Origin of the sequence: Mariprofundus sp. EBB-1, assembly GCF_003665155.1 — a bacterium.
Classification (GTDB): domain Bacteria; phylum Pseudomonadota; class Zetaproteobacteria; order Mariprofundales; family Mariprofundaceae; genus Mariprofundus.
Window position 1 is genome coordinate 1 of the sequence record NZ_RCFQ01000021.1, and the last position, 50,356, is coordinate 50,356.

At 45.0% G+C, this 50,356-nt stretch carries 44 protein-coding genes and 1 pseudogene; 15 read left to right on the forward strand and 30 right to left on the reverse strand.

What is annotated here, in order from left to right; genetic code table 11:
* A pseudogene (locus D8Y20_RS09190) lies at positions 1–382 on the reverse strand (transposase); the annotation flags it as partial.
* A 227-nt stretch (positions 383–609) separates the two neighbouring features.
* Here D8Y20_RS09190 and D8Y20_RS09195 point away from each other — a divergent pair.
* Positions 610–981 (forward strand): hypothetical protein, encoded by a 372-nt coding sequence (locus D8Y20_RS09195; RefSeq protein ID WP_161957612.1) that lies wholly within the window; start codon positions 610–612, stop codon positions 979–981.
* A gap of 370 nt (positions 982–1,351) precedes the next feature.
* Here the strand turns inward: D8Y20_RS09195 and crcB are convergent, their stop codons facing one another.
* The 7 genes from crcB to pyrE all read right to left on the reverse strand — a co-directional run bounded on the left by crcB (position 1,352) and on the right by pyrE (position 9,520).
* The gene (gene crcB, locus D8Y20_RS09200) at positions 1,352–1,729 is read right to left on the reverse strand and encodes a fluoride efflux transporter CrcB (protein ID WP_121542993.1); all 378 of its coding nucleotides are present in this window, start codon (positions 1,727–1,729) and stop codon (positions 1,352–1,354) included.
* A complete protein-coding gene (locus tag D8Y20_RS09205) occupies positions 1,726–3,060 on the reverse strand; it encodes a replication-associated recombination protein A (RefSeq protein ID WP_121542995.1) in 1,335 nt (444 codons plus the stop codon). The genes crcB and D8Y20_RS09205 overlap by 4 nt, the downstream gene beginning before the upstream one ends.
* Before the next feature lie 18 nt (positions 3,061–3,078).
* On the reverse strand, positions 3,079–4,209 hold the full coding sequence (locus D8Y20_RS09210; protein WP_236075372.1) for an OmpP1/FadL family transporter: 1,131 nt from the start codon (positions 4,207–4,209) through the stop codon (positions 3,079–3,081).
* Between the two features lie 55 nt (positions 4,210–4,264).
* Positions 4,265–4,942 carry an outer-membrane lipoprotein carrier protein LolA gene (locus D8Y20_RS09215; RefSeq protein WP_236075373.1) on the reverse strand — a complete coding sequence of 226 codons (678 nt, stop codon included), beginning with the start codon at positions 4,940–4,942 and terminating at the stop codon, positions 4,265–4,267.
* An 11-nt stretch (positions 4,943–4,953) separates the two neighbouring features.
* Positions 4,954–7,158 carry a DNA translocase FtsK gene (locus tag D8Y20_RS09220; RefSeq protein ID WP_121542997.1) on the reverse strand — a complete coding sequence of 735 codons (2,205 nt, stop codon included), beginning with the start codon at positions 7,156–7,158 and terminating at the stop codon, positions 4,954–4,956.
* An 11-nt stretch (positions 7,159–7,169) separates the two neighbouring features.
* Positions 7,170–8,828, reverse strand: a complete 1,659-nt coding sequence (locus tag D8Y20_RS09225) for a ribonuclease J (protein WP_121542999.1) — start codon at positions 8,826–8,828, stop codon at positions 7,170–7,172.
* A gap of 110 nt (positions 8,829–8,938) precedes the next feature.
* Positions 8,939–9,520, reverse strand: coding sequence for an orotate phosphoribosyltransferase (pyrE, locus tag D8Y20_RS09230; protein WP_121543001.1), 582 nt, complete (start codon positions 9,518–9,520; stop codon positions 8,939–8,941).
* A gap of 668 nt (positions 9,521–10,188) precedes the next feature.
* Here pyrE and D8Y20_RS09235 point away from each other — a divergent pair.
* Together D8Y20_RS09235 and D8Y20_RS09240 are read left to right on the forward strand one after the other, a co-directional pair.
* Positions 10,189–10,899, forward strand: a complete 711-nt coding sequence (locus tag D8Y20_RS09235) for a hypothetical protein (RefSeq protein ID WP_121543003.1) — start codon at positions 10,189–10,191, stop codon at positions 10,897–10,899.
* A gap of 103 nt (positions 10,900–11,002) precedes the next feature.
* Positions 11,003–11,716: a YdiY family protein gene (locus tag D8Y20_RS09240; RefSeq protein ID WP_121543005.1), complete on the forward strand. Its 714-nt coding sequence runs from the start codon at positions 11,003–11,005 to the stop codon at positions 11,714–11,716.
* 24 nt (positions 11,717–11,740) lie between these two features.
* Here the strand turns inward: D8Y20_RS09240 and ppnN are convergent, their stop codons facing one another.
* The 3 genes from ppnN to D8Y20_RS09255 all read right to left on the reverse strand — a co-directional run bounded on the left by ppnN (position 11,741) and on the right by D8Y20_RS09255 (position 14,699).
* Positions 11,741–13,108 carry a nucleotide 5'-monophosphate nucleosidase PpnN gene (gene ppnN, locus D8Y20_RS09245; protein WP_121543007.1) on the reverse strand — a complete coding sequence of 456 codons (1,368 nt, stop codon included), beginning with the start codon at positions 13,106–13,108 and terminating at the stop codon, positions 11,741–11,743.
* A gap of 147 nt (positions 13,109–13,255) precedes the next feature.
* A complete protein-coding gene (locus D8Y20_RS09250; RefSeq protein ID WP_121543009.1) occupies positions 13,256–13,990 on the reverse strand; it encodes a hypothetical protein in 735 nt (244 codons plus the stop codon).
* A gap of 175 nt (positions 13,991–14,165) precedes the next feature.
* Positions 14,166–14,699 (reverse strand): hypothetical protein, encoded by a 534-nt coding sequence (locus D8Y20_RS09255; RefSeq protein WP_121543011.1) that lies wholly within the window; start codon positions 14,697–14,699, stop codon positions 14,166–14,168.
* A gap of 281 nt (positions 14,700–14,980) precedes the next feature.
* Between D8Y20_RS09255 and D8Y20_RS09260 the strand changes: the two genes are divergently transcribed.
* Positions 14,981–16,678: a cation:proton antiporter gene (locus D8Y20_RS09260; RefSeq protein WP_121543013.1), complete on the forward strand. Its 1,698-nt coding sequence runs from the start codon at positions 14,981–14,983 to the stop codon at positions 16,676–16,678.
* 19 nt (positions 16,679–16,697) lie between these two features.
* Here D8Y20_RS09260 and D8Y20_RS09265 read toward each other — a convergent pair whose 3' ends face one another.
* Together D8Y20_RS09265 and D8Y20_RS09270 are read right to left on the reverse strand one after the other, a co-directional pair.
* Positions 16,698–16,976 (reverse strand): helix-hairpin-helix domain-containing protein, encoded by a 279-nt coding sequence (locus D8Y20_RS09265; RefSeq protein WP_121543015.1) that lies wholly within the window; start codon positions 16,974–16,976, stop codon positions 16,698–16,700.
* Between the two features lie 504 nt (positions 16,977–17,480).
* Entirely contained in the window at positions 17,481–17,807 is a 327-nt protein-coding gene (locus tag D8Y20_RS09270) for a hypothetical protein (protein WP_147434054.1), read from the reverse strand.
* 21 nt (positions 17,808–17,828) lie between these two features.
* Here D8Y20_RS09270 and rsgA point away from each other — a divergent pair, with 21 nt between their 5' ends.
* Positions 17,829–18,947, forward strand: a complete 1,119-nt coding sequence (gene rsgA / locus D8Y20_RS09275; RefSeq protein ID WP_121543019.1) for a ribosome small subunit-dependent GTPase A — start codon at positions 17,829–17,831, stop codon at positions 18,945–18,947.
* A 578-nt stretch (positions 18,948–19,525) separates the two neighbouring features.
* On the opposite strand, the gene D8Y20_RS09280 is transcribed toward rsgA, so the two are convergent.
* The 3 genes from D8Y20_RS09280 to apaG all read right to left on the reverse strand — a co-directional run bounded on the left by D8Y20_RS09280 (position 19,526) and on the right by apaG (position 21,443).
* Positions 19,526–20,245, reverse strand: coding sequence for a hypothetical protein (locus D8Y20_RS09280; RefSeq protein WP_121543021.1), 720 nt, complete (start codon positions 20,243–20,245; stop codon positions 19,526–19,528).
* Between the two features lie 141 nt (positions 20,246–20,386).
* The gene (locus D8Y20_RS09285) at positions 20,387–21,046 is read right to left on the reverse strand and encodes a glutathione S-transferase (RefSeq protein WP_201265602.1); all 660 of its coding nucleotides are present in this window, start codon (positions 21,044–21,046) and stop codon (positions 20,387–20,389) included.
* A 19-nt stretch (positions 21,047–21,065) separates the two neighbouring features.
* On the reverse strand, positions 21,066–21,443 hold the full coding sequence (apaG, locus tag D8Y20_RS09290) for a Co2+/Mg2+ efflux protein ApaG (RefSeq protein WP_121543023.1): 378 nt from the start codon (positions 21,441–21,443) through the stop codon (positions 21,066–21,068).
* Between the two features lie 163 nt (positions 21,444–21,606).
* Between apaG and D8Y20_RS09295 the strand changes: the two genes are divergently transcribed.
* The gene (locus tag D8Y20_RS09295) at positions 21,607–22,233 is read left to right on the forward strand and encodes a pyrimidine 5'-nucleotidase (RefSeq protein ID WP_121543069.1); all 627 of its coding nucleotides are present in this window, start codon (positions 21,607–21,609) and stop codon (positions 22,231–22,233) included.
* Positions 22,234–22,698: 465 nt separating this feature from the next.
* Here the strand turns inward: D8Y20_RS09295 and D8Y20_RS09300 are convergent, their stop codons facing one another.
* The 10 genes from D8Y20_RS09300 to recA form a co-directional block, all read right to left on the reverse strand.
* Entirely contained in the window at positions 22,699–23,220 is a 522-nt protein-coding gene (locus tag D8Y20_RS09300; RefSeq protein WP_121543025.1) for a peptidylprolyl isomerase, read from the reverse strand.
* A gap of 103 nt (positions 23,221–23,323) precedes the next feature.
* Positions 23,324–23,887, reverse strand: coding sequence for an NADPH-dependent FMN reductase (locus tag D8Y20_RS09305; RefSeq protein ID WP_121543027.1), 564 nt, complete (start codon positions 23,885–23,887; stop codon positions 23,324–23,326).
* Positions 23,888–24,055: 168 nt separating this feature from the next.
* Positions 24,056–26,287: an NADP-dependent isocitrate dehydrogenase gene (locus tag D8Y20_RS09310; RefSeq protein ID WP_121543029.1), complete on the reverse strand. Its 2,232-nt coding sequence runs from the start codon at positions 26,285–26,287 to the stop codon at positions 24,056–24,058.
* Positions 26,288–26,449: 162 nt separating this feature from the next.
* Positions 26,450–27,058 (reverse strand): DUF2959 domain-containing protein, encoded by a 609-nt coding sequence (locus tag D8Y20_RS09315; RefSeq protein WP_201265603.1) that lies wholly within the window; start codon positions 27,056–27,058, stop codon positions 26,450–26,452.
* 197 nt (positions 27,059–27,255) lie between these two features.
* Positions 27,256–29,130 carry an ATP-binding protein gene (locus tag D8Y20_RS09320; protein WP_121543031.1) on the reverse strand — a complete coding sequence of 625 codons (1,875 nt, stop codon included), beginning with the start codon at positions 29,128–29,130 and terminating at the stop codon, positions 27,256–27,258.
* Between the two features lie 154 nt (positions 29,131–29,284).
* Positions 29,285–30,748, reverse strand: a complete 1,464-nt coding sequence (rmuC, locus tag D8Y20_RS09325) for a DNA recombination protein RmuC (RefSeq protein WP_236075375.1) — start codon at positions 30,746–30,748, stop codon at positions 29,285–29,287.
* Positions 30,749–30,804: 56 nt separating this feature from the next.
* Positions 30,805–32,787: a glucose-6-phosphate dehydrogenase gene (gene zwf, locus D8Y20_RS09330; RefSeq protein ID WP_121543033.1), complete on the reverse strand. Its 1,983-nt coding sequence runs from the start codon at positions 32,785–32,787 to the stop codon at positions 30,805–30,807.
* Between the two features lie 205 nt (positions 32,788–32,992).
* The gene (gene alaS, locus D8Y20_RS09335; protein ID WP_121543035.1) at positions 32,993–35,605 is read right to left on the reverse strand and encodes an alanine--tRNA ligase; all 2,613 of its coding nucleotides are present in this window, start codon (positions 35,603–35,605) and stop codon (positions 32,993–32,995) included.
* The gene (locus tag D8Y20_RS09340) at positions 35,602–36,072 is read right to left on the reverse strand and encodes a regulatory protein RecX (RefSeq protein ID WP_236075376.1); all 471 of its coding nucleotides are present in this window, start codon (positions 36,070–36,072) and stop codon (positions 35,602–35,604) included. The genes alaS and D8Y20_RS09340 overlap by 4 nt, the downstream gene beginning before the upstream one ends.
* An 8-nt stretch (positions 36,073–36,080) precedes the next feature.
* On the reverse strand, positions 36,081–37,082 hold the full coding sequence (recA, locus tag D8Y20_RS09345; protein WP_121543037.1) for a recombinase RecA: 1,002 nt from the start codon (positions 37,080–37,082) through the stop codon (positions 36,081–36,083).
* A gap of 225 nt (positions 37,083–37,307) precedes the next feature.
* Here recA and D8Y20_RS09350 point away from each other — a divergent pair, with 225 nt between their 5' ends.
* From D8Y20_RS09350 to D8Y20_RS09375, 6 genes are all read left to right on the forward strand, one after another.
* Positions 37,308–38,693 (forward strand): CCA tRNA nucleotidyltransferase, encoded by a 1,386-nt coding sequence (locus tag D8Y20_RS09350; RefSeq protein WP_121543039.1) that lies wholly within the window; start codon positions 37,308–37,310, stop codon positions 38,691–38,693.
* Positions 38,694–38,778: 85 nt separating this feature from the next.
* Positions 38,779–39,540 (forward strand): hypothetical protein, encoded by a 762-nt coding sequence (locus tag D8Y20_RS09355; RefSeq protein ID WP_121543041.1) that lies wholly within the window; start codon positions 38,779–38,781, stop codon positions 39,538–39,540.
* Between the two features lie 117 nt (positions 39,541–39,657).
* A complete protein-coding gene (locus D8Y20_RS09360) occupies positions 39,658–39,954 on the forward strand; it encodes a cytochrome c (RefSeq protein WP_121543043.1) in 297 nt (98 codons plus the stop codon).
* Positions 39,955–40,024: 70 nt separating this feature from the next.
* A complete protein-coding gene (locus D8Y20_RS09365; protein ID WP_121543045.1) occupies positions 40,025–40,846 on the forward strand; it encodes a cytochrome c in 822 nt (273 codons plus the stop codon).
* Positions 40,846–42,285 carry an oxygen-independent coproporphyrinogen III oxidase gene (gene hemN / locus D8Y20_RS09370; RefSeq protein ID WP_121543047.1) on the forward strand — a complete coding sequence of 480 codons (1,440 nt, stop codon included), beginning with the start codon at positions 40,846–40,848 and terminating at the stop codon, positions 42,283–42,285. The genes D8Y20_RS09365 and hemN overlap by 1 nt, the downstream gene beginning before the upstream one ends.
* Before the next feature lie 93 nt (positions 42,286–42,378).
* Positions 42,379–42,780, forward strand: coding sequence for a group II truncated hemoglobin (locus D8Y20_RS09375; RefSeq protein WP_121543049.1), 402 nt, complete (start codon positions 42,379–42,381; stop codon positions 42,778–42,780).
* Between the two features lie 37 nt (positions 42,781–42,817).
* On the opposite strand, the gene msrA is transcribed toward D8Y20_RS09375, so the two are convergent.
* Positions 42,818–43,318: a peptide-methionine (S)-S-oxide reductase MsrA gene (gene msrA, locus D8Y20_RS09380; RefSeq protein ID WP_121543051.1), complete on the reverse strand. Its 501-nt coding sequence runs from the start codon at positions 43,316–43,318 to the stop codon at positions 42,818–42,820.
* A gap of 608 nt (positions 43,319–43,926) precedes the next feature.
* Here msrA and nhaA point away from each other — a divergent pair.
* Positions 43,927–45,108: a Na+/H+ antiporter NhaA gene (nhaA, locus tag D8Y20_RS09385; RefSeq protein WP_121543053.1), complete on the forward strand. Its 1,182-nt coding sequence runs from the start codon at positions 43,927–43,929 to the stop codon at positions 45,106–45,108.
* Positions 45,109–45,139: 31 nt separating this feature from the next.
* Here the strand turns inward: nhaA and D8Y20_RS09390 are convergent, their stop codons facing one another.
* Positions 45,140–46,021 (reverse strand): radical SAM protein, encoded by an 882-nt coding sequence (locus D8Y20_RS09390; RefSeq protein WP_121543077.1) that lies wholly within the window; start codon positions 46,019–46,021, stop codon positions 45,140–45,142.
* 117 nt (positions 46,022–46,138) lie between these two features.
* On the opposite strand from D8Y20_RS09390, the gene D8Y20_RS09395 reads away from it, so the two are divergent.
* Positions 46,139–46,654 carry a YgjP-like metallopeptidase domain-containing protein gene (locus D8Y20_RS09395; protein WP_121543055.1) on the forward strand — a complete coding sequence of 172 codons (516 nt, stop codon included), beginning with the start codon at positions 46,139–46,141 and terminating at the stop codon, positions 46,652–46,654.
* A gap of 300 nt (positions 46,655–46,954) precedes the next feature.
* Here D8Y20_RS09395 and D8Y20_RS09400 read toward each other — a convergent pair whose 3' ends face one another.
* Positions 46,955–47,713, reverse strand: a complete 759-nt coding sequence (locus D8Y20_RS09400) for a ribonuclease H family protein (RefSeq protein ID WP_121543057.1) — start codon at positions 47,711–47,713, stop codon at positions 46,955–46,957.
* A 122-nt stretch (positions 47,714–47,835) separates the two neighbouring features.
* Positions 47,836–48,720, reverse strand: a complete 885-nt coding sequence (locus D8Y20_RS09405; protein WP_121543059.1) for a LysR family transcriptional regulator — start codon at positions 48,718–48,720, stop codon at positions 47,836–47,838.
* Between the two features lie 243 nt (positions 48,721–48,963).
* On the opposite strand from D8Y20_RS09405, the gene D8Y20_RS09410 reads away from it, so the two are divergent.
* Positions 48,964–50,316, forward strand: a complete 1,353-nt coding sequence (locus D8Y20_RS09410; RefSeq protein ID WP_236075378.1) for a 4Fe-4S binding protein — start codon at positions 48,964–48,966, stop codon at positions 50,314–50,316.
* The last annotated feature ends 40 nt before the right edge of the window (positions 50,317–50,356 follow it).

The following is a 50,356-nucleotide window of genomic DNA, read 5'->3' on the forward strand; positions in this document are numbered from 1 at the left end:
CACCACGAACTCGCGGCATACGTTTTGTATCGCCTTACCATTATTTTTTTCGGAAGTCTGCTATCGTCTTAAAGTCCGGCATCAGTCGGCCAGTCAGCCACATCAGCTCAACATTGCGCTGACTTTCACGCTCAAGACGGCGGCTTGATTGGATTCGGTTCAGGTATCCGTAAACATAGAGTTTCAACAACATCGCAGGATGATATGCGGGGCGGCCTGTAGCCTGCGGATCTACGCCACTGAAACCCAACTCACGCATGTCCAACTCGTCGACGAAAACATCAATCACGCGAACTGGATTGTCTTCAGCTACATAATCATCCAGCAGCTCAGGAAACAGCGTGCTCTGGCTGCGACTTTCTCCAATAACAAATCGTTTCATGAAAATACCCCACAAGACGTTGTGGGATAATCATACCATTAATGAGCAGCGTTTTCACACACCCTGGGCCAAAAGCAGACACTCGGCAATGATCGATTTTCCGGCCAGTCATGAATATTCAGTGTGTTTACATGGATGAATCAAAATGATTATTATTGCAACTATGTTTAAGAGACATTACAAGCCGAACAGTAACTTTATATATATATGTTCTTGCCCCGAACGAAGTGAATGATGAGATACTTGCTCATCATATAATAGCGTATAACCAAGAAGCTTCCGATAGAGTTGGAGTTCGGGAGCTGGCTGATTGTAGATGGATCGTTGATCATTCTCACCTTTCTCCTGGTGGCGTAGAGCAAAGTCAGCAACTGGAACAAGGAGCTCATCGCGTTAGAGAGAGCAGGCTAGCTATTTTAACATCAACAGATGAAATATATGAAATGGCTTCTATTTTTGCTGGATTTGCTAGCTATCGTAGAAATATGAATCATTCCGCTGAAGTGGAAGTGTTCACATCGTTTGAAGAAGCAATTAGATGGTTGAATCTAGAAGAGTCCATCGACGAGATCGAAAAGTTTATTCATACAAAAACTTAGGTGTACCGAAAGACCCCTCCTCTTAACGCTTGATTTCATTTGAAATAGTTAGTCTCGCAAAATGCATATCCTATGCTTGGACTTTATAATTTAAATATCATTCTATGGTTCGAACGAATGTCTGCTTATGGCCGAGGCTGTGTGAAAACGTAGAATGTTTTCATCCTGTGGGGATCATTCATGATATTTAACGTCATTTGATTCAAGTGTGGTATAAGTAGCCATACTGGTTGACCAATTTGACTAGGGGACCCTATATTTCAACACTTTTTAAAATGAACTTTCGTTTTCACACTGCCTAGGCCGAAAGTTGCCCTTCATATTTATGGTGCTATTACTATAAAAGCTTGAGGGCCATGGATGGCCAGAGTCACAACACCCGTGCCAACTGCACACCTAACCATGTGAGCAACAGACAAACCACTACCTGCCCCATAATATTACCAAAGGCCAATGAAAAAGCGCCCTCTTGCAATAAACGTACAGATTCAAGTGAATAGGTGGAAAACGTTGTAAATGCACCCAGGAAACCGACCGTTACAGCAAGGCGCACCAGCTCACTGGCAGTTGAGCGCTCAATCAACCAAACAAACAAAAAGCCCAACAAAAAGCTACCTAAGGCATTCACCGCAAACGTACCCCATGGGAATGCCCCACCGGCCATCTTTTGGATGGTTGAAGCCATCAACCAGCGCAATACAGCACCCGTAGCACCACCAATTGCTACCGCAACCAACTGCTTCATCATGAAGCACTCCTGCTATTACCAGATCCTTTTTTTTCTAAACGGCGTTGCTCCAACCATGTCAAACGCTCCTGCAACGTTCGTTCAAAGCCACGCTCTCCTGGTTTATATAGAGATTCCACAACCACACCATTTGGAAAATGCTGCTGATCGACTACAGCATCCACATCGTTATGGGCATATTGATAATCTTTACCATGGCCTAATTGCTTCATCAGTTTCGTAGGCGCGTTTCTCAAATGCATTGGCACCTCACCCTGCTGTGTCTTCTTGGCCAACGACCGGGCGGCTTTTTCTGCCATGTATGCCGCATTACTTTTTGGCGCCAGAGCCAAATAAATCACCGTCTCAAACAAGCCCTGCTCTCCTTCCGGAGAACCAAGAATTTCAAACATCCGGTGTGCATCCAAGGCAACATTAAGTGCCTTGGGATCAGCAAGACCAACGTCTTCCGTAGCAATGCGAATTAATCTACGGGCAATATATAATGGCTGCTCCCCTGCTTCCAACATGCGAGCCAACCAATACAAAGCCGCATCCGCATCAGAGTCGCGTATGCATTTGTGCAAAGCAGATATCAGATCATAATGTGCATCACCATCACGGTCATATCTGGCCGCTCGCCGCAAGCTCTGGTTTTCTACTTCGGCCTTTGTCCACACTTTAGTGGCGCCCGCATCGAACAATGATTCCAGTGCATTCAATGCATAGCGAGCATCACCATCGGCATTTTCCGCAAGCCAATTGATCGCGTTCTTCTGCACATTAAAAGCGGCTGACTGTTCGCGCAATTGTTCACAGGCACGCATCAAAATGGCTTCAATGTCGCCTGTCTCCAGCGCATTAAGCACCACGATGCGGCAACGGGATAGCAGTGCATTATTGAGTGAAAAAGAGGGGTTTTCAGTCGAAGCCCCTACCAACACCAGCGTGCCATCTTCAATATAAGGCAACAACACATCTTGCTGGGCTTTATTAAAACGATGAATTTCATCAAGAAACAACAGCCTGGTCTGACCACTCTGTTTGGCCTGCTTCACCACAGCCTGCACCTCGGCCTTACCAGCCGACACAGCCGAAAGCTGGGTAAAAGGCAGATCGGCCGCATTCGCCATGATAGTAGCCAAGGTAGTTTTCCCTACACCCGGGGGCCCCCAGAAGATGCATGAACAACTGCGAGCTTCTGCAATCATCATGGCAAACCATGAATCCGACCGCGTCAATTCAGGCTGTCCTGCCACATCCAGCAACGTCTTGGGACGAATTTGAAAAGCCAGAGGAGCAGACACATCTGCTATCAACGGCTCCAGGAACGAGACTTGTCTGCTACTCACACCATAGTCATCATTATATTATAGTGTTTTAGAAATCGACAACAATAAACTCTGTCTGCGATCACGGTATATACCTGCATACGAACCTGTTGCAGTCAGATTTTTGAGAAACGTATATTGATACGCAAGATCCACATGCATATTATATATATCAGCACCGGTACCAATACTTACTTTATGGCCATCCTGATCAGCAATAACAGGACTGAATCCCGCCGATTTATTCGCACCCTGATCATAAGCATAGCCCAAACGAGCCTGAGCACCGGGTCTCCATGTCCAGGTCAAACCAGCCATAGCAGTAAAGGTATCCCGTAAATTTAGCGCGTTGGACTGGGTGATTACACCGGCAGTTTTGACATGCATATCTTTTAACGCCGACCATCGCGTCCACTTCACATCCGTCTCCAGACGCCACACATCTGCAAAATCATGTGCAACACCAAATGTAACCTGATCCGGTAGTTTAAATGACATGGTATCCGCAGTTTTGCCTGCAATATCTATGCGCGCGCCAGAGCGTAGCATGGCCCCTATTGACCACGCGTAAGCAGGTTTCCACATCAATGAAACATGACCTCCGAAACCACCAAAATCGTTATCCCGAAATGATTTCGCACCCTGTGTTAAATTGGCACGGGTAATATACCAGTCCGCACCAGCCCCAATCGCCAAATCACTATTGATGGCATACACCACATCAAATGTTGCATGATCCACAGTCACCTTGGTCAGACCTGAAGGATTTACTGCTGTAGAAGGGAAAGCGAGACCCCAGTCATTATTGATATAGTACAGTGGTGCAAAGCCGACACCACCAGACCAATGACTATCCAGCGGTGACCAGGTTGCAAAAATATAACCCACGTTAGGCTCTATTCCATTATTAGGAGCAACACCGGGCAGCAATACCGATGAATCCCGGTATTCCACATCCAGACCTGCCGTGATATTCATGCCGGAAACCCAGGCAATACCAGATGGGTTATATACCAATGCAGATGCATCATTTGCTGTAGCAGCAAAGGCATTAGATAGACCTACTGCTGCTGCAGATTGATTGGCCTGCTCAAAACCACCCGCATGCGCACTCAAACTCCCCATCAGGAGCAGCCCACTAGCCATTAAACCTTTATTCAAACGCTTCATTCCACATCCTTTGTTCACACATATCGCCATTATTCAGTCATTTATTCAATTATATCTATTTAGATTGCCGCATATCCAGCACATCAACACCCTCTGGTGGCGTGAAACTAAATAAATTTTCCGGTGGGGCAATATAAGAACACTCAGACAAGCGCATTTGATTGCTATTACCCAGCACATCCTGCCGTTCAATATAGACCAGGTTTCCATCATTGGAGAAACCCAACCACACTTTCGGCGAATCTTTCAAACGTACCTGAAACCGTTGAATATTCAAATTACTATCATATTCTTGTTTAAACATTTTAATCTCTGTTGCAGCAATACTGCCATCAAGTAAACCCATCACCGAAGCATCTACCGCCTCGATATTATCCAGCCGTTCAGCCTGCATTAGATCTGGTTCATAATGCCAAATCATATCGCCATCACCAAGATAGAGTTGCTCATAGGGTAGTTGATATTGCCAACGAAAGCGCTTTGGCTTTAACACCGCCACACTTCCTGAGTATTTTTTTCCACCACCATCAGTGAAAGCAATTAACTGATCAAAATGACACTGAAAACCCGGTAAGGAGGACAAACGCTTAATACTATGATTAAAAAATTTACTCTCAGGTATCGTCACCTGCTTTGCATCTGCATCCAGGTCCCATTGCTGCGTCACTTTAGCAGCAAACGAAGGGCTCACAAACATGCAACACAACGCAAATAGGAAAAAGAGATTTTTCATGCGCGTATTGTTCATTCAATCACTCCGCCACCATTCTCTGCAGAACGCACCAACACCTTACGAATACCTCCAGAGCCCGGCGCGCTGACCAGGCCTTCACGCTCCATCTCTTCTACCAAACGACTGGCTCTATTATACCCAATGCGCAAATAGCGCTGCACCATAGACACAGAACACTTGCCTTTCTCAATGACCAAAGCAGCGGCTTCATCATATTTATCATCCTGATCTTCACCAGCGCCACCGGTCATGCCACCCTCAGAATCACTTTCAGTAGGTACTTCAAAGATGGATTCCATATAATCCGGTTCACCCTGCGCTTTCAAATGCTCAACCAGATCAATGACTTCAGCATCGGAGACAAAGGCACAATGCACACGTTTCAAATCACGTCCGCCACTTAAAAACAGGCTGTCACCATGCCCTAACAATTGCTCTGCTCCCATCTGATCAAGAATCGTACGGGAATCAATTTTGGAAGAGACCTGAAATGACAAGCGGCTCGGAAGGTTGGCTTTAATCAGACCGGTAATCACATCCACACTCGGACGCTGTGTAGCCAGAATAAGATGTAAACCTGCTGCCCTCGCCTTTTGAGCAATGCGACAAATCGACTGCTCCACCTCTTTACCTGCCACCATCATCAAGTCAGCCAGCTCATCAATAATGATGACAATCTGCGGCAGGCGTTCCAACTCTTCTGTTTTCTCAGCGGCTTTATTATAGCCTTCAAGATTACGCACTTTGGCATCGCTCATCAGTTTATAACGACGCTCCATTTCATACACGGCCCATGCCAATGCTTTTGCGGCCTTATTCGGATTGGTTACCACAGGCGTAAGCAAGTGCGGAATATCATCATAAACAGAGAGTTCCAGCATTTTTGGATCCACAAGAATCAGACGTAAGTCCTTTGGACTCTTGTTCATTAACATCGAACAAATCATGGCATTAATACCCACCGATTTACCCGAACCAGTCGTACCTGCAACCAATAGATGAGGCATTTTAGCCAAATCTGCAACCACAGGATGACCTGAAATATCAACGCCTAATGCCAGTGGCAAGCTGATCTTTTTGTTGGCAAATTCACGGCTTGAAAAAATCTGATGTAGTAGCACCATCTCACGTGACTCATTGGGTATCTCAATACCGATGACATTTTTACCCGGAATATTTCCTGCCACACGCACACTGATCGCAGCCATTGAACGCGCCAAATCATCCTGCAATGCTACAATGCGATTCACTTTCGTACCCGGTGCAGGTTCCAGCTCAAACTGTGTGACCACAGGGCCGGGCTGCACAGCCAGTACTTTTCCTTCAACCCTGTAATCAAGCAGTTTTTTCTCCAGCATGCGTGCAACAGCCTGCAACGATTCAGGGTCATGCTCTTTCAGGGTATCGTTCACACCATCAAAAATATTCAACGATGGTAATTTAAAACCTGATTCAGCCGGCTCATTAAATGCCAATTCTACCTGTTGTTCCTGCTTAGCTCGCTTCGATACTGTCACCTTGGCAGCCGAAGCCACTTCCGCAACCGAATCAGCAATATGTACCGGCATTTTCTTGCGCGTAACTTTACGCGTTTCCCGCGCTTCAATGCGATCCTTTCGATCCGAGGCTTTCGATACATGTTGACTGATCACAGACTGCAAACGTGTAAATGCCAATATTGTATAACCATATAATTTCAGTATCAGCGTAAACAACGACCATCGTGATGCAGCAACCAGGCTACTAAGTATTAAACTCACCAATAGCAGATCACGTCCAATCGCACCAAGTGGCACAAATAGAGCTTCATCCAACATTAAACCAAGTGCTCCGCCAGCACTAGCAGGCAGCGCCAACACATCAATAGCTGAACCATTCGGTACATGCGCATGTAGCATCGCAGCAATAGCCAGCATCAACGGCAACCAGAAAAATGATGTCCAGCTACCTAAATACGGTGTTTTACCCCAAGCGATGCGAACAGCCACACTACCCGTCAGTGCAATCCATAACCAAGCCGTATAACCAAATATCTGATAGAGGAAATCAGACACATAGGCGCCAACAACACCAATCAGGTTCATGGCGACATTCGACGTCTCATGATTTAATGATGGGTCATCCGCAGAAAAGCTTACCATTGCCAACACCAGCACAACTGCTATACCACCAAGAAATAGCGCCAATGATTCACGCACAATCATTCGAGTATCCATATCATCAAATCCTAAATTGCCAACACCACAGGTAGAACCATAGGCCTGCGCCCGAGATGTTTTTTACACCAACGCCGTACAAAAAGACGGACTTCTTCCTTGGTCAAATCAATATCGGCCAATAACTCTTGATCCACTTGTGATAAAAACTGTTGCAAAGCGGCGGCGGCATTAATCAACACCTCTTCACTCACATCCTGATGCAACACGCCACGCGCCACCAACTCAGGTTCACCCAACAGCGTTCCCTCATGCTGAGAGATCAACACTGTGGCTGAAATCATACCGTCGTCAGCCAATACCCTGCGATCACGCAACACGATACCATCCACTTCATCACGGATTTCACCATCAACAAATACCGCACCGGCATGGAATTCAGCCCCATGCCTCACACCGTCCTTATCCACTTCAACAGAATGCCCGTTTTCAGCCATAATCGTATGATCCAGAGCAATACCAACGGAGAGAGCTAAATCCCTATGTTCCATCAAGTTCCTATATTCACCGTGAACGGGGTAGAAAAATTTCGGCCGGGTCAGCTGCATCATCATCTTCAATTCATGCACATGGGCATGACCCGAGACGTGTAGCGGTGCCTGACCAGCATGCATCACGCGGGCACCACGGCGATAAATATGATTATATAGACCTGCAATCACACGTTCGTTACCCGGAATATTACTCGATGAAAAAATCACCACATCACCTGGCCCAATGCTCACACCTTTAAAACGGTCATGTGCCAAACGCGCCAGTGCAGCGCGGGATTCACCCTGTGATCCTGTCGCAATAATTAACAACTCAGCATCCGGAATATTGCCGATCTGCTTGATATCCACCAACACACCCGAAGGCACTTTAAGGCGATCAAGCGTGCGCGTGATATCCAAATTCTTTTCCAAACTACGCCCGGCAACGGCAACTTTACGACCACATGTAACGGCAGCATCAAGCACTTGCTGGATACGCAACATATTCGAGGCGAATGTAGTGACAATGACCTTGCCCTTAACCTGACTCACGGCACTGCGCATGGCAGGCCCTACCACCGATTCAGATGGCCCACTACCAGCCCGCGTTGCATTGGTGGAGTCAGAAGCCAGTAATACCACCCCTTGATCACCAAGCTGAGAGAAACGATGAATATCTGAATGGCGGCCATCAATCGGCGACGGATCAAATTTAAAATCTCCAGTATGAATTATCACACCAAGTTTTGTGTGAATAGCAACAGAAACCGCATCCATAATGGAGTGGGTTACCGGTACACCTTCAACCTTGAAAGGCCCGACCTTCACACTCTCCCCATTATCTGGCAGCGCCCTTAAATCAGCTTTAAAGCCGCGCTCTAGCATTTTATTTTTGACCAGCGCAAGCGTTACCTCTGTACCATAAACAGGTAGATTCAGCTTAGGCAGTAGATGCGGCAAACCACCGATATGATCTTCATGACCATGCGTTAACAACAAGGCATGGATATGTAAGCCAAGCTCATCGAGGGCTGAAATATCCGGTACGACTACATCAATACCATGCTGACCAGGCTCAGGAAAACCCATGCCGCAATCCACAATCACCGCATCATCATCAATGGCATACACCATCATATTTTTACCAAATTCGCCTACGCCCCCAAACGGGAAACAACGTAACACTGGATCAGACATCAAAACTCCTTTTCAACACGTACACAACCATCATGAAAACACCACTAAAAGCTGTGGTTTCCATCACAACAGATAAACCTCTAAAAATTATAACGACCAGTGAGTGGACGTTATTTAACGGTACGACTTCCCGGCTTAACAGCCTCAAGCACACCTTCTGTACAGATCGGACACGCATCAGCCGGATATGTTTCCACATCCAGTTCCAACGCCGTGGCATAAGGCACATCAAAACGCCCAACCGCAGCCGGTGCACGATCGACCACAGCCACAATTTGCACCGGTTCACCACCATGTTCACGCACAACCGCTATGCATTCACACACCGAACCACCTGTCGTAATCACATCTTCCACCACCAGCAACTTGGTGCCTGTTGGAATAGTAAAACCACGACGCAACTGCATTTCACCCTCTTTACGTTCGGTGAAAATAAACGGCTTATTCATCAGGCGCGCTACTTCCTGTCCAATGACCAAACCACCAATGGCAGGCGCAACCACCATATCAATCGCATCGCTATCCACCTTACTGATTAGCTCAGCAGCCAGAGCTGTTGCATTACCGATATCCATCAATACAAGCGCAGACTGTAGATAACGCGCTGAATGCCTACCACTGGAAAGAATGAAATGCCCATTCAATAGTGCTCCTGCATCTTCATACATTGCCATCATTTCCTGTTCGTTCATGCTCATATCCTTTTTTATCTTATATTTATTCAGTCATTAACATCAGGCAGTGCCCATACTAACGCGCTATTAATTTTGCGGCAGTGTAGCAGTTTCACCCTGTCTGCAGAACCTTGCACCTGTACAGGTCATCAAAAGTACAATTTAGCGCACCAAAAATAAACGCTATTCCCATGCAAGATCACGCCTAAATGTTACCAATAAACAATAGGGAGATGTTCCCTCTCGACTCATCTCCATCCCTGCCACAAGCGACATCTCAATATGTTCCACACATTAGTGCTTATATAAGCTGCGTAAACAAACAACATGTATAAATGGAACCAGAGGCCACGCTCCTAAATGTATTGCGCTTCTGCTTTGAGCATGCCTATTGCAAGCTCCTGGTATGAACTGCCCTTTTATATTTTGATATTTTCGAGCATCCAAGATCCATCTTTGCCATGCGAAAAGGCTAAATATTTCAGGTGTCCGGAAGATTACCCCCAAACCCGCACGCTATTAAGTTTAATGTTGATAGAGTGAAACCCACATGGCAGTAATTGTCGGGTAATGTGAGGTTTCATCACCACCTTTGAAAATAGCTATTATTTTCACTCAGCTTAGGGCGAAAGCAGACATTCAGTCGTTTGCTATTAGCATTCACCGTAAACGTTTAGGAGATGCCAGTGAATCAATCCGAAAATCCTCTGTTATTGAATGCTGGTTTAAACATGCTGGCGGTATTTGATTTAGATAAGCTACCTGCTGAGATCACCCAACACATTGCATTGGATGCAACAATATTAAAGCGCTTCAAACAGCTACTGGTGTTTGGCCATGGTGGAAGAGATATGTGGCAAGCGCTGCAACAGTCGCCGGATGCAAGTCAAAGCGATCCCATTGATCATTTCTCGGTTCATGCCGTGCAAAACTATTTCAATCAAGAACATGCAGATTGCAGTCACTGTCTGTTATATCCGGATTCGGTTCAAAACATGCCACTTCAAGCCCTGGGGAAACTGGCCGGCTGGCACCATGACTCGCCTTTTCGTATCGGTATCAATGCTGAATATGGGCCGTGGTTTGCCTATCGCGCTGTTGCGCTGACCGATACGGCATTAACACCAACAACGGCCATGAACGGCGCATCACCTTGTCAAAGTTGTGCAGACAAGCCATGCATCTCCGCCTGCCCTGCTAATGCCCTACTATCGGGTGATTTATCACTGCAACAATGCATGGAATATCGACTACAACATGACTCACGCTGTAAATCGCAGTGTATTTCACGCCTTGCCTGCCCTGTAGGAAGCAAACACCGTTATAGCAATGAACAGATTGCCTATCATTACAATACATCCATGAAAACAATCGAGCAGTATCAACAGTTATCCTGAAACAGAATATGCTACATTGGAAACAACTTTTTTAACCACTCATTTCAGCAACAGCGTATTTTTTTCGCTGGAGATTCGTAATTGCCGCCCTAGTGTGCGCGCCATGAAAAAGTCATCGATAATCCTACTCCCCCTTTTGATCATTGCATCACCGCTAGCTTATGCCGAAGAAGAAGCCAGCAATTGGAAAAATAATATTGAGCTTGGTGCTGTTTTAACCTCAGGAAACACCAAAACATTAACCGTGAATTCCAAACTCAAAACAGTGCATGATGGTAAATACCTGCGCGACACCATCACTGGCAGCGCCAACAACTCCTCGGACAATAATCAGACCACTGCTGAAACCTACAAAGCCAGCTTTCAGGAAGACTGGAAGATTACTGAACGTGATTATCTATTTCTTCGTTTAGGCTTTGAAAGTGATCGATTTGCAGGTTTCAAACGCCGTTTCAGTGAAACCATGGGTTATGGTCGTGACCTCATTAAAAATGATCTGTTACAGTGGAAAATAGAACTTGGTGGCGGTTTAAGACAGAGCCATTTCACTAACCTCTCCAAAAAGAACGAATTAATTATGCGTTCAGCCACAGCATTAAAATGGAAAATCAGTGATTCTGCCACCTTCACACAGGATCTATCCACTGAAGGCGGCAAAAGTGGCTGGGCAACTGAATCAGTGACTGCACTTCAGCATGCACTTAACTCTCACCTATCGAGTAAAATATCATTTAAAGTCGAGCATAACAGCAAGGTAGTAGCTCCGATCAAAAGCACGGATCTTGAGACAGCCATTACGCTGGTGGTGAATTTTTAACTTCACCTCGAATCAAACAGGTTATTAAATGATTTTATAGCACGGACGGTAATTATCGTCTGTCATCTTCATTCGACCCTGTGCCACAAACGCATTGAGTAGTTTATCGACCGTATCCATGATGCCGGGTTCACCGCATATCTCAAAATAGCCATACTGTTCAATCGCCCGAATACCTTCGTCTTTCACATTACCTGCAACCAGGGCAGAAAACACGCGACGCAGATTTGCTGCTAACAGGTAGCTTGGCTGATCTTTATGCAATGCCAGTGCGCGCACATTCTCATGCGTCGGTGCAAACGGTTCCTGAAAAACATGATCAATCATCAAGCTCCAGTTGAAATAATAGGCATCGCCAATGGATTTCCTGTACTCACGCACCTGATCAACCCCCGTCCGCATGCGTTGCGCCACCAGCGTTGGATCACCAATGATAATCTGATAACGCTGTTGCGCTTCTTCTCCCAGCGTTACTGCGATAAAGGTATCAATTTGTTTGAAATAATCTCTGGCCGATTCTGGCCCGGTCAAGATGAGCGGGAATGGTATATCCCTGTTCTTCGGATGCAGCAGAATACCCAATAGATAAAGTATCTCTTCAGCCGTTCCAACCCCGCCTGCAAAAACAACAATCCCGTGACCAGCTCTCACAAAAGCTTCCAGCCGTTTTTCAATATCCGGAAAAATAGTTAAATTATTTACAATAGGATTGGGTGCCTCAGCCGCAATAATACCCGGCTCAGTAATACCCAAATAAAGACCATTGTGAATACGCTGTTTGGCATGCCCAATAGTCGCCCCCTTCATCGGTCCCTTCATCGCACCCGGCCCGCAGCCGGTACATACATCCAACCCGCGCAGCCCCATCTCATAACCGACAAGCTTGGTATAATCATATTCATTGCGACTGATCGCATGACCACCCCAACACACTACCAGACTAGGATCACGGACAAGCTCAAGCACCCTGGCATTACGCAAGATATAAAATACAGCATTGGTAATACCCTCTGAACTATTCAGATCTATACCGGGATTATTAAGCACTTCATCATGGGTAAATACAATATCCCTGAGCACCGAAAACAGATGCTCATGGATACCTTTTATCATCACCCCATCCACAAAAGCACTAGCCGGAGCATTGATCAGCTCTAGTTTGATGCCGCGTTCAACCTGACGCACATAGATTTCAAAATCTTTGTAACGCTCCAGTAGAATACGCCCATCATCCAAATCGGCATCACAATTAAGCACAGCCAGCGAGCAGCTTCTAAACACATGATAGAGCCCACCTGAACTGCTATTGAGCAGCTGCCCCACCTCCAATTTGGAAAGCAGCTCCAGCCGATCATCTGGAACAATAATCGTATCTATAACATCATACTGCATCGCAACTCCTTCATCTGTTATTTTAACTCAGCCATAAGAATGGTCGCCACAGACAAACCAAACAAGCGTTTACATACACATCGGTCGCAGCAGAAGTATTGTAGTTACAGTTAGTATGCAGTGCTCTCTTGATGCATGAGGCAAGCTTTAATGATCGAGAATAAGTGCATCAATTTTTTGTTCTACAGCACGTGCATTCAAACCTTCATCCATTAATTTCTGACGCAACTGCATCAAGTCTTCAATCGATGCATTTCTTTCTGCCGGTGTCATTTTCACCGTACTGGCGATAGCCATAGATCCCGCTGCAAAATGAATCGAACAACTGTTATGATAAGCTTGCAAATCCAACAAGCCCTGCTTTACAGAATATTGCCTAATGGCCTCTTCCATACGTGATTTCAACTGAATTCGCGCTAATTTTCGTGTCTCTTCAATGTTTTTGATAATGACTGTAGCCATGGCTCGTTCTGGCGTTGCCAATTCACGCTTAGATAACAAGGTCATACCCGGATTCGTATGATCGTATTGCCGCAAATCAATGGCCTCTTTCAACATATCTTCAAACTGCCTGTCACCTTTTTCACTATCTATGTCCCATTGTTGGCTATCATGAAGTATTTGCTGTTTCTGTTTATCACATAGTCGATCTGAGGATGTGATCATATCTTTCATGAATGTATTTCGCGCTGCTTCTCTATCATTGGCCAGATCCAGTGCTCTTAATTTTTGCAGCAACGGATTCACTTCAGTTTTTTTCGATGTTTCGAAAAGCGTCGGAGCATCGTCGTAGATCGTTTGCAATGTTCCACACCCCGATAGCGTCAAGACGAATAGAGTGATCGTTACAAGTTTAAGGTAGATCGAGGTAGTAAAATGCATGGGCTGCTCCAGTGAGGGAAGATTACCTGCATTGAGCAATGATCAGGCCAATAGTAATGATCACTGTACTTTCACACCGCACGCACGCATCACAAACGGGGCATGAGTAAGAGAGAAGTACAGAAAGAACGCTTAACAGTGCTTAATTCCGACTACTATATAAAATATGAGCAGCTCACTGACCGGGCGGCAGCACGCTATCAGGGGCAGGGTTGTTCTGTTGGCCTTCAATCACTGTTTGCCCACTATTTTCAAGCACAGCTTCTTCTGAAGAGGGCCAGACAAACCAAATCACAGCAGCAATTGCCAGAACAGAAGCGATGATAATTTTACCAAAGCCACCCTCTTCTTCCGCGACAACATGCTGCTCATCAAATGTATCTTCATACGATTCGGGCTCTTCCATGCCATGGCTTCTGCTAGGTTTATAGTCAGACATGTCATCTTCAATATTAAATGGGGTCATATCTGCCAATTGATCAATTTCAGCAGCCATCTCTCCTTCAATAGCCCCATCAGCCTCAAGGTGAGAGAGGCACCCTTCTGCTTCAGGGATCGCCTTGTGAGCTTCAGGATCCAGATGTGCCATACCCATATGATCAATATCTTTGTCTCTGGATGCATAGAGCAATGGATCATCCGTCTCATTATTGTTTTCAAACGCTTCTGCTACATTTTTATAATGAGAAAAATCCTTTTGATCATTCATGTTCACACCCCCTGTCAAAGAACAGCATATCTCTGCCCAAGCATACAACAAAATCGCTGTAACCCCACTCGCCTGCAGCCATACTATAAGTATTTTCTTGTCTCTGACCAGATCATCAATAAATCACATCTGCCATCTCAAGTTATATTCAACAAACACAATGTGTGCATATCCTGCGCGCACAATCTGTAACCCTCAATCACACTATAGCAACCCGAAACAACACGGATATCTTGCGATTTTTTACTTTTTATCATACGCTAAAACACTATGGAGGCCTGATGGAATACAGCTACCTGAATGACACATTGGTTATCCTGACGGCAACGGTTGCTGTTGTCTTTCTCGTGCTGCGTATCGGACTCCCCCCTCTGGTTGCTTATCTAACTGTTGGTGTACTGGTCGGGCCATATACACTGGGCTTAGTATCTGATGTCGAACATATCAGAACCTTCGCCGAATTCGGTGTCGTTTTTCTACTATTCACCATTGGCCTGGAATTTTCAGCCACAGTACTAACACGCATGAAAGCCTCCGTATTGGGGCTTGGCAGTGCTCAAGTCCTATTAACTGCAGCGCTAACAACAACTGCCGCTATGTTGCTGGGCCTACCGTTGGAGAGCGCTCTGGTTATCGGTGCTGTTGTTGCCATGTCTTCCACCGCACTGGTCACCAAGCAACTGGCCGATCAGGTAGAACTGCATACGCGTCATGGTCGCAACAGTGTGGGTATTCTCTTATTTCAGGATCTGATGGTCGTACCATTCCTGATTCTGGTTTCCATGTTAAGTGGAAACAGCGTTGAGGCTTCTACCCATATTATTCTCACTGCTCTTGGTCAAGGTGTGCTGGTGATCATGCTTATCTTCGCATTTGGGCATTGGGTGCTTAGCCCATTGTTTCAGGCCGTCGCACGTTTTCGCTCAGCTGAACTGTTTACACTCACCGTTTTATTACTTGTTCTCTGTTCTGCGTGGCTCACCAATCAGATTGGATTGACCTTTGCCTTGGGAGCTTTCCTTGCTGGCATGATGCTCAGTGAAACGGAATTCAAACACCAAGTTGCATCTGATATACGTCCTTTCAGGGATGTATTGCTCGGCCTCTTCTTTGTCACCATAGGTATGATGCTGGAAGTACCAGTACTGCCAGAAATCTGGTCAACAGTGTTACTCATGCTGCTTGCATTGATACTCATTAAATTTCTTTTGGTAGCCGTCTTTTGTCTATTGGCTGGCTGGAACAGTGCTGTATCCATGCGTACAGGCCTCATTCTGGCCCACGGTGGTGAATTTGGTTTTGCGATCCTTATCCTGGCCATGGAAGGTAACATTCTAAGCCCTATAGAAGGACAGATTTTACTGGCCACCATGCTATTCAGCATGGTTCTAGCGCCTATCATTATTCGTTATAATGCAAAAATAACCACGCTATTAATCCCCAAACAAGTACAACAAAGTCGTCAGGAGATCAAGTCAGAGATTATCAGCAATGCATGCCAACTCAATCAGCATGTGATTGTCTGTGGTTATGGACGTATAGGGCAGCACAGCATAAATTATTTATCCGAGCATCATATTCCATGCATGGCTATTGATCTTGATTCTATCCGTGTAAAGAACGGAATGGCGGGCAACAAATCAGTTTCCTATGGAGATGCCTGCAGCCTGGAGCTATTACATGCCTGCGGTTTACACCGTGCATCCGCTCTGGTGATCAGCATGATTGATTTTAACACGGCCATGAAAATCATCTCTCGCGTACGTTCTGTTGATACTGAATTACCTATTGTTGTCAGGACTCGAAAAGAACTTCATCTCTATCAATTCTATCAAGCTGGTGCCACTGAAGTGGTAGCAGATACATTTGGTAGTGATCAAATGATTGATAACGACTTGCTAATCCGCATAGGTCTTACTAAAACTTCCGAAGGGCTGTCCGGATCAGATCATTTAGCAGACATCTTTGATAAAGCCTGACCAGAACAGCTCGCTGTATCTATTCGCTGATATGATTTACTTCCACATCACGCTTAATTGCTTCCAACTTCTTATCGCCAATACCTTTCACATTTTTCAATCCTTCAAGAGTACTAAATAACCCATGTGTATCGCGGTAATCAACAATTGCTGCCGCAGTTTTAGGGCCAATCCCAGACACTGACTCCAACTGCGTTATCGTTGCCGTATTCACGTCAATGCGACCATCGGCATTAGCTGTACCAATAGCCATAAACAACGCAATACTTAATGACAGAAGAAAATATCTTACATTCATAACCAACTCCCTACATTTTATTGTATGACGAACGCTTCTTTATGCCCTCGCTATTTACTATTATAGCCAGTAAATTGGCTGATTGCGTGCTAAAATAGCAGGTGAATTGATTTGAATATGGGTAGCGCTAGGGTATTGAGATGTGCGGCATCAGATAACAGCATCATTCACACTCTCTATCAACCTGATTTTCATTGGCTAAACAACTTTCATTTTCATCCACGATAAAACATACTTATTTACCCTAAACTGTTGGCATATAGGACTTTTCACTAAATCTTATCCACCAGATGTGTTTTGCTGTCATAAAAAACGTCCCCGGCATATGGCACGTCAATAACATTACATGTCTATGCTTTTAAATAGCTGTTTTTAAAGCCCTTTTATAAAAGCCTAATTATTAGGCAATACTACTGTTGTATGTCACATACACTGGAAAAAGCCCCTTTTTGAAATACTATCCACAAAGTTATGCACAGCTTTTGTGTACAAACCAAAAAAGCCTTATTCCACAAGCAATTCACTCTTCTCAGAACAATATATTTGCATCTTGATCAAGTGCTTTGGCGCGCTATCAACAGCTGAATAATCACCACAGAATGCCCAACGTTTCGCAGAGAAAATCATTATATTTTTAACATATTTATTTGTATGTGCATCAACCATGCTATAGTGATCAGATACATCTCCGTATTGTAACATTTCAGCCTTTGCTGGTTCTGCGCAATTACGAACCAGTATAGTAGTAAGCCTTATATAAAAAATGAACGTGATAAGAACCATCTTCTTATAAGCCTGCTTTCCTAAAACTGCATAGTCATTAGGGTTCACAACAAGAGGTATGCATTGACAATGGAATTAAGTGAGCTTGGCTTAGATAGTTGGTTTGAAGATCATGTACGTGAGCAGTGTGGTCCACAGCAAAGCTTGGCTCGTGTGGTTGCGATTGATCGTGGCCGCATTCTGGTACACGATGGTCATAATGAGCTTTCTGCTGAACTGCTTGGCAAGTTTTTTTATGAAGCTGAATCGGCCGGTAAGTTCCCATGTGTAGGTGACTGGGTATGTCTAAATCATCATGCCCCTGATCATGATCACAGCAATCAATTCGCCAGCATCGATAGCATCTTGCCGAGAAAAACTCTGCTCAAACGTAAAACCGTTGGTTATGATGAAGAGTTTCAAATGCTGGCATGCAATATTGATATTGCCTTCATTGTCATGTCATGCCATTACGATTTTCATGTCGCCAAACTCGAACGCTTCCTGGTCATGATTCATGAAGCGCATATCGAACCTGTACTACTGTTTACCAAAACCGACCTCATCACACCTGAAGCCTTACAAGCCTTAAAGGATGATATTCATACTGCCGGTATCCGGATTAGAATCCTGGCTATCAGCAATCAAACCGGTGACGGCCTGGATGAGCTTCGTCAGCAGATCGTCGCAAAAAAGACCTACTGTTTGCTTGGTTCTTCCGGTGTAGGTAAAAGTACCCTGATGAATCAGCTTATGGGTGAAGACGCCTTTGAAACACAAGAAGTGAGTGCATCAGGACAAGGCCGCCACACCACCGTACGTCGTCATTTGATCATGCTCAAACAGGGTGGCATGGTGGTGGATATGCCAGGCATGCGTGAACTGGCTATTGCTGAAGTCAAAGATGGTATCGAAAGCAGTTTTGAAGACATTGTGGAACTGGCACAACACTGCCGCTTTTCAAATTGTAGCCATGAAAATGAACCGGATTGTGCTATTCAGGCAGCTCTGGCCAGTAACACACTTAATCGTGATCACTATAAAAATTATCTGAAAATTCAGAAAGAGTCCCGCCATCATAAAAAACAAAGTGCCTATGTAGCGAAACGTCGCAAAGCAAAAAACGCCAGTCGCATTGCACCAACAAAAACCAAACAGCGCAAAATACGGCTCAACGATGGTCAGGAAGACACGGATGAATCTATCTAAGGTTTGAGCCTAATAAATAGCTCTTTGAATATGTTAGAGAGCGTGCTTCTGCCTTACCTTGAGCATCACGTCTTCAGACATCGACATATCACTGTTATCTATACCCCAAATAAGTAGATGCATCAGAAAAAAGTACCGTTGTTTTGACGCACAGAGTCATTTTTACCGCTAATACATCATCCTGCGATTCATCAAACCCTTGCTATGTAACAAATACCATCTTGGCATCATATATGCTCTATATTTATTACAATGCTCGTTGCACTGGCATTGTGACTTGTATGTCTGGGCCGATGAATACTGATCGGGAATTTATAGACTCTGGTTGTGCGATTCCCTGCACTGGGAAACCAAATACCACGGTTGCGATACCCACCTTTTTGTAAGGGTTCAGTTCATATAGGTCACAACGCCAGTGCAATGAGCAAAGGAATTTCAAAGAACCTGCCAGTCACTCCCCCCCCCTCCCCAGTGCTGGCAGGTTTATTGTTTTAAAAACGATTCTTAAGCTCTGCTTACGAACATTCCTATTCAAGAGCACCCACTTTCCAATCCATTAAAATCAATATTTGGAGGTTTTAACTTTGTGTCTGGGGGTCCGACTGTTTCAGATCTTTGTTTTTGAATTCATTCGTCATCGTCGTTAACCACTGCATGGCTTGATCATAATCGACGTGCAGATCAAAGAAACCTTTCTCTTCCATGTTCGGAAATTCAAACGTGCGAGTATAGAAATTATCCGTTGAATATACGAACCTGACCGGATCAATACTGAAATTAATCCAGTGACTGGTTGCAATCGGCACAAGCTCAGCAGCTCTGTTATCTTCTTCTAAAGCAAACATATTCCTGCGGCCCCAGAATTTAATTTCAAACTCCAGTGCTGCCTGACTGATTGCAAACGCAAATTCCATGCTCTGCTCACTGCCCTCAGAAAAGTCCCAGCCTACCTTGATAGCTTTTTCCCTTATATCAATAAGAGGAATCTGAATATAATCACCTTTATAAGTACCATCGCTTGCAAATTCTGCCGCCTGTTGCGCTCCTTTCGCCATGTGTGGCATAGAAGCAGTATCCTCTCTCTCTTTGCGCCATCCTAAGAAGAGTACTGTGCAGCAGGTGCTGAACACTGATGCAATCAAGCCAATGAAGATCAGCGCTGTATAGGAAACATGATTCATGTCGGCAAAGATAAGTGCAAAAAAGCTCATCACCATGACCCCTGCCCAGCCGAGCAGTGCGTCAAGTTTGTCAACATTCGTAATCTCTTTCCAGCCAGCCGCAAACATTTTAGACATATCGCAGATGATGCTCCTGTTAACCTATACTCGTAAAGAGGATTATATACCCCGCTATAAAAACAACCTGTCAATTCTATAACGCACTATTCAAACTACTATGAACGTCCAAATAGCTACACGCGTGAATATTGCATCCGATTAATAAAGGTAATGCGTTTTATCACCCGAGAGCCAGGGTTGATGTTTCACCATGATATGTTGAAAAGATTGGTCTGCTAACCAACGGTTTAACCAGTCCTGTACATGGGTGAAGCTTAAGCGATTAAATCGCAATCTATCCACGGCAGAAAATTGACGGACAAAGGGGAAAATAGCGACATCTGCCATACAAGGTTTATCCCCAAACAGATAAGCTGTTTTTTTTAGTTTGTCTTCAAGCTGAGCAAGAAAGTCACAAGCAGCATGAAAATGATGCTCATCGTGCACATCATTACTATCACCACGATCCACAAAACGTTGTGGATATTTATAGCGATCCAAATGCATTTTAAAATCAACGTCATTGACATGGATCAGATCAAACATCGCATCCTTACCGTGATCACTCGCTGCATGCCGCCATGCATCATCTTCAGACAACGCCCAGTTCATAATATCCAGACTCTCATCAATCACACTACCGTCAGTCAGCTGCAACACCGGCACTGTAGCTTTTGGAGATATTTCCAACATCGCGGCCGGTTTATCTTTGAGGACAATTTCACGCAATTCACATTGGACACCAGCATGATACAAAGCCATACGCGCCCGCATGGCATAGGGGCATCGTCGAAAACTATATAAAATCGGATATTTCACCGCAGTTGTTGCACCCTGTTCAATTCAATGCTCCCGGAACTGCCAGTGTAAAGGCCGGCACAGGCGCATCAAAGGTTTCTCCATCTTCAGAGAGCATTTGATAACTGCCCTGCATATAACCCACAGGTGTTTCCAATACACAGAAGCTGTTATAACAATGCTCTGCCCCTGGAGATATCACCGGCTGTTCACCAATTACACCATCGCCCATCACCTCTTCAATCAAACCATTACCATCGGTAATCACCCAATGCCGGGTGAGCAATTGCGCAGCCTGATCACCAATATTGCGAATTTGAATATCATAGATAAACACAAAACGATTCTGCTCAGGCTGAGAGTGTTCATCAGCATATTCAGCTTTCACATCCACAACTATCGGGCATACATCAGTCATATCTTCTCCCATACACAATGCATCATCATGAATCGCGGTGCACAATCAAGCCTTCAATCTATGGGGAAATAAGCACATGTAGTAAAGCCATATCATGCTAAGAACAGCTCTTCCTCAGCTTCTGCATAGTATTTTTGATACAGTTATTAGTAGTATAAGCCCCATGCCATTCGATTTAGCAATTATTGATCTTGATAACACCCTCTATGCAGCCGATTCGGGTGTGTTTGCGCGCATGGACAAACGCATGACAGCCTTTGTGGCCAAGGAACTGGATGTTGATCCCAAAGAAGCCGATCGCTTGCGGGTGAAATATTGGAAAGCCTACGGCACCACCCTCAGAGGTATGATGTTACATCACGGCATGGAGGCCGAAGCATTTTTGCACGATGTGCACGATATTGATGCCCATGAGATACTCAAACCGGATGATCAACTCGATGCTGCCCTAGCGAGACTACCCGGGCGCAAAGTGATCCATACCAACGGTATTCTTGAACATGCTGAACGTATCCTCGATGCACTTGGCATCACGCACCACTTTTCCGCCATCTACGATATTCGCTTTAATCACTACCTACCCAAACCGTGCAAAGAAACATTGGCCATGCTGATTGAAAAAGAAGGCGCAACAGCTGCTAGAACGCTGGTAGTAGATGATATGGCGGATAATTTAGCAGTTGCCAAAGAACTGGGTTGCAAAACCGTCTGGATCACGCATGAAGATGCCGGTTACTGGGACTATCATATTCCCCACTTTCACCGACTCCCGGATTCTCTGGGCATATAATCCAAGCCCCCTCTTTCACTAAAACGAAGATTCTCGAATGACTGCTTCCGACCCAGCTAGTCGCCGAATGTCATAGTTAGTCATATTATAGCAGGGCCCCTTTTTGGATAGCACTGACCTGCAGTTTTTTTGCAATAGCCTGCTGCATTGAGTATACGAGTAAAAGGGAACTGTGACGTGATTTATAAGCTAGCCACGAATTTTCACGAATTACAAGATATACATCGCTATGGAAAACATTAGCCAGCAGGTAAATAGCAAAGCCTGAGAGAGTGTCGTGGAGACATGACTTCACAAACCACACTGATTATTATTCGTGAAAATTCGTGTTCATTCGTGGCTAGATGTCTTTATGATTGAGTAACATAGAACAGCTGCCATACGTTGATGTTTCCCTCTAATTCGCGATGAACCAAAAAAAGGGCCGCCGGATAGGCAGCCCTTTAACAACATCAATTGTATGTATTAGCTACAGCAATCATCAGACCCGCATCCGCCTTCACCACAGCACTCTTCATCACCGTGTACATGGCCGTGCTCAAGCTCATCAGCAGTAGCGTCTCGAATATCTACAATAGCAACATCGAAATTCAGCTGCTGCCCAGCCAATGGATGATTCCCGTCAACAGTGACATTATCACCATCAACATCTGTAATACGTACCATCTGCAAACCTTCGCCATCTGGTAGTTCGGCCTGGAATTCCATGCCGACCTCTACACTTTCAACGTCATCAAACATATCGCTAGATACAATTTCAACCATTGCAGGATCAAATTCGCCATAAGCATCAGCAGCATCAAGTGATACTTTCAATTTATCACCAACAGCCTTGCCTTCCAGTGCAAGCTCAAGGCCAGGAATGATGTTTTCTTCGCCGTGCAGATATACCAGTGGATCTCTGCCTTCGGATGCGTCGATCACTGTTCCGCTATCGTTGGTCAATGTGTAGTGAAATGAAACGACTTTATGGTTATCAATTTGCATGTTTTACTCCGTAAACAGGGCTCTTGTCTGTTACCCACTCTGTTGTGGCGCGCACCCTACTCAAAGCAAGATAACACACAAACATACGTCCTAACCCTCTTAGCTAAATAGCAAGTTCAATTGCACTCTTATCAATATTGTTTACGGCTTGTTCAAGTGCCGCTAATGAAACAGCAATAGCCTGTTTGGTCAGGTCATCTGTTAAATGAAATTCTTTATCAAACTTCATATTTACACGAGGAACATTCATTGATCCGTCCACCACAACAGATGCATTCATCGCATGCAAAATGAGTACCAGTGAACTGTGTGAGCGCACTGCACCCAGAGCTTGGGTTGATACACTGGTTGATACAACGGGTTTCGATACCAGCACGCCAGTTGATACCAACCAATCAAGCAGGTTTTTTAAGGCCCCTGAGATACCGTAAATATATTCAGGAGTACTAATAATCACACCATCTGATGCTTTTATTTTTAACATGAGATCAGCAACAGCTAGCGGTATATCGTGATCAGCCGAATTGGGATTAAATATAGGAATATCCTTTAATCCTTCAAACACGGTAATGTTTGTTTCATTCGAGGTTAATTCTGACATCGCTCTAAGCAGGGCCATATTGTATGAACCAGTTCTAATACTGCCTGGTATCGCTAATATTTTCATAAAGCCCCCCCTACCCTTTATCTGTTAGAACTACATCATGAAGATTGATCAACAGATTATTCATGACAACAAATACTATTTTATTTTATCCAGCATTTATCCAATCACCGATTCGGTTATGGAAACAAACCACCCGTCCGGATCACTCCTTCCATACGCTTAACAACATTAAGCAATCAAATTCAGGGCCGTATTAAACGTGTTACTTGGTCGCATAGCCGCATCCAGTTTGGCAGGGTCGGCATGGAAATAGCCACCTAAATCCAAAGCTTTACCTTGTGCTGCATTAAGCTCTGCTACAATCACATCTTCCTGCTCTGTGAGTGTTTGTGCCAATGGTGCAAACTGAGCCTGCAACTGGGCATCATCAGATTGTGCAGCCAATGCCTGAGCCCAATAAAGGGTAAGATAAAAGTGGCTGCCACGGTTATCGAGTTCATTGACACGACGGGATGGTGATTTGTTGTTTTTCAGGAACAGACTATTGGCGTCATTCAGTGCATTCGCCAACACCAGCGCTTTGGTATTGCCAGTTTTAGCAGCCATATCTTCAAGTGATACAGCCAGAGCCAGAAATTCACCCAACGAATCCCAACGCAGATGCCCTTCCTGCACAAACTGCTGCACATGTTTCGGGGCAGAACCACCCGCACCGGTCTCAAATAGTCCACCACCGGCCAATAAAGGCACGATAGAGAGCATTTTAGCACTGGTTCCCAGCTCCAGAATCGGGAACAGGTCAGTCAGATAGTCGCGCAGCACATTACCTGTCACAGAAATAGTATCCTGCCCTGCTTTGACACGCGCCAGTGCATGACGAACAGCATTGACCGGAGACATAATCTGAATATCCAGACCATTGGTATCATGATCTTTCAAATAGCGCGTAACAATCCCAATCAGATTCGCATCATGGGCACGGTTTTCATCAAGCCAGAAAATAGTTGGATGACCTGTCGCTCTGGCGCGGTTCACCGCCAATTTCACCCAATCCTGAATCGGTGCATCCTTGGCCTGACACATGCGCCAGATATCACCTTTTTCCACGTCGTGTTGCATCAACACATTACCGGCTTCATCAACTACACGAACCGTACCATCAGCAGGAATCAAGAACGTTTTGTCATGCGAGCCATATTCCTCGGCTTTCTGCGCCATCAAACCAACATTGGCCACATTACCCATGGTGACAGGATCAAAGGCTCCGTTTTCTCTACAGAAGCTAATTGTCTCCTGATACACGCCGGCATAACAGCGATCAGGAATCATCGCCTTCATGTCATGCAGCTTGTTATCTGCGCCCCACATCTTACCTGACGAGCGAATTGCAGCCGGCATTGATGCGTCAATAATTACATTACTTGGAACGTGTAAGTTCGTAATTCCTTTGTCAGAATCAACCATCGCTAAGGCAGGATTGGAATCATAAACAGCCATTATATCAGCTTCGATTTCTGACCGTTTGTCGGCTGGAAGGTCGGCTATTTTTGCATACACATCACCAAGACCATTGCTGGCATCCACACCAATCTCTTCAAATAGAACGGCATGTTTTTCAAATACATCCTTATAATACACAGTCACTGCATGGCCAAACATAAGTGGGTCAGACACTTTCATCATGGTCGCTTTCAAATGCAGTGAAAGCAAAACACCACACTGTTTGGCATCATCAATCTCTTTGGCATAAAATGCACGTAAGGCTGACCGGCTCATGACAGATGCATCAATCACTTCGCCTTTCAATAACGGAGTACTCTGTTTAAGCACCAAGCTATTCCCTGCCGCATCAGTCAGTTCAACTTTCACATCACAAATTTTATCTACAACAACAGACTGCTCACTGCCATAAAAATCACCATCAGACATATGTGCTACATGTGATTGTGAATCGCTGCTCCAGGCTCCCATTGAATGCGGGTTATCCCGGGCATACTGTTTTACTGCATCGGCCACACGGCGATCCGAGTTACCTTCACGCAAAACCGGATTAACCGCACTACCCAACACCTTGGCATAACGTATTTTTATCGCTTTTTCTGCATCACTCTGGGCATCTTCCGGATAGTTTGGAATATCATAACCATGCGCCTGCAACTCTGAGATTGCTGCACATAATTGAGGAACCGATGCACTGATATTCGGCAATTTTATAATATTCGCTTCAGCTTCTTTTACCAAAGCACCCAGCTCACTCAAGGCGTCCGACTGCTTCTGCTCTTCACGAAGGTTGTCCGGGAAATTGGTAAGGATGCGGCCAGCCAGTGAAATATCTTTCGTTTCCACATTCACATTTGCCGCTTTACTAAAGGCCTGCACTATTGGAAGCAATGAATAGGTGGCCAGGGCTGGTGCTTCATCAGTTTTGGTATAAATAATGGTAGGGTTGTTTGAAGTCATGGTTTTTCCTTGGCAAGTATTGGTGAAAATTTGAGATGCGGGTGAGTTTAACAGTAGTAGCCTGATTAAGCAGTCATAAATACCTTAACCCTGACAACCCAATGATTGTCCATGCAGAAATGGCCTTATCTATAGTGGAGCATAAATCCGCTTTGACCTGTTTTAGATCCCTGCCTCTTTGATGAACAGATCGGCTTCTTGAATGGATTTTTCCATATCTTTAACCAAAGCTGAAATATTTGATTTCACAGAACGCAGTTCCTTTTTAAGCGACAAAATCGCCTTGGCATTCAGGTTATGTTTTAAATAAAGCACCTGATCTTTAAACGCATTCAGCACAGGATCCATTTTCTTTTCGGCACGTCGCATGGCACTGATAAGTTTTTTATATTGCTGGCGTGTTTTACGCAGTTTTTGACTACTGTCCCGTTTAAGAGATGCACTGCTATATTGTTCCAGCTCGCCTTCCCACTCTTCAAACAGATCTTCTGCAACAGATTCTACCGAGTCTATCCTGTTGCGCACATCATTGGCGGCATCTTCACTATCTTCATACTCATCATTGAGTGTGTTGTATTTATCTTCAAGCGCCCCACCCTTAAAATTAAGCACACTTGAAAACTGTTCCAGTGATGATTTAAATTGCTCTTTACCTTCCTGCTGCGCATCACGGGCCTTGGCGACTCGATCAACCAGAATATCACGTTTATGGTAGCCCACTTTCTCCATGGTGGAGTAATAGGCCGACTGGCACCCACTTAAAAGCCCCATAAGAGCAAGGCATAGCACTAATTTTATGAAGGGCGAATATTGATTGGTTTGCATCATTGCGGGTCCACCAGGGTCGGTTTTTAATACTATGGGCGAGTTTAGCAGCAGATACGGGATTGAATAGTCATGATTCATTCAGCAGTAGCTATCTATATTTATCCGTTGAATAAAGAATTCAACACACAAACTGTTGTTATTCAGGTCAAATGATACCTTATCGTTTGACTTAATTTTTCTACGGCCAGGGGTTTGCTCAGTACCATTTGATTATCTAAAATCATTTCACAAGTAGCATCATCACCAGGGTCATAACCGGTCATAAACACGACCTTCATATCCGGGTTCAATTTGTGAATGCGTTCTGCAGCAAGCTTGCCACCAAGCTGAGGCATCACAACATCCATCAGAACCAAATCAATGTTATCCCTGTTACGTTCATAGGTTTCCACTGCTTGCACACCATTTGAAGCAGTAAGAACAATATATCCAAGCGTTTTTAATAAGCGTTCCGTTACCTCAAGCAGAGAATCATCATCATCCACCAATAATATGGTTTCACCATGACCTTCTTTGATTAACGCATGCTGCGCATCATTCAATGTATGAATACTGTTTTCTAAGGGTAGATAAATACTAAAACAGGTACCTGAATGTAAATGACTAACCACATTAAGAAATCCACCATGACTTTTCACCGCTCCATACACCATAGAGAGACCCAGGCCTGTACCTTTATCCACCTCTTTCGTGCTATAAAATGGCTCATAAATTTTACTTAATTGTTCTTTAGGGATACCACAGCCATTATCTTCTACTGAGAGTATCACATAATCACACCCTCTGGCTTCCGGATGACTATTCAAAAATGCATCACTCTGTTTACTTTTACTCAACGCAACATTGATAAATGGATTATCTACTCCAGCAGTTGAGTCGCGTGCATTATTCATCAGATTCATCAAAATCTGTTGAATCTGGGTTTCATCTCCTTTAATCATATATACATCTTCGGGTAATGATAATTCGCAACGAATATGAGCAGGTATGGATACACGCGCCAATTTATAGGATTGTTGAATAACGGCATGAAGATCAAATTCAGTCAGAACAACTCTGTCTTTACGTGCATAGGTCATTAATTGACGAATAATATCTGCGGCATGCATCGATAAATCACCAATATCATCCAGTCTTTTAAGAATTTCCGGAGAATCTATCTGACGCTGAATCAGGTAAATATTGGCTGTGATTCCGGAAAGCATATTGTTAAAATCATGTGCAATACCACCAACAAGTGTGCCCACTGTCTCCATTTTCTGGGCCTGTACATATTTCAGCTCAGCACACTCCTTCTGCTGCAATGCCTCTATTTTATCATCAATCTCCTGACTCAGTTTTGTATTCATAGATTTCAGTTCTGAGGTTCGCCTTTGCACCGTTTTTTCAAGATCATCTTGCACTTGGCACAGCTCATGTTCGCGTTTTTTGAGTTCAGTGTTTGTTTCCACCAGCTCTGTCTGTCGCCGCTCCAACTGCAATTGAAATGCACAGGCTATAAGCGAAAAACATAAAAACATCGTTGGTATATATCGCAAGGTATCATCACTATAAGTCAGGTCCACCAACCCCAAGCTACTCGATACAAGAGCGACAACATGAAACAGGACAAATGCTGCAACCCAGAACCAGCCAAGGCGAATCCCCATCAATAAAAATGCCAGAAAAGGGAATATCAGCCCCCAATAAATGCCGGTATTGCCGATACCACCATCAATAAAAAGCGCAAAAAAAGTAAATAATGGCAGGCTCAAAAAAAGCTCTCGTGACCTTTTAAACCAATTCCCCCGATATCCATTTACGATCATCGGAATGCATGCAATAGATACAACAATCAAAAATAAGCCGAGCCATTCGTGGTCATGTAGATAGTTAATAACGGAAAACGAAGATGCAACAACAAACGTTAAACAGATCAACAAGAATAAGGTGGCATGTACGCTACTCTCATCTGGAGAGTAACTTCTATAACCTGAAAACAGTAATTTCACCTTTTCCTTTGCCTCGGAAACCATATCACCTCCGTTGCTGCCAACGTAACTATAGACTAGTTATCAGTCCTTGGCTCGAAATTTAGTGTTTAAATAAGAGCGGCTGATAAAGCGACAATAAGCTGATACCTGAACGTGGTTATTGAATGATCAGGAAATGAACAAGTTCAGCATTGATTTATTCAAGTTTCATTTCCTTCTGATCTTCAAGTGTTGCCGTTTCAATCAAATGACCGGGTAGCTCTTTCTTGGTTTTACCAGCGAGTTGCCCCAGTTGATCAATCTGCCGAATCACATTGCCCGGGCCTTTTGTAATGCGACCAAGTGCTATGTCATACGAATCTTTAGCCTGATTTAGTCTGCCACCGACATCTTCAAATGCTTTCACGAAATCTACAACCTTATCATGCAATTTGCTGGCGCGATCAATCAGACTCACCATATTTTCACTATGTTTCTCATGACGCCAAAGTTGCTCAATAAGCTTTAACGTTGCATAAAGCGTTGATGGCGTCACTACAGCCACCCCCTTATCAAAAGCCATTTCAAAGATACCCTGATCAGCTTCAATGGCCATCAGATAAGCACCCTCAATAGGCATAAACATTAATACGTAATCAGGAGAATGAACGCCGGGAAGATGAGCATAGTGTTTATCCGCCAGACTCATAACGTGATTTTTGATGCTATTCACATGAGCTTTGGTGCATTTTTTGCGTGCATCGCTATCATTTGCTGCAATGACCCGCTCGTAATCAGTCAATGACACTTTAGAGTCAATAATGATGTGCTTATCACCAGGCATACGAATAATCACATCCGGACGCAGTCGCTTGCCACCTCCAATATCAGTCGAATCCTCACGAAGGTATTCATGGTTTTTTCGCAAACCAGAAGTATCCAGAATGCGCTCCAGGATCATCTCGCCCCAATTGCCTTGTGATTTACTCTCACCTTTGAGTGCCTGTGTTAAATTCAGCGCATCTGTACTCATCTGCAGGTTCAGCTCTTTGAGCTGGCTTAGATGCGCTTTGAGCGATGCCCGCTCTTTGGTGTCATCTGTATGAATCTCATCCACACGTTTGCGGAAATCACCTAACTGCTCACGCATAGGTTTCAGCACTTCATCCAAACTATTTCGATTCTGCTGTGAGAAGGCTTTTCCCTTCGCTTCAAAGATTTGATGAGCCAGCAGTTTAAACTCATTTCCAAGCTTCTCTTTAGCATCTTCCAGTAGGGCTAGTTTCTCGCCCGCTGCCTTGCGCTCTTCAAACATGCGCGTTTCCAGCGCCCTGTTTTCTGATTTGAGATCACTAAGTTCACGATGAAGCGCATCAAGATGCTGCTCTTTTTCCTGTATTTTTAAATGATACTTTTCCACTTGTTTATCAGCATGTTGAATGCGCTCACTTAATGTAGCGATAGAAACTTTATGCGATGTTAATTCATCTGATTGCTGATCAATCACGTTCTTATGAGCGTCAACAACCTGCTCCAAGCCTTGCATCGAAATCTCTGCAGCCTGCATCAACTTTTTCTGATTACGAGCATGCAAAAACCACAACACCAGGATCAAAAGGATCATGCCAACAAGAACGCCTTCAGTCACCGACAATGCTTCCCAAGCATTATAATTATACATTCACAAGCGCCAAGCAATGTGTCTGAGCACATCTAGAATCACTGCATTCATTAAATTTATTCTGATGCCATCAAGGTCTGTGCATCAATAATAACATCGTACCGTTCACGTGCCGTTTCCATGACGCGTCTTGCAAACTCGGGGCGATCCATCAACACTTTACAGAAGTCACGTTTTTCCATGATATACAGTGCACAATATGTATTCGCGCGCACGGTGGCTTGCCTTGCTTGCGACATCAACAGGCTTAATTCACCAAACACCTGGCCTTTTTCAAGGGTCGATATGAGTTTTCCATTGGCCTTGATAATATCAACACTGCCCGTTTCAATAATAAAGAATTCATTTCCTTCACTGCCATAAGTGACAATATCATCGCCAGCATTGAACACTATAGGTTTGAGCATCATGGCAAACGCATGCAACATCATGTCACCACTACCTTCAAACATGGGCACGCGTTCAAGTGCTTCTTTCGGTGTACGCGCCAACCAACGGCGGTGCGTTGGTTGCATCAATTCAAAGGCTGCTTTTGGTCCCCATGATCCAAACGTATAATTGGTAAATTCCGTAGCCTTTTCACGACTCCAGACCTCCTGAACAGGCTGTACTATGGACCAGGCCATCTCAACCAGGTCAGAACGTGAAAACAGTGATGCATCACCATGCATACAGTCATGCAGCATGGTTTCATAACCAGTGCCGGGATTGGTAATAAATGCATCATCGTATTCAAAATGCATATTTACCTTACGCATCTGCATGGCCGGGCCAGGCCGCTTGGCCTGAAACCGCAATTCAATACCTTCATTGGGCTGAACTCGAAATACCAGTTGATTGGCCTCCAGTTGCGATGCTGCCGGAGTTCCTCTGAAGGTAAATGCAGGGGCACGCCGGAACTGCACAACAATTTCAGTGGATTTACTGCTCAGAGCCTTACCTGAACGAATAAACACAGGAACACCATGCCAGCGCCAGTTATCGATGTGTAACTTGAGTGCTCCATAGGTTTCAGTATTGGAATTTGGATCAACCATATGCTCTTGACGATAGCCTTTGGCTTGTGATCCATCAGCAAGTGTTGCCACATCATATTGGCCACGCACTGCATGTGTGTGCACCTCTTCATGCTTCATGATGCGCACAGCACTCAATAATTTATACTTTTCATTGCGAATAGCTTCCGCGTCAAACGATGTCGGTGGTTCCATGCACAAATAGGACATAATCTGAAACAGATGATTCTGAATCATATCTCGAAGCACACCGGATTGATCGTAATATCCACCCCGCCATTCAACCCCTACCTTCTCGGTAGCAGTGATCTGAATATGATCAATTTGTGTACGGTTCCATAGAGGCTCAAACATGCCATTACCAAAACGGAATGCGAGCAGATTCTGCACGGTTTCTTTGCCCAGATAATGATCGATACGATAAACCTGGCTCTCTTTCCAATAGTTAAGGATTTCAGTATTTAAGGCTTTTGCCGATGCCAAGTCCGAGCCAAAGGGTTTTTCCACGATAATACGTCGCCAGGCATCATCGGCCGCCTTATTGAGTCCAACTGCCTGCAACCCGGTGGAAATCATACCAAACACCGAGGGTGGTGTGGCCATGTAAAACAGCACATTACCGCCCAACTGGTGACGATCATTCAATACCTGAATCTGTGTTTCAAGTTGTTCAAAATCATCGGCTGCATCAAAGCGCCCTTTGAGATAATGAATTTTCGCACAGAAATCAGTCCAGCGAGCTTCTTCAAAATTTTCACGGCGCGAAAATTCATGTACATCCACATTGATTTTATCGCGAAATGAATCCGTATTAAAATCATCCATCGCCATACCCAGGATTTGGAACGCGTCGGGCAACAGATCATCACAGTAGAGATTAAACAGCGATGGAATCAACAAACGTTTGGTTAAATCACCGGAAGCACCAAAGATCACCAGCACACACGGATCAGGCACAGGCCCCTGCAAATTCATGGCTGATAAAAACCCCTGTGGAATCTCCTGGTCGTGTTGTTGATTCATTATCTACCCTCCAGATCTGTTCTGTTGCAACAGTCCAGACACTACTCTGCTGGCTGTTATTATTCGCATTGCTTCAAGTATAGATAAAAAAAAGATATTTGTTCATAAAATCCATGTTCAACCATTGTAGGCCCGCATTGATGATAATGAATACAAAAAAGCCTCCCCCCATGCATGGCACATGGGAGAAATCAGTGATGAAGCCTTAAGTAAGGGTCTCGGACACAGAAGCCAAGGCTGCTTTTAATTTCGCCGGCTCTGTACCACCAGCCATGGCCAGCTCCGGTTTACCACCGCCTTTACCACCGCAAAGCATCGCTACTTCACGCACGATATTTCCGGCATGAAATTGCTTGAGAAGATCGCTGGTAACACCTGCTACCAATTGCACTTTTTCACCCTTCACCTGACCAAAAACAATGATACCGGATTTTAATTTACCCTTGGCCTTATCCATAAAATCACGCATATCGGCAACATCATTCACAACAGCGGTAAGCAACTTGATACCGTTTACATCGATAGCCGTACCGATCAAATCGTCCAACATACCGGTAGATGCTTTGGCTTTTAACGATTGCAGCGCTTTATCAGCCTCTTTGAGTTTACCCTGTAGTGTGGTCAAACCATCCACGGCTTCAAATGTGCGCACCTTCATTTGATTAGCGATAACGTTCAGCGTATCTGCATCTACCACATAGCTCTGGTAAGCTGCTTGTCCAGTTAATGCCTCAATACGACGTACACCGGCCGCAATACCTGTTTCAGAAGAAATACGGAACAGACCGATATCACCGGTTCGTGACACATGCGTGCCACCACATAATTCAGTGGAGAAACCTGCCGAAACCACGCGTACTTCATCACCATATTTTTCACCGAACAGTGCCATGGCTCCTGAAGCGACCGCTTCATCCTGGGTCATCAGTTTGGTTTCCACTGCATCATTGGCCCAGACAGCTGCATTCACACGCGCTTCAATATCTGCTTTTTCTGCATCAGATACCGGTTGATGGTGACTGAAATCAAAACGTAAACGCTCCGCATTCACCAATGAACCGGCCTGTTTCACATGATCACCCAGCACTTCACGCAATACCGAATGCATCAGATGCGTGGCGGTATGATTGCGCCGAATCGCATCACGACGCAGACCTGTGACGGCAAAGTGTGCAGAGCCACCAATATGGAAAGAACCCTTGGTCACTTTACCGATATGTACGAACAAATCAGATAACACTTTTTTGGTATCGGTCACTTCGAATGTAGCATCTGCTACAGTAATCAAACCGGTATCACCAGCCTGCCCACCGGATTCAGCATAAAAAGGTGTCTGATTCGCAACCAGCCAAGCTTCGTCACCTTCATTTAACACTTCCACAGCATTTTCGCCCTGAATCAGACCAGTGATCACACCTTCAGCCAGCAATGTATTATATCCAAGGAATTCAGTTGCACCATGTGTTTCACGCAATTCAAACACGGCCTTCGGTAGTGCTGATTCGCCACTACCTCCCCATGCAGCACGCGCACGGTTACGCTGCTCTTCCATGCAAACTTCAAAGCCAGCCATATCCAGAGCAACATCGCGTCCTTTAAGAATATCAGCGGTTAAATCAGTTGGAAATCCAAACGTATCATAGAGCGTAAAGAGTGTTTTGCCGGGAATTGTACCACCCTTCCCTGCATCCATGACTGCCTGTTCTACCAATTTCAGACCCTTATCAAGCGTTTTGATAAAGCGCTCTTCCTCGATACGAACGACCTGTTCGATGTTGCCTTGTGCTTCAACAAGTTCGACAAAATGAGATCCCATCTCTGCCACAAGAGCAGGCACAAGCTTGTAAATAAATGCTTCATGCATACCGAGCAGACGACCATGACGACAGGCACGGCGTAAAATTCGACGCAGTACAAAACCACGACCTTCATTCGATGGCAATACACCATCAGCCAGCAGGAAGGAGACCGAACGCAAATGATCCGCCAACACACGCAGCGATACATCACTCTCTTTACCAGCACCTTGTTTGACACCAGTGACAGCACAAGCTGCTTCGATCAGATTCTGAAACAGATCGGTACTGTAATTGTCATGGGTGCCCTGCATCACTGCAGCGACACGCTCCAGCCCCATACCTGTATCAACACTAGGTTTTGGTAATGGATTCAGGGTGCCTTCTGCATCGCGATCATATTGCATGAATACCAGGTTCCATATTTCAACAAAACGATCACCCTCTTCATCCGGTGTGCCCGGAGGGCCACCCCATACATCCGCGCCATGATCAAAAAATATTTCAGAACAAGGGCCGCACGGCCCTGTATCACCCATGCTCCAGAAATTATCTTTGGCACCAATGCGTGCTATTTTATCTTCACTGATACCAATGCCCTTAGTCCAAAGGTCATACGCTTCATCGTCATCTTCAAAGACCGTGACAAACAATCGATCTTTATCAAGCCCTAGTTCAACAGTCAGAAATTCCCATGCATATGCGATAGCTTCTTTTTTGAAATAATCACCAAAGGAGAAATTGCCCAGCATTTCAAAGAAGGTGTGGTGACGTGCGGTATGACCAACATTTTCAAGATCATTGTGTTTACCACCGGCACGCACACATTTCTGGCTGGTTGTCGCCGTACTGTAAGCGCGCGTCTCATTACCCAAAAACGTGTGCTTAAACTGCACCATGCCAGCATTGGTAAACATCAGGGTTGGATCGCCATGGGGCACCAACGAACTAGAATCAACAAGAGCATGCCCTTTTGATTCAAAGTAATTAAGAAATTTTTGCCGAATCTCGGATGTTTTCACCGGGAATCCTCCGTTCGTTCTTTCAATACGCGCAGAACAATATCAGTTCCAAAGCCTTTGTTCTGTAAAAAACGTGCCTGACGCTGCCAGACCCGTTCGTCTTCAAATCTAAACCCGGCCGGATCTCGCATGGCCAACAGATCACGCGCTGTTTGTTCAACATCATAATCTGCCGTCAATTCGTCCATAGCCAGTTGCAATGACACATCATCCGCACCTTTTTGCTTGGCCCGTTTCATCGCCAGCCATGGCGTTTCACCTTTCTCAAGCCTGGAGCGTAAATAAGACTCTGCAAAACGTCGATCACTTAAATAACCATCATGTTTCAACTGAGCAATAACAACTGAAATTATCGCATGATCAATCTTACGTGTGATTAATTTTTGCTCTATCTGCAGGGTACAATATTCTCGCTGAGCCAGCAGACGCGCAGCATAATTATATGCTGCTGCTTCATCTTTATCCATTGGCGCTTTTATTCGGCCTTATCATCACCCATACCCAATTCAGTACGTACTTTCGCTTCCACCTCAGCCAGCATCTCCGGATGCTCTTTTAGAAATGTGATAGCGTTATCACGGCCCTGACCAATCTTCTCATTATCCTTGGCATACCAGGCTCCGCTCTTGTTCACAAAACCGTACTGCACCCCCATATCGAGCACTTCACCGGCATGCGATACACCTTCACCATACATAATGGAGAACTGTGCCTGTTTGAATGGTGGAGCCACCTTATTCTTCACTACCTTCACACGGGTATCATTACCCAACACTTCATCACCTTTCTTGATAGCGCCCGTGCGGCGTACATCCATACGAATAGAAGCATAAAACTTCAATGCGTTACCACCGGTCGTTGTTTCAGGATTACCAAACATCACACCGATCTTCATACGAATTTGATTGATAAAGATAATCGTAGTTTTAGAACGTGAAATTGAACCGGTCAGTTTACGCAGAGCCTGGGACATCAAACGTGCATGCAGACCCATGTGCGAATCACCCATATTGCCTTCCAACTCCGATTTCGGTGTCAGGGCAGCGACTGAATCCACGACAATAATATCGAGTGCTCCGGAACGGGTCAGCATATCAACCACTTCCAGCGCCTGTTCACCACAGTCTGGCTGAGAAACCAGCAGGTTATCCACATCCACACCCAGATGTTCAGCGTAAATCGGGTCCAATGCATGTTCAGCATCCACAAATGCAGCCTGTCCGCCCAATTTCTGAGCCTCAGCGATGGCATGCAATGCCATGGTGGTTTTACCGGATGATTCCGGTCCATAAATTTCAACCACACGGCCGCGTGGATAACCGCCCACACCCAAAGCCGCATCGAGCGCCAACGAACCACTTGGAATAACCTCTACAGGCACTCTCTCATTATCACCAAGACGCATCACTGTTCCCTTACCAAACTGACGTTCAATCTGACTTAATGCGGTATCCAGTGCTTTCGTTTTATCTGACATTTGATTCCCCTCACTCCACGTTGGAAGCCTTTTCTCTTGAAGTTACAATTGATAGTCGATTCAAACAGAATCATCATGATCGACTTCATGCTAACAGTACAAGCGGCTTCTAATTTGGCGAAAGGTAGCATGCTCTGCCCACTGGCAACAATGAGAAAGGTAGATCACTATCCGTAAATCACCATCTACTTGCCTTTATTGAATTGTCCACGTGGAATAAGCCACATGTTCAAGCCGGATTTAACACAGCTCCCAGCCCCCTTAATGACACTTTGTCAGCATATTCAGCAGCTAAATGGAAAAGCATGGCTGGTGGGTGGCTCCGTGCGGGATTTAATGCTTGGGCAAAGGCCCAAAGATTACGATATCGAAGTATTCGGTCTGGAAATGCCGGTCGTCGAAACAGCGCTTAACACCCTTGGGCGCACAGAGCTTGTCGGTCAACAATTTGGCGTGTTGAAATTATGGATGGGTCGTTTTGAGTTTGATATCGCTCTGCCGCGGTCAGAAATAAAGTCCGGCTCTGGCCATAAGGGCTTTGATGTGACACCTGATCCCTTTCTTTCTGAACAGAAGGCCACGCTACGTCGCGATTTCTCCATCAATGCGATGATGTTTGATCCCTTACATAACAGACTGATTGATCACCATCATGGTATAAAAGACCTTAACAACAAAATACTACGGCATATAAGCCCGGCATTCTCCGAAGACCCTCTCAGGCCCTTACGTGCAATACAATTTGCCGCCCGCTTTCAATTGAAACTGCATCCACAAACTGCAGATTTATGCCGCTCACTCATCGATGAATCGTCCTCGCTACCCAAAGAACGTATTTGGGCAGAATGGCAAAAATGGAGCCATGCGCCCTACCCTTCACATGGTTTAAAAGCGCTGCAAGAGAGTGGCTGGTTATCGCTCTATCCAGCACTTGAAGCCATGCCTGAATGCCCACAAAGCCCATATTGGCACCCTGAAGGTGATGTGTGGTCACATACCCTACAGGTGTGTGATCAAGCGGCATCGGTTGCAACACATTATCAACTTGATGATAAGACTACAGAAATATTGGTGTTGGCTGCCCTGTGTCACGATGTTGGCAAGCCGGAGTGCACTACCATTGATCAATCAGGCAACATTCGCTCTCCCGGGCACAGTCAAAGCGGTGTGCCGATTACCATGCAGTTTTTAGATCAGATAGGAGTCCCACGTCGCCTTGCTCCATATATTTCTTCTTTAGTTGCAGAACATATCACCCATATTCATGGCGAGCCCACAGCCCGCGCGGTTCGACGACTTTCACATCGATTAGAGCCTGCCAATATCGAATTGTGGGAGATGCTGGTGGAAGCTGATGCATCAGGTCGTGCACCTGCGCCTCCTTCACGTCCGGCTCTCCCATGGTTACAACTGGCACAGGAGCTACAACACCATCAACAGAAACCGCATGCCATTCTTAATGGTAAGATGCTTTTATCACTGGGTATGGTTCCAGGACCTGAGATGGGTGAGACACTACAAAAGGCCTATCACGCCCAATTAGATGGCCTATTTGATGATGAAAAGTCAGCGATACGTTGGTTCTCTGAAGAGCAACAAGCCATTAACTGAGCAAAACACTCAACTATTTAATCTTATTGTTCTTTTTTATCGAAAGCATTATTATGCCGCTGCTTAAAAAAAAGGAGCTCATTCAATGCCGCACTATCGTCGATTTTCCGATGCCTCTGTCAGTGAAAAAATGTTGGACACTATGTTTCTCATTACCATTGGCTTGGGATACCTGTTTGCCCTAACCCATATGTACTTTTCCCATGCTGGCCGAGATGGTGAACCGGGACTCTCTGTAAAAGATGTAGAGATCGCCTATTTCGGTGAAGGTCATCAAACACGACTTGGTGCAGCCCTGAATGGTCCGATGTTAGTGAACTTAGAAAAGCCGGAACAAAAAGATATCATTATTGGCTGGATCAATGCCGGAAAAGATGAAGATGAGTTCAACGAAAAAGTCGCCCCTATTCTTAATAATAACTGTATTATGTGTCACTCTGCAGAAGCTGAAATGGGCCTACCGCATCTAACCAGCTATAAAGACGTCCTTAAACTAACCCATATAGATACCGGGGCATCTATTCAGAGCCTGGTTCGGGTAAGCCACATCCATCTCTTTGGCATCGCCTTTATTCTATTCTTTGTTGGTAGAATATTCCTGTTATGTGAAATGTCGAAAACAGTGAAGCGAGTGACAGTGATTATTCCCTTTATCGCTATTTTACTGGATATTACATCGTGGTACGTCACCAAAATCATCCCTGGATTTTCGTATGTTGTGGTCATCGCCGGTGCCCTCATGGGTATATCCCTGGGCATGCAAATTGTAGTTTCTATGTATCAGATGTGGATATACAAACCAAGAACGGATGCACACACGTTATCAGAAGATGTAATGCATCAATAATCGCAGCAGCGAAATCATCTTTAACCCCAAGGTGTATTCATTGCGCTACGCATTGAAACACTAAGGAACTAACATTGTCCTGTTCAACAATTATCGGGGCAAAAAAGGAGAAAAACTATGAAACATACATACCTAATCCTGGCGGCAGCAGCCTGTTTCGGACTAAGCTCACAGGTTGCCATGGCCGATGGAATCAATGCAGAAAAACTTTATAAGAGCAAATGCAAGATGTGCCATAAGGTTGACGGCAAAAAATTTGGTCCTGGTTTTAAACAGATGAGAAGCGATCCAGCCGAGTTAAAAGAAATCCTCACAAACGGCAGCAAGAACAAGAAAATGAAAAGTTTCTCTAAAAAGCTTAACGAAGAACAGATCGACGCAATGGTTGCATTCATCATCGAAGCACAGCACTAAGTCAACCCTTGCACTCGGAACTCAAGTGGTAAATAGTTAAGCCCTATCAACTTAGGGGAAGGAGAGTCTTATGCAAATCAAATTATGGATCGGTATGGCAGCTGCTTTTATATTGTCACCGATGGTTGCTTCGGCAAGCGATACTTTAGATGGTAAGGCTCTTTATGCTGCCAGTTGTGCTTCATGTCATGGTGCAACAGGTGAAGTAAGCGCGCTGGGTAAGAGCTTAAAGCCTTACCCGGCACGTAACCACAGAGCGATTGCTGGTCTGATCAGCAGAGATGAAATGCGTCGTATTATATCATATGGTGTGGCCGGAACAGCCATGACACCAAAAAAATATGAATTGGATGCATTAGAGATCGAAGCTGTTATTGATTACATCCAAACATTTGAGTACACACCCAACATTGCCAATGGCAAAAAACGTTTTCATGATGTGTGTGTAAGTTGCCATGGTGTAGATGGCCGTGCACAAACAGGCATGGGCGCTAAAAATCTGGTTTATTCCAAGCTCAACCTACAAGAAATTGTTCATACCATGCGTTATGGTCGCCCTGGCACCATGATGACCAGCAAGCGTCATCAACTAACGAATGAAGATATCGCAGATGTTGCTGACTATGTGTACAACCTGCGCTATATGTCTAATGCAAATAACGGCAAGAAACTGTTCAACAATAAATGTAGCTCTTGCCATAGCACCCCTCGCGCCATCAAGCTGATTGGCAATGCTGCTGAAAAACGTGTTGTCTCTGATCTTGATGATCGTTTGCTTGATCTACGCATTCGTCATGGTCGCCATGTTGATCGTGCCGGCAAAGGTGTTGCTCACCTTACATCTGATGAAATTCAAGACATCATGGCTTATATGAGGAAGAACACACAATAATGACAAACACTGTTACCGATATTAGCGCCTCCCAATTGGGGGGCGCTAATCTTTTCAACCTAGAGATTATTAAAAAATACGATAAAGCCGGGCCACGTTATACCTCTTATCCTACTGCCCCTATGTTCCATACAGGCATTGGTGCCAAGCAATACCGCGACACCTTACAACGCGTGGCATCTGATGATGCTCCGCTGTCGCTTTATATTCACATTCCTTTCTGCAATACCATCTGTTATTACTGCGGCTGCAACAAGATTGTGACCAAGCAATATGATCGTGCTGAGCCTTATCTGAAACTGCTATTAAAAGAGATCGATCGTGTTGCCGATAACATGCGCGATAAGCATGGCAATGATTGTCAGCGTCCGGTCACCCAACTCCATTTTGGTGGAGGTACGCCTACCTTCATGCATAACGATCAGATGCGTGCAATTATGAATAAGCTGCGTTCCCGTTTTCAATTTGTTGCAAAAGATGATGGTGAATTCAGCATTGAAATTGATCCACGTGAATGTGATGAAGACACCGTTGCAGTTCTGGAAGAGATCGGTCTGAACCGCATGAGTATGGGTGTACAGGATTTCGACCCTATCGTTCAGAAGGCAGTCAATCGTATTCAAAGTAAAGAAGAGACCATGCGTGTATTATCAGAAGCACGTAATCACGGTTTTGAATCGATGAACATCGATTTGATGTATGGTCTGCCACATCAAACGGTGGAAACCTTTAATGCAACGCTGAAAACAATTATCGAATTCAGTCCGGATCGTATTGCGCTGTTTAATTATGCCCATATGCCGCACATGTTCATGCCACAACGTCGTATTGATGAAGCAGCTATTCCTACGCCACAGGAAAAACTGAATATTCTCGAACATAGCATCAACACCCTGCTTGATGCCGGTTATGTCTTCATCGGCATGGATCACTTTGCCAAACCTGAAGATGAACTCACCATTGCTCAGCGCGAAGGTAAATTATATCGCAACTTTCAGGGCTATAGCACACAGGCTGATTGTGACCTGATTGGTTTGGGACTGACATCCATCGGCTATACCGGCGGTGGTTTCTTCCAGAATGAAAAAGATATGGAAACCTATGCCGCAGCAGTTGAAGCGGATGAATTTGCGGTATTCCGTGGTTATATTCTTTCTGATGAAGATCATCTGCGTCGCCAGGTAATCATGCGTTTGATGTGTGATTTTGCCCTCAGTTACGAACCCTTTGAAACAGCGTTCAACATCAACTTCAAAGAACACTTTGCTGATGGTCTTGCTGACCTGCAGGAAATGGTCACCGATAACCTTGTTGAACTGCGTGAAGATGGGCTGTCAGTGTTACCGGCAGGACGTTTACTCATTCGTAATATTGCTATGGTATTTGATGAATACCTGCAAAAGAAGAAAGAGGGTTCTAACTTCTCGAAGGTGATCTAAATATTCAGAACACCTGCTAACCAAGCAACTAAATCAGGTCGGGCTTTGCCCGGCCTTTTTTATTCTTATTTCACCCATAAAGGAGAATAAACCATGCAATTTACCAGTGATGCTCGCAGTTTTTATGAACGTATCGGTGGCGAAGCCCCGCTTCGCCTTTTAGTACTGCGTTTTTACCATCACATGCATGCACTGCCTGAAACGCAGGGCATTCGAGCCATGCATCAGACCAACCTTGCATCTGCACAGGATAAGTTGTTCATGTTTCTCTCCGGTTGGATGGGGGGCCCATCACTATATATTGAGAAATTCGGCCATCCTCGCCTACGCATGCGGCACATGCCCTTCTCCATTGGTGAGTCAGAACGCGATCAGTGGATGCTTTGCATGTCTCATGCCCTGGCAGATAGCTTTGATGATAAAACGCTGCGAGATGAGCTTTACGAGACTCTTTCAGGTGTCGCCGACTTTATGCGCAACAAAGCCGATGGTTAAATCTACATTTCTCTATCTGCGGCCCCTATCATCTTGCCTAAGCAGACGTGGGTAGCACCCAGTCTGGGCGCGGATAGTGACAGCTATAACCACCGGGATAACGTAACAGGTAATCCTGATGTTCTGGCTCAGCTTCCCAGAAGGCGCCAACCGGCTCTACTTCGGTTACAAGCTTGCCAGGCCAGAGGCCACTGGCATCGACATCGGCAATAGTTTTCAATGCAATCTCTTTCTGCTCCTCATTCACGTAATAGATAGCAGAGCGATAGGACGATCCCCTGTCATTACCCTGACGATTGGGCGTTGTCGGATCATGAATCTGAAAAAAGAATTCCAGTAGTTTCCGATATGAAATCACGTCGCTATCAAAGCTGACATCGATAGCCTCAGCATGGCCACTATGATTGGTATAAGTAGCGTATTGTACATCCCCACCAGTGTAGCCCACACGTGTGGCGTGTACTCCGGGCAAGCTGCGAATCAGATCCTGCATACCCCAAAAACATCCTCCAGCAATGACCATGCGTTCTTCTGCCATGTAGATCTCTCCTTCATCAGTACAATAAGTATTTTACACATTGCAAGCCTCCACATTCATCTTCTCGCAGTCTATAATGCCTTGACATGATGTTTATACATGCAAGAAATAATGCATAATAATTGTTGTATTTAGATAGCTTATAGACACATACTAAAGATTAGCTTTAACAATATTTCGTGATTTTAATCGTATCTCAGAAGCAGATTACCTTCGCTTGATTCTATTTCGAATGCTTGTTGATGCCTCGCGTTGGGTAAACGATACCAAGGCTGGTAACGCCTGAGTTAACGTTGCTGCTCACATCATTCAGAGCGTTCTGTTTTTGTATGAACCTGGTTGCCGGAAGGTTTGATGCTCACAACATAGAACTGATCGTGTTGTATTGTTCGGCTATGATATGACATCTGACCGCCCCCGCCTACATGGAAACACGCGCAAAAAGCTTCACTTTCACAGGGATAGTATCACTTAATGCTTGAAAGATTAGATGGCCTGTTTACATACTGAATTAATAATTCACAATTCCTTAAGCTAAATCATGAGAAAATCTCCGCCGCGATATTTGCTCATCTGATAATCACGATGACATGATACATGGAGAGGGAATGATTTCAGCAATCAGAGCATTTTTAAAAATTGAATCTGCTAGCGGCATACTACTAATTTCGGCAGCCATGCTGGCCGTAGCCCTTGCAAATTCACCTCTCTCTCATCTCTATGATCTATTGCTCAATACCCCCGTAGAGGTACGTGTAGGGGCACTTCATATCGCCAAGCCACTACTATTATGGATCAATGATGGTCTGATGGCTGTCTTCTTTTTCATCGTTGGTCTGGAACTGAAACGTGAAATGCTTATAGGTGAACTTGCCAACATAAAAGCGATTGCACTGCCCGGCTTTGCTGCGATTGGCGGCATGCTGGCACCAGCTTTGATTTATATATCCATCAACGGGAATAATGCTGCTGCCTTGGAGGGCTGGGCCATTCCAACCGCTACGGATATTGCTTTTGCACTTGCTGTACTAACGCTGCTTGGCAAACGTGTACCGCTGGCACTAAAAACATTTCTGGTGTCCCTGGCAATCTTTGATGATATTGGCGCGATCATCATCATTGGCATTTTTTATACCAGCGATGTATCTACCTTAAGTCTTATTATCGCCGCATGCAGTATTCTAGCGCTGGCTCTCCTCAACAAAGCAAATGTTTACAAAATCATGCCATATATCTTTTTTGGACTGATCATGTGGGTAGCAGTATTAAAATCAGGCGTACATGCCACCCTTGCAGGCGTGATTCTGGCTATGTTTATACCGCTCAAGCCTGATCCGGATGGAGGCAATTATTCACCTCTGAAAAACTTGGAACATGAACTGCACGGTTTTGTTGCGTTTGGCATTCTGCCCATCTTCGCATTTGCCAATTCAGGACTCAATCTAAGTGATATGGGCTTTGCAGATCTATCGCATCCTGTAACGCTGGGCATTATCTTCGGACTATTTATCGGCAAACAACTCGGTGTTTTCACCTTTGCCTGGTTAGCTGTAACCATGGGACTGGCCAAACTACCTGATCATGTGAACTGGTCACATATTTATGGCGTTTCGCTGCTTTGCGGAATCGGATTTACCATGAGTCTGTTTATCGGTTCACTTGCCTTCGAACGCAGTGGTGACAATCTACTCTTCGATGAACGACTCGGCATAGCCCTTGCGTCTCTACTCTCTGCACTCTGCGGTTATTTTTGGCTTAAACGATCACTGCGCCAATCTAGTGCATCATAGTGATCCACTCCTTTGTACGCCCTGTATTGTTCTACATGCCTCGTATAAAGCATGGGCGTAACGGCCGTTGTCCATCCAGTGCAGCCTGTAGTTGAGATAATAGCTTCTCTTTATCACGCGGAAGATTACCAGCCAGAGCCAGCGCATTGGATGCATGATTAGAACGGAAGACCACAGGTTTAGGCGGGTTCAAGCCTGAAATTAAGGAGACCTGCTCTTCCAACACCCCTCTATCATCCTGCATCTCGTATTTTTCCCCGAACTTCGTCTGAAATTCATCAACGATATCATCTTCCAGATGCAACTGGAGCGTAGATAGATAGGTAATCGGTGCTCTATTGAGCAGTGCAACGGTGCCATCAATATGCTCCCGCCAGTGCTCCTTACCACCCAAACCAAGGATGACGGTGCCAGATACCTTTAACCCCGCATCAAAGGCTTTCTGCATGGCTTTAACGATCCCCTGTTGACTGGCGCCTTTGGTGATCTTTTTCAGTATCAGATCAGAACCGGATTCAATGCCCAGATATAGCAAACTCAGGCCTTTAGCTTTTAACTGTACCAATTCATCATGACTCTTAGCCAGAATGTTGCCGGGCGTGGCATAACATGACACACGCGACAGCTTTGGCAGAGCGGTATGCAGTAGATCAAGAATCATGAGCACCTGATCAGCAGGCAGACTAAGCGCGTCGCCATCAGCCAGAAATACCCGCCGTGCATCAGGCCGCCTGCGCGCTGCAATTTTTATCTCTTCGCTGACAACATCAAGCGCTCGCTGCACATAATGTTTACTGCGGTACATCGAACAAAAGCTACATTGATTGAAACTACAGCCCAACGTCACCTGAATAATCAGATTATCCGCTTCACTGGGAGGCCTGAACAGGGGCATATGATAAGGTAGCGGCATCGAATATAGAACCTCTTCACCATAAATGTTGATATAAGCTATTCTATCCTGAGCTTTCAAACTAAGGAAATGACTTGCAGGCTTGGCTAAAACCATAAATAGATAAAGCATTCGCGCATGCGCCCTAAACCACCACCAAACTATCTGGCCGGTTATCCAGTAGCTCTGACAGATACAATCAAACAGATGATTGATGAAAATCAACTGGCTGATTACTTGTTGCGAAAATATCCGCACCGGCACGCCGTACGCAATGACAAAGCCCTTTATGATTATGTTATGGAATTCAAAAACAGCCATCTGCGCAATACCGGAGTCGTCAAGAAAGTAGCCTTCGATAGCACCCTGCACATTACCCGCAATGCACTGGGCATACACACCAGCAAATCACGGGTGCAGGGAGCAAAACTTAAAGCTGTTCGCGAAATTCACATCGCGACCATGTTTAAAAATATGCCGATTGAATTTTTGCGCATGATCGTGGTGCATGAACTCTCACACATGAAAGAATCCGATCACAACAAGGCCTTTTACAAACTCTGCTGTAATATGGAACCGAACTATCACCAATTAGAATTTGATCTACGCGTTTACCTCACCTACCTGGAAACAACAGCCAAACCATTCTGGTAACACTTTAGGCCGGGCGCTTAGCGAAGGAAGCACATATTTATGCCGTGTTTCTGCGCAGGCCTTCATTTGCATGCACATCTTACAACAACACATTATCAAACATTAATATATATTCATCTAGCATTCACAGCCAACTCATTCTAAGCAACTAATGTTCTGCCTGTCTGAAGCGGATACTCTCCCCTCCCTCCCTGAGTCCCTTCAGACAAAGTTTTTAAGGCCTCGATTTTTCGGGGCCTTTTTTCTTTGCTTTTATTAATCTAGGCTCAAGACATTACCCCTGCTGGAGAATTGCAGAAATCAACCCGCCCGCAGTGCCAGTATTTCTTCAAGGTCCAGTGCTTCTTCATAACGTTTAAAGCCGGTATCGCGCAGTGTAATAGCCAAAATCGACATGCGATCAGCCAGTTCATTGCCTTCTACTCCCACATGCCCATTCACATGCAACACCTTGATCTTCTCTTTTAATTGCTGGTGCAGTGCAAACATCTCTTTGATCAATTCCAGATTCTTGATTTCACCACCCTGCTTCTTCCAGCCTTTTTTCTGCCAGTTCACGGCCCATTGGGTAATGCATTGGATGGCATACTTGGAATCACAAAAGATCGCGACGGATCTGCCTGCGGCCAATTCAGTCTGTGCCATAAGCATTGATTGATGCAGCGCATTTAGTTCCGCCGTATTGTTGGTTCCCTTGGGGTTAAACAAACCATACCAAAGCTCAGAAAGAATATTATTCCGATATACCGCTACACCTGAGCCAGCTTTACCGGGATTCGGTTCACAGCCACCATCGGTGAATATTTTAGTGTCAGCCTTCAGCGCCCTGACTTCAGCGGCTGTATATGTCTTCACCGTTTGTTGATTCGACGTTCGTTTTTTAGTTGTACTCCTCGAAGTCGTGCCATGACCTGAAAAAGCAGTTTCTGCTTCCACCATACTTGCAAACGATTTATAGCGCGCACCGGCAAATCCATCGATCTGTTTCTTGCATGTCGCCCAGTCATTAAAAATACCGGTCTCTCTTCCCTGCCATACAACATAAAACTTTTTAGCCATTTGAATGAACACCTCGATAGACAGATATATGCCTGCAATATGATCCTATTGCAGGGCGGAACCCAACAGTATCGTCAGATTAAAACCGATCCATTGATCCAAGTCACTATTTACCCTTTCCTCTATCCATTCCCCTTAGGTTGGTGACCTTCCAGTAGTTCAGATTGCATCTTCATCTCTTCGATCATGTGATCCCGAAAGGCCAGGACCCTTGCAGTGCGTTTCAGGTCAGGGTGAAACAGTAGCCACACCCCCAACTTCATTTGCGGGTCAGGTGGACATAGACGCTCCAGATCCGGGTCGGTATCCCCCATAAAACAGGGAAGGTAGGCCACTCCAAGATGTTGTTTCAAGGCGGCCGCGGTTAACAGGGTATCATCCACATAAACATTCTTGCGTTGGGCTGCAGCTTTTTTTCTGGTCCAGCTTTTATGAAATGCACAGCAGTTCACACCCAACCACTCTGGCTTACCTCCCTCATGTTCGATTTTAGCCAAATATTCTCGACTGCAATATACCGTTGTGGCAACACTGCCCAACTCTTTGCCGATCAATGAATCATCCGGTGTATTGGTTAAACGAATCGCGACATCGGCATCGCGTTCAACCAAACTAGTATTTTTATTAGAAGCCAACAAATGTAAATGCACATCCGGGAAACGTTGACTGAAGCGGGCAAACATCGGCATCAATATACCTGAAGCCATACTGTTGATAGATGTAACACGCAATTCACCAGTCAGACGAGCATCCCACCCGCCCAAGCTACCATCTACCTCCAACACCTCATGCTCCATTTTACTGGCGGCTAGTTTCAGGCTTTCACCCGCAGGTGTGAGTTCATACCCGCTTTTTTTACGTTCTAATAATCGTACGCCCATCGTTTGCTCTAGTGACCGAATACGTCTGGATACCGTTGAGTGCTGCACCCCTAATTTGCGAGCACCGCCACTGATGGAACCTTCGCGTGCTACAGCCAGAAAAAGTCTGAGATCATCCCAATTCAAAATCGCCTCCTGTGCATATTTGCACATTGTGATTCTTTTTTTAGTGAATTGATAGATAAAAGCACGGCGTTAATCTTCGCCAGCATTCTAATAGTCATACGATTCACAATATCGGGTAAACGGAGGGAGCATGCGACTGGGCCGAATTAAATTAAACCAAGACCTATCTCACCGATCTATCTCGAATCGAGCCACATTGATTGCTTTGTCTGTACAAGGGCCCGTACAACATGCAGGTCTGCTTTGAAAGACACCCCCACGGATACGGCTTCTGAGGCATTGAAACAGATTCCGATTCAAGTGGAGCATGTAGCTGGCGCAAAAACGCTGCGCCCATCAAGACGCTTACTGCAATATCTGACACTGATTATTCTTATTCTGATTCCGCTAAGCGGTCTGTTTCGAATAGATCTGGGATCAGCCAGCTTTATTCTACTTGAACGACAAGTATGGTTTTCAGATTTCCTGATTATTTTCGGTCTGTGGATATTTATAGCCAGTCTGCTGATGATGACCTATTCACTTGTAGGTTCGGCCTTTTGTGGCTGGATGTGCCCACAAAATACGGCAGCAGAATTTGCCGATATGCTAACCGCTAAGTTGCTTGGGCGCAGCGCTAATATGCTCGACATCAGTGGTGAACAAATGCAGGTCGCGCGGCGCAAAAAGAGCTGGCTTAACTATCTGGTGTTGTCGATAGGACTGTTATTACCGGCCATGCTTTATGCCCTGATCCCCCTGCTCTACTTTGCCTCACCATCCCAAATATGGTCATACATAACCCTTTCTGAAGAAGCACTGCAAAATGGTAGTCTGTACTGGATATTTTTAATCCTCACCGGTGTATTTCTATATGATATCGCGGCAGTTAAACATTTGTGGTGTAAATACATGTGTTTCTACCGGGTATGGCAGGAATCATTTAAGTCAAAACACTCCCTGCGTATTCGTTATGATGATCAGCGTTCTGACCACTGCCTGACATGCAATTATTGTGTAGATGCCTGCGTTCTTGATCTCGATCCGCGTACAACCGGCTATATTGATAATTGTATCAATTGTGGTGCCTGTGTAACAGCCTGTGATGAACTCAATAGCAAACGCAAAAATGGTGCCGAAGCGGGCTTGTTAAGTTTTATCATTGGAGATAAAAAGACACCATCAACAATCGCTAAAGTGCTATCGGTATTCTTGAATAACACAAAAAAACCACTCCTTGCAACAGTGGTCGGTGCTGTTCTGCTCGCCATGGGGATGGCCGGCTACCAGAGCGAATCATTTTCAGTTTCTGCAATGGCAGAAAACAGCAAAGGCGCGGTACTCGATTACCGTATTAATATTGCCCATAAACTCTATTCACCCGTTAATATCACGCTTAAAGTTAAAGGCCTTAACAATTCATTTTTATTGGATAAAGATAACATATCTTTTGAAACAGCCGGACGCATCGATGTCAGTCTGCATGTATCACCCGATCTACCTTCAGGGCTGCATCGTTTCGTTGTATTGGCCAGTGCAGACAACGGCTGGTCAGATCAGTTTGAAGTGACGCATTTTGTAAAAAATAGCGCCATTAAGAGTCCGTCGGACTTGTGAAAATATAGGAGAAAGTATGACTTCCCAAGCATCATCTACG

Excerpts from the sequence above, each read along its gene's own strand:
- D8Y20_RS09225 (WP_121542999.1), bottom strand. The coding sequence starts at position 8,828 with ATGTCTGATCCAGTGTTACGTTGTTTCCCGTTTGGGGGCGTAGGCGAA.
- D8Y20_RS09220 (WP_121542997.1), bottom strand. The coding sequence starts at position 7,158 with ATGGATACTCGAATGATTGTGCGTGAATCATTGGCGCTATTTCTTGGT.
- D8Y20_RS09360 (WP_121543043.1), top strand. The coding sequence starts at position 39,658 with ATGAAACATACATACCTAATCCTGGCGGCAGCAGCCTGTTTCGGACTA.
- zwf (WP_121543033.1), bottom strand. The coding sequence starts at position 32,787 with ATGAATCAACAACACGACCAGGAGATTCCACAGGGGTTTTTATCAGCC.
- D8Y20_RS09255 (WP_121543011.1), bottom strand. The coding sequence starts at position 14,699 with ATGAATGATCAAAAGGATTTTTCTCATTATAAAAATGTAGCAGAAGCG.
- D8Y20_RS09260 (WP_121543013.1), top strand. The coding sequence starts at position 14,981 with ATGGAATACAGCTACCTGAATGACACATTGGTTATCCTGACGGCAACG.
- D8Y20_RS09215 (WP_236075373.1), bottom strand. The coding sequence starts at position 4,942 with ATGAAAAATCTCTTTTTCCTATTTGCGTTGTGTTGCATGTTTGTGAGC.
- apaG (WP_121543023.1), bottom strand. The coding sequence starts at position 21,443 with ATGACTGATGTATGCCCGATAGTTGTGGATGTGAAAGCTGAATATGCT.
- D8Y20_RS09295 (WP_121543069.1), top strand. The coding sequence starts at position 21,607 with ATGCCATTCGATTTAGCAATTATTGATCTTGATAACACCCTCTATGCA.
- D8Y20_RS09355 (WP_121543041.1), top strand. The coding sequence starts at position 38,779 with ATGCCGCACTATCGTCGATTTTCCGATGCCTCTGTCAGTGAAAAAATG.
- D8Y20_RS09310 (WP_121543029.1), bottom strand. The coding sequence starts at position 26,287 with ATGACTTCAAACAACCCTACCATTATTTATACCAAAACTGATGAAGCA.
- D8Y20_RS09250 (WP_121543009.1), bottom strand. The coding sequence starts at position 13,990 with ATGCATTTTACTACCTCGATCTACCTTAAACTTGTAACGATCACTCTA.
- D8Y20_RS09340 (WP_236075376.1), bottom strand. The coding sequence starts at position 36,072 with ATGGATAAAGATGAAGCAGCAGCATATAATTATGCTGCGCGTCTGCTG.
- nhaA (WP_121543053.1), top strand. The coding sequence starts at position 43,927 with ATGATTTCAGCAATCAGAGCATTTTTAAAAATTGAATCTGCTAGCGGC.
- recA (WP_121543037.1), bottom strand. The coding sequence starts at position 37,082 with ATGTCAGATAAAACGAAAGCACTGGATACCGCATTAAGTCAGATTGAA.
- rsgA (WP_121543019.1), top strand. The coding sequence starts at position 17,829 with ATGGAATTAAGTGAGCTTGGCTTAGATAGTTGGTTTGAAGATCATGTA.
- D8Y20_RS09350 (WP_121543039.1), top strand. The coding sequence starts at position 37,308 with ATGTTCAAGCCGGATTTAACACAGCTCCCAGCCCCCTTAATGACACTT.
- pyrE (WP_121543001.1), bottom strand. The coding sequence starts at position 9,520 with ATGAACGAACAGGAAATGATGGCAATGTATGAAGATGCAGGAGCACTA.
- ppnN (WP_121543007.1), bottom strand. The coding sequence starts at position 13,108 with ATGCAGTATGATGTTATAGATACGATTATTGTTCCAGATGATCGGCTG.
- crcB (WP_121542993.1), bottom strand. The coding sequence starts at position 1,729 with ATGATGAAGCAGTTGGTTGCGGTAGCAATTGGTGGTGCTACGGGTGCT.
- D8Y20_RS09240 (WP_121543005.1), top strand. The coding sequence starts at position 11,003 with ATGAAAAAGTCATCGATAATCCTACTCCCCCTTTTGATCATTGCATCA.
- D8Y20_RS09395 (WP_121543055.1), top strand. The coding sequence starts at position 46,139 with ATGCGCCCTAAACCACCACCAAACTATCTGGCCGGTTATCCAGTAGCT.
- D8Y20_RS09365 (WP_121543045.1), top strand. The coding sequence starts at position 40,025 with ATGCAAATCAAATTATGGATCGGTATGGCAGCTGCTTTTATATTGTCA.
- D8Y20_RS09375 (WP_121543049.1), top strand. The coding sequence starts at position 42,379 with ATGCAATTTACCAGTGATGCTCGCAGTTTTTATGAACGTATCGGTGGC.
- msrA (WP_121543051.1), bottom strand. The coding sequence starts at position 43,318 with ATGGCAGAAGAACGCATGGTCATTGCTGGAGGATGTTTTTGGGGTATG.
- rmuC (WP_236075375.1), bottom strand. The coding sequence starts at position 30,748 with ATGTATAATTATAATGCTTGGGAAGCATTGTCGGTGACTGAAGGCGTT.
- D8Y20_RS09210 (WP_236075372.1), bottom strand. The coding sequence starts at position 4,209 with ATGAAGCGTTTGAATAAAGGTTTAATGGCTAGTGGGCTGCTCCTGATG.
- D8Y20_RS09280 (WP_121543021.1), bottom strand. The coding sequence starts at position 20,245 with ATGTCTAAAATGTTTGCGGCTGGCTGGAAAGAGATTACGAATGTTGAC.
- D8Y20_RS09390 (WP_121543077.1), bottom strand. The coding sequence starts at position 46,021 with ATGCCGCTACCTTATCATATGCCCCTGTTCAGGCCTCCCAGTGAAGCG.
- D8Y20_RS09400 (WP_121543057.1), bottom strand. The coding sequence starts at position 47,713 with ATGGCTAAAAAGTTTTATGTTGTATGGCAGGGAAGAGAGACCGGTATT.
- D8Y20_RS09300 (WP_121543025.1), bottom strand. The coding sequence starts at position 23,220 with ATGCAAATTGATAACCATAAAGTCGTTTCATTTCACTACACATTGACC.
- hemN (WP_121543047.1), top strand. The coding sequence starts at position 40,846 with ATGACAAACACTGTTACCGATATTAGCGCCTCCCAATTGGGGGGCGCT.
- D8Y20_RS09305 (WP_121543027.1), bottom strand. The coding sequence starts at position 23,887 with ATGAAAATATTAGCGATACCAGGCAGTATTAGAACTGGTTCATACAAT.
- D8Y20_RS09265 (WP_121543015.1), bottom strand. The coding sequence starts at position 16,976 with ATGAATGTAAGATATTTTCTTCTGTCATTAAGTATTGCGTTGTTTATG.
- D8Y20_RS09315 (WP_201265603.1), bottom strand. The coding sequence starts at position 27,058 with ATGGGGCTTTTAAGTGGGTGCCAGTCGGCCTATTACTCCACCATGGAG.
- D8Y20_RS09320 (WP_121543031.1), bottom strand. The coding sequence starts at position 29,130 with ATGGTTTCCGAGGCAAAGGAAAAGGTGAAATTACTGTTTTCAGGTTAT.